The organism is Streptomyces sp. RLA123 (assembly GCF_056270165.1).
On the sequence record NZ_JBWDOR010000003.1, the window covers coordinates 3,867,834 to 3,925,504 of the forward strand.

General features: G+C 74.1%; 28 protein-coding genes, 1 tRNA gene, 1 other RNA gene and 3 pseudogenes (2 of these 33 cut by a window edge). 10 read left to right on the forward strand and 23 right to left on the reverse strand.

Annotated elements, in window-relative coordinates; translation table 11 throughout:
• Nucleotides 1–2,103, reverse strand: partial view of a DNA polymerase III subunit gamma and tau gene (locus RV983_RS17600; RefSeq protein ID WP_475986721.1) — the 5' portion only. Its footprint begins 141 nt before the window's first position; the window shows 2,103 of its 2,244 coding nt (coding positions 1–2,103); its start codon is at nt 2,101–2,103; the stop codon falls past the left edge of the window.
• Between the two features lie 81 nt (nt 2,104–2,184).
• Nucleotides 2,185–2,281: signal recognition particle sRNA small type (gene ffs / locus RV983_RS17605), an RNA gene on the reverse strand.
• A gap of 95 nt (nt 2,282–2,376) precedes the next feature.
• On the opposite strand from ffs, the gene RV983_RS17610 reads away from it, so the two are divergent.
• Nucleotides 2,377–2,464, forward strand: a tRNA-Ser gene (locus RV983_RS17610).
• 415 nt (nt 2,465–2,879) lie between these two features.
• Complete coding sequence (locus tag RV983_RS17615; protein ID WP_475986722.1) at nt 2,880–3,458, forward strand: hypothetical protein; 579 nt, start codon at nt 2,880–2,882, stop codon at nt 3,456–3,458.
• Between the two features lie 320 nt (nt 3,459–3,778).
• On the opposite strand, the gene RV983_RS17620 is transcribed toward RV983_RS17615, so the two are convergent.
• Both RV983_RS17620 and RV983_RS17625 read right to left on the reverse strand, forming a co-directional pair.
• Nucleotides 3,779–6,298: a right-handed parallel beta-helix repeat-containing protein gene (locus tag RV983_RS17620; RefSeq protein ID WP_475986723.1), complete on the reverse strand. Its 2,520-nt coding sequence runs from the start codon at nt 6,296–6,298 to the stop codon at nt 3,779–3,781.
• A gap of 75 nt (nt 6,299–6,373) precedes the next feature.
• Nucleotides 6,374–22,171 carry a hypothetical protein gene (locus RV983_RS17625; protein ID WP_475986724.1) on the reverse strand — a complete coding sequence of 5,266 codons (15,798 nt, stop codon included), beginning with the start codon at nt 22,169–22,171 and terminating at the stop codon, nt 6,374–6,376.
• Between the two features lie 175 nt (nt 22,172–22,346).
• Here RV983_RS17625 and RV983_RS17630 point away from each other — a divergent pair, with 175 nt between their 5' ends.
• Nucleotides 22,347–23,222 (forward strand): hypothetical protein, encoded by an 876-nt coding sequence (locus RV983_RS17630; RefSeq protein ID WP_475986725.1) that lies wholly within the window; start codon nt 22,347–22,349, stop codon nt 23,220–23,222.
• A gap of 47 nt (nt 23,223–23,269) precedes the next feature.
• On the forward strand, nt 23,270–23,575 hold the full coding sequence (locus tag RV983_RS17635; protein WP_384290250.1) for a hypothetical protein: 306 nt from the start codon (nt 23,270–23,272) through the stop codon (nt 23,573–23,575).
• Nucleotides 23,576–23,672: 97 nt separating this feature from the next.
• On the opposite strand, the gene RV983_RS17640 is transcribed toward RV983_RS17635, so the two are convergent.
• The 3 genes from RV983_RS17640 to RV983_RS17650 are packed head-to-tail and all read right to left on the reverse strand — an operon-like array spanning nt 23,673 to nt 30,057.
• Nucleotides 23,673–28,226, reverse strand: coding sequence for an FtsK/SpoIIIE domain-containing protein (locus RV983_RS17640; RefSeq protein WP_475986726.1), 4,554 nt, complete (start codon nt 28,224–28,226; stop codon nt 23,673–23,675).
• Nucleotides 28,227–28,243: 17 nt separating this feature from the next.
• Entirely contained in the window at nt 28,244–29,485 is a 1,242-nt protein-coding gene (locus tag RV983_RS17645; RefSeq protein ID WP_475986727.1) for a hypothetical protein, read from the reverse strand.
• A complete protein-coding gene (locus RV983_RS17650; protein ID WP_475986728.1) occupies nt 29,482–30,057 on the reverse strand; it encodes a sigma-70 family RNA polymerase sigma factor in 576 nt (191 codons plus the stop codon). The genes RV983_RS17645 and RV983_RS17650 overlap by 4 nt, the downstream gene beginning before the upstream one ends.
• A gap of 253 nt (nt 30,058–30,310) precedes the next feature.
• Here RV983_RS17650 and RV983_RS17655 point away from each other — a divergent pair, with 253 nt between their 5' ends.
• A complete protein-coding gene (locus RV983_RS17655; RefSeq protein ID WP_475986729.1) occupies nt 30,311–31,303 on the forward strand; it encodes a ricin-type beta-trefoil lectin domain protein in 993 nt (330 codons plus the stop codon).
• 13 nt (nt 31,304–31,316) lie between these two features.
• On the opposite strand, the pseudogene RV983_RS17660 reads toward RV983_RS17655, so the two are convergent.
• The 10 genes and pseudogenes from RV983_RS17660 to RV983_RS17705 form a co-directional block, all read right to left on the reverse strand.
• Nucleotides 31,317–31,699 (reverse strand): annotated as a pseudogene (locus tag RV983_RS17660) (SpoIIE family protein phosphatase); the annotation flags it as partial.
• 103 nt (nt 31,700–31,802) lie between these two features.
• Nucleotides 31,803–32,921: a hypothetical protein gene (locus RV983_RS17665; RefSeq protein WP_475986730.1), complete on the reverse strand. Its 1,119-nt coding sequence runs from the start codon at nt 32,919–32,921 to the stop codon at nt 31,803–31,805.
• Between the two features lie 86 nt (nt 32,922–33,007).
• Nucleotides 33,008–33,966, reverse strand: a pseudogene (locus tag RV983_RS17670) (Ppx/GppA family phosphatase).
• A gap of 178 nt (nt 33,967–34,144) precedes the next feature.
• Nucleotides 34,145–35,524 carry a UDP-glucose dehydrogenase family protein gene (locus RV983_RS17675; protein ID WP_475986731.1) on the reverse strand — a complete coding sequence of 460 codons (1,380 nt, stop codon included), beginning with the start codon at nt 35,522–35,524 and terminating at the stop codon, nt 34,145–34,147.
• Nucleotides 35,525–35,709: 185 nt separating this feature from the next.
• On the reverse strand, nt 35,710–36,846 hold the full coding sequence (locus RV983_RS17680; RefSeq protein ID WP_475986732.1) for a right-handed parallel beta-helix repeat-containing protein: 1,137 nt from the start codon (nt 36,844–36,846) through the stop codon (nt 35,710–35,712).
• A gap of 17 nt (nt 36,847–36,863) precedes the next feature.
• Nucleotides 36,864–38,723, reverse strand: a complete 1,860-nt coding sequence (locus tag RV983_RS17685) for a right-handed parallel beta-helix repeat-containing protein (protein ID WP_475986733.1) — start codon at nt 38,721–38,723, stop codon at nt 36,864–36,866.
• Entirely contained in the window at nt 38,720–40,009 is a 1,290-nt protein-coding gene (locus RV983_RS17690) for a glycosyltransferase family 2 protein (protein WP_475986734.1), read from the reverse strand. The genes RV983_RS17685 and RV983_RS17690 overlap by 4 nt, the downstream gene beginning before the upstream one ends.
• 458 nt (nt 40,010–40,467) lie before the next feature.
• Complete coding sequence (locus tag RV983_RS17695; protein ID WP_475986735.1) at nt 40,468–41,676, reverse strand: ferritin-like domain-containing protein; 1,209 nt, start codon at nt 41,674–41,676, stop codon at nt 40,468–40,470.
• Between the two features lie 338 nt (nt 41,677–42,014).
• On the reverse strand, nt 42,015–42,689 hold the full coding sequence (locus tag RV983_RS17700) for a YoaK family protein (RefSeq protein ID WP_475986736.1): 675 nt from the start codon (nt 42,687–42,689) through the stop codon (nt 42,015–42,017).
• A gap of 63 nt (nt 42,690–42,752) precedes the next feature.
• Nucleotides 42,753–43,004 carry a DUF3817 domain-containing protein gene (locus tag RV983_RS17705; RefSeq protein WP_475986737.1) on the reverse strand — a complete coding sequence of 84 codons (252 nt, stop codon included), beginning with the start codon at nt 43,002–43,004 and terminating at the stop codon, nt 42,753–42,755.
• A 277-nt stretch (nt 43,005–43,281) separates the two neighbouring features.
• On the opposite strand from RV983_RS17705, the gene RV983_RS17710 reads away from it, so the two are divergent.
• Both RV983_RS17710 and RV983_RS17715 read left to right on the forward strand, forming a co-directional pair.
• The gene (locus RV983_RS17710) at nt 43,282–44,256 is read left to right on the forward strand and encodes a lysylphosphatidylglycerol synthase transmembrane domain-containing protein (RefSeq protein WP_475986738.1); all 975 of its coding nucleotides are present in this window, start codon (nt 43,282–43,284) and stop codon (nt 44,254–44,256) included.
• 759 nt (nt 44,257–45,015) lie between these two features.
• Nucleotides 45,016–46,437 carry an amidase gene (locus RV983_RS17715; RefSeq protein ID WP_475986739.1) on the forward strand — a complete coding sequence of 474 codons (1,422 nt, stop codon included), beginning with the start codon at nt 45,016–45,018 and terminating at the stop codon, nt 46,435–46,437.
• On the opposite strand, the gene RV983_RS17720 is transcribed toward RV983_RS17715, so the two are convergent.
• Nucleotides 46,434–47,837 carry a serine hydrolase domain-containing protein gene (locus tag RV983_RS17720; protein ID WP_475986740.1) on the reverse strand — a complete coding sequence of 468 codons (1,404 nt, stop codon included), beginning with the start codon at nt 47,835–47,837 and terminating at the stop codon, nt 46,434–46,436. The genes RV983_RS17715 and RV983_RS17720 overlap by 4 nt on opposite strands.
• 195 nt (nt 47,838–48,032) lie before the next feature.
• Here RV983_RS17720 and RV983_RS17725 point away from each other — a divergent pair, with 195 nt between their 5' ends.
• Genes RV983_RS17725 through RV983_RS17735 form a run of 3 tightly spaced genes read left to right on the forward strand, consistent with a single transcriptional unit; the run spans nt 48,033 to nt 52,002 of the window.
• A complete protein-coding gene (locus RV983_RS17725) occupies nt 48,033–48,731 on the forward strand; it encodes a FadR/GntR family transcriptional regulator (protein WP_475986741.1) in 699 nt (232 codons plus the stop codon).
• Nucleotides 48,728–50,146: a hypothetical protein gene (locus tag RV983_RS17730; protein ID WP_475986742.1), complete on the forward strand. Its 1,419-nt coding sequence runs from the start codon at nt 48,728–48,730 to the stop codon at nt 50,144–50,146. The genes RV983_RS17725 and RV983_RS17730 overlap by 4 nt, the downstream gene beginning before the upstream one ends.
• The gene (locus RV983_RS17735) at nt 50,143–52,002 is read left to right on the forward strand and encodes a GMC family oxidoreductase (RefSeq protein ID WP_475986743.1); all 1,860 of its coding nucleotides are present in this window, start codon (nt 50,143–50,145) and stop codon (nt 52,000–52,002) included. The genes RV983_RS17730 and RV983_RS17735 overlap by 4 nt, the downstream gene beginning before the upstream one ends.
• A 185-nt stretch (nt 52,003–52,187) precedes the next feature.
• Here RV983_RS17735 and RV983_RS17740 read toward each other — a convergent pair.
• The 5 genes and pseudogenes from RV983_RS17740 to RV983_RS17760 form a co-directional block, all read right to left on the reverse strand.
• Nucleotides 52,188–52,370 (reverse strand): annotated as a pseudogene (locus tag RV983_RS17740) (PaaI family thioesterase); the annotation flags it as partial.
• Nucleotides 52,371–52,520: 150 nt separating this feature from the next.
• Nucleotides 52,521–53,255 (reverse strand): siderophore-interacting protein, encoded by a 735-nt coding sequence (locus RV983_RS17745; protein WP_475986744.1) that lies wholly within the window; start codon nt 53,253–53,255, stop codon nt 52,521–52,523.
• Between the two features lie 79 nt (nt 53,256–53,334).
• A complete protein-coding gene (locus tag RV983_RS17750) occupies nt 53,335–54,615 on the reverse strand; it encodes a hypothetical protein (protein WP_475986745.1) in 1,281 nt (426 codons plus the stop codon).
• A 304-nt stretch (nt 54,616–54,919) separates the two neighbouring features.
• A complete protein-coding gene (locus RV983_RS17755) occupies nt 54,920–57,145 on the reverse strand; it encodes a family 2 encapsulin nanocompartment cargo protein terpene cyclase (RefSeq protein WP_475986746.1) in 2,226 nt (741 codons plus the stop codon).
• 178 nt (nt 57,146–57,323) lie between these two features.
• On the reverse strand, nt 57,324–57,671 hold the 3' portion of the coding sequence (locus tag RV983_RS17760; RefSeq protein WP_475986747.1) for a DUF7144 family membrane protein. It continues 135 nt past the right edge of the window; the window shows 348 of its 483 coding nt (coding positions 136–483); its start codon lies off the right edge, out of view — the gene reads right to left on this strand; its stop codon occupies nt 57,324–57,326.

Here is a 57,671-nt window from a genome sequence, read left to right on the forward strand (position 1 = left end):
CGGCGCGTGCGTGGCGGCGGACGCGCCACCGGTCATCGTCGACGCCCCCACCGCGGCACGCGCGGCGGCGGCCCTGCCCGTGCCGGGCGACGCGGCCTGCGGGGCCGGGGCGGCGGGAGCGGCCGACTGGGGCTGCTGATAGGGCTGTTGGGGCTGAGGCTGGTGCGGTTGTTGTGACGGCTGCGGCGGCTGGGGTTGCTGCGGTGCGGCGGGAGCGGGGCCCTGGGGGTGTCCCGGGCCGGGCCGGGAGCCACCGCCGAAGCCGCCCGAGGAACCGCCGCCCGGGCCCCCGGGGCTGACGATCGCCTCGATGCGCCACTGGACCCCCAGCGCGTCGGTGATCGCCTGCTGGAGGACGTCCTCGTGACCGCGGTTGACGAAGCTGTCGCGGGCGCCGGGGTTGTCGAAGCCGATCTGGAGCGTGGAGCCGTCGAAGCCGACGAGGCGGGCGTTCTGCTCCAGCAGTATCCAGGTGACCCGGCGCCGGTTCTTGACGGCCTCCAGGATGTCCGGCCACATCTGGCGGACCCGGGAGGGATCGCCGACGGCTGCCCCGGCGGCAGGGGCGACGGCGGCAGGGGCCGACGCCGCGGGGGCCTGGGGTGGCGGCGGGGGCGCCGGTGAGGCCGCGCCGGGCCAGGCGCCGGGGCGCTGGCCGCCACCGGGGGCGGCGGCGCTCGGCCAGGCACCCGGGCGGGGGGCGGCGGGGGCGACCGGGCCGGGGGCCGGTTCCGCGGGGGCGGGAGCGGAGGCTTGCGCGGGAGCGGGAGCGGGGGCCTGCGCAGGGGCGGGGGCAGCAGGGGGAGCGGCCGGCTCGTCCAGGGGACGCGCCGGGGCGTTCATCGCCGCGCGGGCCGCCGCACGGCCACCACCCGGGGGCAGCGGCTCGCCGAACTCCACGACCGGGGCGGCAGGGCCGCCCGCAGGCGCCGCGAAGCCGCCCGCCGAGGCGCGCCGCTCCAGCCGGTCCAGGCGTGCCTGCACCGACCGTTCGTCGTCGTACGCCGCGGGCAGCAGCACCCGCGCGCAGATGAGTTCCAACTGGAGTCGCGGCGAGGTCGCCCCGCGCATCTCGGTGAGCCCGGTGTTGACCAGGTCGGCGGCACGGCTCAGTTCGGCCGCGCCGAAGACGCCGGCCTGCGCGCGCATCCGCTCCAGGACGTCGGCGGGAGCGTCGATCAGGCCCTTCTCCACCGCGTCCGGCACCGCCGCCAGGATCACCAGGTCCCGCAGCCGCTCCAGCAGGTCGGCCACGAAGCGGCGCGGGTCGTGCCCGCCCTCGATGACTCGGTCCACGATCTCGAACGCCGACGCGCCGTCCCCGGCGGCGAAGGCGTCCACCACGTCGTCCAGGAGCGCGGCGTCGGTGTACCCCAGCAGCGAGGTCGCCATGGCGTAGGTCACACCGGCCTCGCCCGCCCCCGCGAGCAACTGGTCCATCACCGACATCGAGTCACGCACCGAGCCGGCCCCGGCCCGCACCACCAGCGGATACACCCCGGCCTCGACCGGGATCGCCTCGCGCTCGCAGACCTCCGCCAGGTAGTCGCGGAGCGTCCCCGGGGGGACCAGCCGGAACGGGTAGTGGTGCGTGCGCGAGCGGATCGTGCCGATGACCTTCTCGGGCTCCGTCGTCGCGAAGATGAACTTCAGGTGCTCCGGCGGCTCCTCGACCACCTTCAGCAGGGCGTTGAAGCCCGCCGGGGTGACCATGTGCGCCTCGTCGATGATGTAGATCTTGTACCGGCTGCCGGCCGGCCCGAAGAACGCCTTCTCGCGCAGGTCGCGGGCGTCGTCCACACCGCCGTGCGACGCCGCGTCGATCTCGATCACATCGATCGACCCCGGGCCGTTGCGCGCCAGGTCGAGGCAGGACCGGCACTCCCCGCACGGCGTCGGCGTCGGGCCCTTCTCGCAGTTCAGGCAGCGCGCCAGAATGCGCGCGCTGGTCGTCTTCCCGCAGCCGCGCGGCCCGCTGAAGAGGTACGCGTGATTGACCCGGTTGTTCCGCAGCGCCTGCTGCAACGGGTCGGTGACGTGCTCCTGCCCGATGACCTCGGCGAAGGTCTCGGGGCGATAGCGGCGGTACAGAGCGAGGGACACGCCTACGACGATATCCGCCCCCGCCGACACACGGGCCCCGCCCATGTGACGGACCCCACACGGGCCGCCCTCCGGGGCCAACGCAAAGACCCCTCACGCACCCGCCAGAGCCCACCTACCCTTGCTGCCTTCCGGCCCTGGGGGAGTTCAGCGAGATAGCGCCACGTGAGGGGCTGCACCCAGCCTACCCGATCCGATCACCCCCGGATGCACACCGACCCTCCGCGGGAACGAGTTCGCGAGCACTGCCTCCGATCTAGTAATGTTTGCCGCGGAGGATTCGCCTAGTGGCCTAGGGCGCACGCTTGGAAAGCGTGTTGGGGGCAACCCCTCACGAGTTCGAATCTCGTATCCTCCGCCAGTGCCTCACCGGGCACGTTGTCGAAGGGCCCCACCGGTCGCGGTGGGGCCCTTCGTGGTTCTCCGTCTCAGTTGGGTTCCGGCGTGCCCCCATCACCCGCCAATCCGGCGGGCAATGGGGGCGGATGCGCGGGCGTCAGTTCGAGACGGGCACTGCCGGGGACGGCGCCCTCACCGATCACGTACCGGGTTCCCTCGCTGTCCTCGGCGTGGAGGACAAGGGCGTCCCGGAGTTTCGTCGGACGGAGCGCAGTCGCCCGCGAGCATGTGGTCGCCCTCGCGGGCCGCCCACCGCCGATCGCTGGCCGGCGAACGCGGCGGCCGATCGGCGCTCCGGCAGGTGCCGGAAAACGCCTGGCGCGGGTCGTCGCCGGCCCCGACACTGCAACCGGGAACGGGAGCGTGAGTGCTTCCCCTTGGTCCTCACCCTGCGCCTGGTCGGCGACGACACGGTGCCAGTCCGCGCCCCAGCGAGCGAGTTCGGAGCCTCGATCACGTACGACCGTGACGCGTTCGTCCGATGCCGACTGCACGTTCTCGCCGGACCGACGAGTCGGTTCGGCGACTACGAACCCGAGAACGACGACTTCAACGCGGCGCTCTCCGCCTACTACCAGGGACTCGATGCGGCGCTGGAGCAGCGCTTCGGTGCCGCACTGGACGTGAGCAGGGCCGCGGACGTCGGCACGCGTGTGCTCTTGATGCTGTTCGGCAGCACCGCCCGGTCCTACCTCGGCATCCAGACTCCCTGGTCCGGATACCTCGAGGCCGGGCTGCTCGTCCGGCGACTGGAGGAGACCGGCCCGAGCGGCGAGCGGATCCTCGAGGCGAGCCGCCGCATCGAGGATGCCGCGGCGGTCTCACGCGCCGCCCACCTGGAGATCCTGGACACGATCGCCCGCCAGGTCCTCGGCGGCCGTTCTGACGCGGTCTTCACGTCCGCCGACCTCCTCGCGGCCGGCTTCGACGACACCCGCAGGCCCCGGGCGTCCTGACCCTGAGGTGCCGGCGCGGCGCCTCGGCCGATCCGCGACGGCAGGCACCGGCCCTCCGCCGCGGCTCCCGGCGGATCCCCCGGGCGCGAGCCAAGGCCGTGCCGGAACGACACGGGCTCCCGGGGGAGCGTCCCGGCTCAGCGCCGCACATGCATGTCGGGCTGACCCGCAAGGGACGGCACCGCAGCACCGCAGCGCCGGTGCGATGGACCTGGTCGTCGCGGCGGCCGCGGAGCTCCAAGGGCTGCCCCTCCTGCACCGTGACCGGGGTGCCCGGACGCCGGGAGACAGGCCCGCCCGGTGCGCCCGCACCGGGCACGTCAGGACGGGGTCGCCGGGACCGGGAGGTCCTGGGTCTCCAGGCTGATGAGCTGGTCCGGGGTGGGGGCGGGGAGCTCGGCGACGCGCTGGGCCTGGCGCTCGGTCATCTCCTGGAACATCTGCCGGGCGGAGCGGCCGTTGCCGAAGCCCTCGCCGCGCGGCAGGCGCTCGAAGAGCAGGGCGAGTTCGGCGCGGGCGGTGGGGGTCAGCTCGTACTGGTGCTCCTCGGCCTGGTGCTCGACGATCGAGACCAGTTCGGCGGCGTCGTAGTCCTCGAAGAGCAGGGTGCGGCCGAATCGGGAGGACAGGCCCGGGTTGGAGCTGATGAAGCGGTCCATGTCGCCGGGGTAGCCGGCGGCGATGACGACGACGTCGTCGCGGTGGTCCTCCATCAGCTTGACCAGGGTGGCCACGGCCTCGGTGCCGAAGTCGTTGCCGGCGGCGAGCGGGGCCAGGGAGTACGCCTCGTCGATGAACAGGACGCCGCCGAGCGCCCGGGTGAAGGCGGCGGTGGTCTTCGGCCCGGTGTGGCCGACGTACTCGCCGACCAGGGCGGTGCGGTCGACCTCGATGAGGTGGCCGCGGCGCAGCAGGCCGAGCGCCTTGAGGAGCCGGCCGTAGAGCCGGGCGACCGTGGTCTTGCCGGTTCCGGGGTTGCCCGCGAAGACCAGGTGGCGGCTGAGCGGCGGGGCGGGCAGGCCGGCCTCCTCGCGGCGGCGGACCGTCTGCATGAGCTTGACCAGCGAGCCGACGTCGCGCTTGACACGGTCCAGGCCGACGAGGGCGTGGAGTTCGCCGAGCAGGTCCTCCAAGTGCTCCTCCGGTACGTCCTGGTCGTCGGCGGCCCCCGCGGGGCGCGGCTCACCGGGCGGCGTGGCGGCGGAGCCCTGCCGGGAGGCGGGGGCGGGCGCGCCGAAGGTCAGCGGGACGCCGTCGGCCGTGCAGTCCTCCAGCCGCGGGGCGGCGCCCTCGTCCGTGCCGAGGGCCTCCGCGCAGTCCCGGGTCCGGCACTGCCGGAACAGGGGGTCGGCGGACGCGCCGACGTGCAGGGCGGGGAATCCGGAGCCGGTCACGTCGATGCCGGTGAAGGTGCCGCCCGCGCCGTCGGCGAGGAAGACGCCGTTCTTGGCGGGTCCGCTGATCCGCAGGTCGGTGACGGTGGGCCGGGCGCCGGTCCACACGACGACCCCGGAGCCGCCGCAGTCCTCCACCGATCCGCCGTCGACCGTGGCGTCGGCGCCCTTGTCGACGACGACGCCCGCCGCGCCCGCCCCGGTGATCCGGATACCGGTGAGGACGGCGGTGCCGCCGGACGCGATCTGGACGCCGATCTCCTTGGTGCCGGTCACGGTGGTGCGCTCCACCCGGGTGCCGGTGGCCGAGCCCACGCCGATGCCGGTCGACGCGCCGTCGATCCGGCAGCCGGTGACCGTGGCGGTGGCCTGCTCGGCCACGGCGATGCCGGTCATGGCGACATCGCGGATGCCGCAGTCGGCGAGTTCCACGCGTGCCTCCCCCGCGGCGTGGACGCCGTGCTCGGAGCCGCCGCGCACCAGGCAGTCGGCGAGGTGGCCGGTGGCGGTCCCGGACGCGTGCACGGCGCTGAAGGCGCTGCCGTCGATCCGGCAGTCCGCGAGGCGGGCGGTGGCGACGCCGCTGAGCAGCACCCCGTTGGCGCCCGCGTCGGCCACCGCGCAGCCGGTGGCCTTGAGCTGGGCCTTGTCCTGCACGGCGAGCCCGACGGAGGCGGCCCCGCGGATACGGCAGTCGGTCAGTTCCGCGCGTGCGGATCCGGTGAGGTGCACACCGGCCGCACCGGGCGACTCGATGCGCAGTTCGCCCGCCGTCGCCTCGGAGCCGTCCTCCAGCAGCAGCCCGGCCCGGCCGGTCCCGGTCAGCGTGGAGTCGGCGAGCCGCAGCCGCGCGTTGCCGCGCAGCCGGATGCCGGAGCCCGTGGTGCGGCCCAGGCGCAGCCGTACGGCGTCGAGCCGGGCCGTTCCCGACAGGACGATGCCGGTACCGTCCACGCCCGTGATGGCGGTGTCCTCCACCTGCGCGCGGACCCCTCCGGCGAGGTAGAGGCCCGCCAGCCGGGCGCCCTCCAGACGGCAGCGCCGCAGCATCACGGCCGTCGTGCCGGCCTCCTCGTCGTCCGGGCCGCGGACCTGGATCCGGCCGCCCTCGACGGCGCAGTCCTCCATCACCAGCCCGGCACCGGGCTGCACCGCGACCGCAGGGGCGCCCTCGTCGGAACCCCACACGGTCACGCCGTGCAGGGCGCAGTCGGAGCCGTCGACGGTGAGCGCGGGCTGGTCGCCGGACGGCGCGGCCAGTACGACGCTGCCCCGGCCGTGCTCCGCCGTCAGCACGACCGCGCGGTCGAGCACCACGGCCTCGGTCCAGGTGCCGGGGGCGATCACCACCAGATCGCCGGGGGCGGCGGCCCGCACCGCGTCGGCGATCCGGTGGAAGGCACCCTTGCCGCCCTGTCCTTTGGGGGCCACGGTGTGACGCGTCATGTCCGGATCCTTCACTGGCTCTGCTGCTGGTCCTGCCGGCGCCGCTGTTCCCACGGTCGTCTCCGTTGTGTCCCTCTACTGGTTCTGGCCGGCGGCCGGCGGCGGGGGCGGCGGGACCTGGAACCAGGACGGATTGATGCTCGCACGATACGCACTGGTCAGGTACAGCGACTGGATGGTCTTCTCGAAGATCTTGAACGGCAGCTGGATCCAGAAGTCCGCGAAGCCCTGCCGGTGGAACAGCCGGCTGCCGCCGCTCATCACGAAGACGTTCTTCACCAGTGCGGTGGAGGCCGCCGTGGTGAGCGCGGCCAGGGCGTTGATGCCGCCGTCCAGGAAGGCGTCCGCGCCGCTGAGCTTGACCGTCTGGCCGTCGGCGTTGGTCACGCCCCACACCGCGGCGTTCATGCTGCCGTTGATCCAGCCGGAGATGACGCTGCTGCCCGCGCTGAAGGAGAAGTCGTAGACGCCTCCGCGCCAGCGGGTCGGGGTCTCGTTGCCGCCCCACTCGTTGGCCCAGTTCTTGTCGTGGTTGCCGGGCCGGCGGTTCCAGTGCTTGCCGCTGTCGACGTTGGCCCAGCCGGCCTTGAAGGAGCCGAGGTCCTGGAAGATCGCGCCCCGGTTCTCGTGGACCGCGGTGGTCAGGCCGGTCTTGACCGTCGCGCCGACCGCGGCGTTCGCGAACGCCTTCAGGGCGTCCTTGCCGGTGAACGGCTTGTTCTGGACGGCCGCGACGATGCCGTTGACCGCCAGATTCGCGCCGAACTCCAGGATGAACTCCTGGCCGAACTCCAGGGCCGCCTTGTACGCCACGGTCTGCCAGTACGGCTCGTAGCGGGCCTCACGCAGTGCCGCCGCGCCCGCACCCGGCCCCTCGGGCAGGGCGGTGCCGGACCACGGCATGCGCTGGGCCTCGCGGACCCGGCGGCCCCAGCCGCGGATCTCGGTCAGCGTGCCGCGGAAGTCGTACTCGTTGCCGACCAGCCGCATCCGGCCCAGAGCGTCGTGCTCGAAGACCAGGCCGTTGTCGGTGCGCTGGGCGACGAGCCGGCCGCCTCCGTCGTAGCGGTTCCACTGGCCGCGCCAGGCGTCGGTCTCCAGGAAGCCCTGTCCCTCGACCGCGCGCTGCCGGACGACGGCGCCGTGGTCGAACTCCTTCCAGACCGAGTGCGCGGTGGCCGCGCCCGTGTCGAACTCGCGCAGCCGCAGCGGACCGCCGGAGTGCACCGGGGTCTCGCGGAGCCTGACGGCGGCGGGCTGGACGCCGCCCTGGCCGGGCGGCGGGACGAGTTCGTCGCGGAAATGGCGTGCCCCGGCGGTCCATTGGTCCCGCCAGGCGTGCCCGTCCCACCAGGTGCGGATCTGGCGTCCCGCTCCGGGGTTCACCGGCGTGCCGTTCCGCTCGAACTTGGCGGTCAGCCAGCCGTTGCCGCCCGGGGCCGGGTCGCGCCACGCGTCCACGTAGCGGCCGGAGTCGAGCATGCGGCGCTCGCGGACCAGGTTCCCGGCCGCGTCGAAGTCCCGGTAGGAGTCGTCCCAGGGCAGCCGGGTGTCGCTCGAACCGCGGAAGAACTCGCGCCGTCCGGTGGTGACCGTGCCGTCCAGGCCCGTCCGGCGCCAGTCCCAGCGGGACGAGTCGACCGCGCCGGTGCCCTCCACGAAGGTGCCCGGGTGCGCCGGGTCCTCGTGGCGCAGCCCGGTCAGGTTGCCGTGCGCGTCCCGGGTGACCCAGGTTCCCCCTCCCGCGGGATCCGCGAGGCCTCGCGGTGCCGCGTACTCGCGCACCTGGCCGCCGGGCAGTCCCTCACGGGCGACCCCGTTCACGACGCCGCCCGCGACGACCCGGTCCTCCCAGAGCCGGCCGTCCGCCACCGGGACGCGGTAGCCGCTCAGGGTGCCGTCGCTCCACGGCTGGTGCGCCGGGTCGGCTCCCGGGAGATCCGGCCGCGCGACGTTGTCGCCGACCTTCAGGGTCGTGCCGTTGTGCAGCTTGGTGCTGGAGCGGGCGAACGAGCCGTCGGCGGCCAGATCCACGATGCCGCCGTCCATGCCGACGTACCGCACGCCCGACCCTGCCGCGGTCGGGGACTCCCTGACCCAGGTGAACATCTGGTAGGTGCCGTCGCCGAGGACGTGCGCGTACGGCGCGTCCGCGCGGCCCGCGCCCCGCATCCAGTTGTTGCGGACCCAGGACGGCGGCCGCTGCTCGCGCCAGCGCTCGGTGGTGAGGTGGCCGTCGCCGAACACCTCGCGCTTGCCGCTCTCCTTGCCGTGCGGCGACTGGCGTTCCCATGTGCCGGGCAGCGTGCCGTCCCGGGTGAGCGTCCACTCCTGGTACTGCCCGGCATGCTCGGGCATCCGGCCCATGCCCCACTGCCGCTGGACGACGGCGCCGCCCCGGGTGCGGTCGGTCCAGCCGGAGTCGTGCGGGTCGCGGGTCCGCGGGCCGTGGTCCAGTTCGCCGGCGGCGCCGTCGTAGCGGTGCCAGGTCCAGGTGCCGTCGGCGTTCCGTTCGGCGAGGGTGTGCCCGGCGCGGCCGTCGTACTTCTGCAGGCCGTCGCGGTACTCGCGCACGGTGTGCAGGCCGTCCTTGTCCCGCCAGCCGGTGCCCGCCGTGTCGTAGTGCCGGGTGCCGGAGCCCAGCGGCTCGCCGCCGTGGTCCCACCGCGCCCATGTGGTGCGGGGGTTGGTGCGGCCGAACTGGATGGTGTCGGTGCGGCGGAACGCGTCGAGCACGTCGCCGCCGGGCAGCGGCCGCCGCTCGAAGACCGCGACCGACGCCTTGGTCGAGCCGAGCAGGCGCAGCCGGCCGTTGGCCTCGCCCGCCCGGTCGACGACGCCGCGGTGGAAGGAACCGGTGCCGACGGCGTTGCCGGTGGCGTCGGTGCGCTGCCAGGTGTGGGCGACGTGGTCGACCGCGTACCGGAAGCCGGTCGCCCGGCCGTTGTCCAGGACGTTGACGCTCTGCCGGGCAAGGGTGCCGTTGCCGGCGAGTTCGACGAACTCCCCGTGCCGGGGCGTGCCGGGCAGGTTGAACTCGGCGCGCACGGCGTTGTTCGGCCGCGCTGTGACGTCCCAGTGCTGGAGGCGGGTGCCCGCGCCGTCCTCCAGCCAGCGGGCGCCCTGCGGGGCGGCCGCCGTGGGCGACTGCGTGACGATGACGCGGCCGCCGGGCTCACCCGGCAGCGGGGCGCCGTCGGCGGTGCGGACACCGGCCCCGTCGTAGCGGCGGAACGCGCCGTCGCCGGCGGTGACCTGGTGGCCGCCGCCGGGCAGCGGGGTCCTGTCCCCCAGGAACCGCCCGGTCGCCCCGTCGAAGACCTCGCGGCCGCCGCCGGGCAGCGTGATCTCGAAGTCGCCGTTCCCGCGAGGCGTGAGCACGCGGGCGGGATCGGCGGTGAACGTGTCGTCCAGCCACTGGGCCGCGCCGCCCGCCGGGCGGTCGACCTGACCGGCGGGGCGGCCGTCCCGCCCGGTGAGCCGCAGACCGTCGCCGATGACGGCACCGTCGGGCCCGAACCTGTCGTATCCCGTGGGGTTCGCGATCCGGAAGCCCTGGTTGCCGGGGAGGGTGGTGACCGCGTCGTTCAGCGCGCCGCCGCCGGTGTCGGTGAGCCGGTGGCCGCCCTGGAGCTCCGGCACCGCGATCCGGTCGCCGCGCGCGCCCGTCGCCGGGTCGACGAGGCCCACGCCCGTCTCGTGCGGGTGGCCGTCGGCGCCGTAACGCGTCGTCACGCCCGTCGCGTCGTCCGTCACCCGGAAACCCGCGTTCCCCGGCAGCACCGTCAGCCGGTCGCCGTGCACCGCGCCCGCCGCGTCCGTCAGCACCCGCCCCGCCGGACGATCCGCCACGAACAACGCGCCCCGCACACGCCGCGCGTCGGCAAGCGCCACACCCCTCTCCAGCAGGTGGCCGTCCGCGCCGTAACGCGTCGTCACGCCCGTCGCGTCGTCCGTCACCCGGAAACCCGCGTTCCCCGGCAGCACCGTCAGCCGGTCGCCGTGCACCGCGCCCGCCGCGTCCGTCAGCACCCGCCCCGCCGGACGATCCGCCACGAACAACGCGCCCCGCACACGCCGCGCGTCGGCAAGCGCCACACCCGTCTCCCCCAGACGGCCGTCCACGCCGTGGGCGGCGAAGACGCCGGTGGTGTCGTCGGTGACCCGGAAGCCGTTTCCGGGGCCGAGATCGGTGACGGTGTCGGGAAGGCGGTTGCCGTTCAGGTCGGTGACGTGGTGGCCGGCGCCCTCGGTCATCAGGACCCGGTCGGTGTCCGCCGGGGCTCCGTTCCCGCCGGTCAACTGGAGTCCCTGGTCCACGTGATGACCCTGGACGGTGACGCGCGTGGTGACGCCGGTCCCCGTGTCGGTCACGCGCACATCGCCGTCGTCCAGGAGAGCGGCGTGCAGCGCCCGCCCGTTCCCGTCCACCGCGGTGACGGCCTGCGGGCCCCCGCGGCCGGCCAGATCGACGTGCAGGCGCGCCCCGGTCGGTCGACCGTCGGCGCCAAGCAGCGGGAGGTCGTCCGCGATCCGGGCACCGGCGTGGTTGTACGTGACGACCACGTCGGAGGGCGTGTGGCGGACGTCGAAACCGCCGACGCCCTCCCGGACGGTGACCGTGCGGTCCGGGTCGGGGGTCAGCCGGCGGTCCACCACCTGGCGGGTGACGGTGCCGTCCTCCCAGGTGTGCTCCTGCACGGTGAAGCCGTTGGGCCCGGCGTGACCGGAGTCGGACAGGGAGGTCGACGTCGTCGACACCGGCACCCGCTCGGGCAGGAGGTTTCCGCCGCCGGCCGCGTTGATCGCGCCGCGTTCGACGGCGGCCCGCTCGTTGATCCCGCGCATCCGCTGGTCCACGACGTGCGGGTCGAGGCCCTCCGCGCGCAACTGGTGATACGAGGCGGCCAGCCGGTCGCGGGTGGCCAGCACCTCCCCTTGGAGGTGCTCGTCGATCGCGCTCATTGCCTGCGACGTACTCGCATCGCCGCCGCGGAACCCGTCCTCGGCACGGCCGAGGTCCGTTCTGGCCGAAGTGAGGTCGGCCCAGTGCTGCCGGGCCGCGTTCCCTTGCCCGCCGAGAAGGTCCTCGACGGCGCGGTAGTCGGAGGCCCAGGGCTCCGCTCCCCCGCCGGCGTGACCGGTCACGGGTGCGGGCGGCGCGGCCGGGGAGGTCTCGTCGATCCTGGTGAGGAGGGTGTCGAGCCGGCCGCGGGTGCTCGCGCGCAGGTTGGTGCCGGACAGCAGGGCATCGGCCCGACCGGCCAGGTCGCGCAGGCCCCCGGTCCCGAGGGGGGTGGTGCCGCCGCCGTGGAACTCGTCCAGCACGCGGTAGGCGTCCGCCTCTGCGTGGGCCTGGTCCCGCAGGGCCTGGACACCGGCGGCGCGCTCCGAACCGGGGCGGTCCCGCAGGAACCGGTCGGCGGCCGTGACCACATTGTCGAGCGCCGTGGCCCGTCCGGCGAAGTCGGTCTCCGCGACGCCCCGGAGGGCGGTCATGCTCCGGTCGACGTGCTGGATCTGCGACTGGCCGCGGATACCGTGCGGAGTCGCGGTCCGGTCCCGGTAGACGGCCGGGTCCAGCAGATCGGGGTGCGCCGGCCTCCCCGTGGCGCGGGTGCCGTCCGCGCCGCCGGTGTGCACGGTGCCCTCGATGTGCGGGGTGGTCTCCGGCCGCGGGACGGTACGCGTCGCGTCGACGCCCGTCTCACGGGGCGCCTCGGTGATGCCGCCGCCGTGCGAGGTGCTCGGCGGCAGCGCTTCGTGCGGCTTGACGCCGGCCAACTCGTCGCCGCCCAGGCCGAGATCCGCCCCTGTATGGCGGCCGAGGCCGCTCTCCGGGCTCACCACGAGGTCGTCGATCACTCCTGGGCGGGACAGGATGTCGTCCACCGCGTGCGCCGGCGGCAAGGCGTCGACGCCGCCGTTCAGGTCGGCGTCCGGCTCCGGGTGACGGCCGAAGCCGCCCTCCGGGCCCGCCAGGAACTCGTCCACCGCGCCCGGGCGGGACGTGACGTCGTCCAGGGCGTGCGGCGGCGGGAACGCCTCGATGCCGCCGCCGTGCAGGGCGTCGTCCGGCTCCGGGTGACGGCCGAAGCCGCCTTCCGGGCCCATGGGGGTCAGGGCGTCGTCGAGCGCCTTCGGCGGCAGGAAGGTGCCGGCGTCCGTGCCGCCGTGCAGGGCGTCGCCGGTGAGGGCGGGGGCGCTGTAAGACACCGTGCCCGAGCCGCTCGCCTCCACCGGTGCCGGCGTGTGCGGCAGGCCGGAACCGCCGGTGTGGGGCACGGGTGCCTCGGGGGCGGCGCCCAGCGCCGTGGACGCGGAGGACGTCGCGGGGAGATCGGGCACGGCCTTCTGCGGCAGGAACAGCGCGCGGGCGTCGTCGCTCAGGGCGATCACCTTGGCACCGGCGTGCTGGTACGCGTGCTGCGGCATGGCCTTGACGGCCTCGTTCACCTTGTTGCGGCCGATACCGAAGGCCTTCTGGATGCTCGAGCCGTTGAACTGCTCGAAACTGACCCTTCCGTCGTTCTCCGTCAGGATCTTGATCACCTGACGCATGTCCGCGGTCGCTTCCGGCAGCGCATGGGAGATCGCCCTGTCCAGCTCCGGCGGGAGCGCTGCCGGAGCGGGCTGGGTGGAGGACCCCGCCTTGGGCTTGGGCACGACGGGCTTCTTCCGGACCGACGGCCCCTGCTGCGCATCGTCGGCCGCCGAGTGCGCCGGCGGTTCCTGCGCGGGAGCCAGCCGGGCCTTGATGTCGTCCAGCAGCTTGGTGCGCTCGACGAACAGCTTCTCGGCCATCTCCAGGCGGTCGCCGGTGGCGGTCCTGCGGAACTGGTCGGTCAGGTCGACCGACTGCTGGGCGTGCATCTCCGCCTTGCGGAGGTTGAACCTGACGGAGTTGGTGTGCCCGCTCGCGATGCCGTTGTCGGCCTGGCGGACCTTGTCGAGCGCCTCGTCGTGCTGCTTGCCAGCGGCCCGGGCGAACGGGTCGACGGTGCCGTCGGGGAAGTACCGGCCGTCGCCCGCCGGGTTGTGGACGTCCACGAGGCCGGCCCAGCGCCCGGAGACCTCGGACCCCAGGGGCGTGAAGGGGAGGTTGCCGCCGAACTTCGCCTCCGGGCGGAACAGGTCGGAGACGACCTTGCCCAGTTCGTCCTGGTCGCCCATGACGCGAAGCACATGGGCCTTGAAGTCACCGCCGATGGAGTGCACTTCGCGCACCACCGACAGGGCGAGCCCGTCCCGCACGTCCGCGCCGTGGAAGACCTCCTGCTCGAAGGAGACCGTGCGCGTGGACTTGTCCGGGTACGTGTAGGTCCACTGGGCCCGCTCGCCCGTTGCCGTGAAGCCCTCGTCGAACTCCGCCGCGCGGACGTTCTTCCCCTCGAATTCCAGGTTCCGCATGGTCGGCCGGTCCAGGGGGTTGAGCTGGTCGTGGAGGGAGACCCAGCCGCCCTTCTGCTCCAGCACCTTGGCGTCGAAGATCATGGTGGTGGGTCCGTACCGGGTCTGCATCGGGGCCTTGCCGGACTCCATCCGGAAGAACACGAAGTCGTCGTTGCCCAGGTTGGAGGTGTTCTTCACCGAGCTCTTGCCGGACGCGAGGAACTTCAGTCCGCGGCGCTCCAGTTCGCCCTGGGACATCATGAATCCGCTGTTGGCCATGGTGTGGTAGGCCGGTGTCGCGTGCTTGATGTGGTGCGGAAGGTTCTCCACCCGGGCGCGGAGATCGCGAAGGGCCTGCGCGTCCCCGGCGTCCAGCTTGCCGAGCAGGGTCTCGAAGTCGTCCCGCAGCACCTGGATGTTCCTGCCGGAGAGGTTCTTGACGAACTCCCCCTTCTGCGTGGACGACAGGTTGCCGGGGAAGTCCCCGATCACCTGGGCCCACTTCCCCTCGGCGTCGGGGAGGACCTTCGTCCACTGATTGCCCGCCGGTATGTCCTTGTACGCGCCCCACACCCGGTACCTGCGGGCGACGTCGACAGCCGCGCCCGACAGCCCGCGAGCCGCCTTGTCGACGTCGAACGGCTGGGCCAGGCGTACTTCCTCCCCCGGCCGGGCCGCGACGAGGGCGTCGTCGACGAGCTTCGCGTAGTGGTCCACGGCGACGACGAGTGCCTTGTTCTCGGCGCGCAGCGCGTACGCGCCGCCGAGGCCCGCCGCGTCCTTGACGAATCCGTCCGTCATCACGCCCAGGCGGCCGGCCGAGCCCCTCAGCTCGTCGGCGAGCCCCTGGATCTCCCCATGGGTCGCCGTGGAACCGGGCTTCAGCGCGTCCTCGAGGGCGGCGACCCGCACCCGCACCTCGCCGGCCTGCGCCGTGATCTCCGGTCCGGTCCAGACCGCCTGGTCGGGACGGCCGGCGCCCTCCGGCGTGCGGGCGAACTGGTCGAGGTCGTCACCGTGCGTACGAAGCCGCAGGGCCTGGTCCACGTGGCCCGATCCGGCGAGCCGGTCGACCAGGCTGTTGAGCTCGACCTGGGTGAGGTTCCGGGAGCCGATGAGGTCGTCCACGGCGCCGTCGAGCACGGCCTTGGCCGTGTTGTCGTTCTGGACGGCGTTGTCCACCTTGGCCTGGGCATCGGGCAGCTTGGGCGAGTCGTCCGACAGCTGGGCCAGGTCGCTCTCGAACTGGCGGAGCTTGCTCGCGGCGCCGGCATGCCCCTCCAGGGCGTTGTTCAGCGGCGCGAGGTCGACCGGTGTGTGTGCCGCGGGCGCCGCCGGCGGCTGGTGCGAGCCGGAGCCGGACGGGGCGCCCGGCGCCAGGTCGTCGCCCGTACTCGTCGTCGAGTGCATGCCGCCGCGCACCCTCGGGAAGTCGTGACCCAGCAGCTGCGCCGTCACGTCCTCCGACAGCGCCCGCACCGTCAGCCGGCCCTCGATGCCGCCCAGCCGGTCCTGCACCGAGTGGTACGCGTGCAGGAACTCGTCCCGCGACACGGCCCCCTCGCCCAGCTTCTGCAGGCGCAGGTTCACCGTGTGGAACAGATCCGTCTCCCGCGACAACTCGGCGCGCACGGGACCCGCGGTGGGGGCCTCCTTCCAGGAGGCGGGCGTGGGCAGCGGGTTGAAGAGGTCGTTGTTGTGGAGCACATTGCCGCGCAGGTCGGCGGTGAGGTTGCTGAAGCCGGTACCGCTCCACTCCTGGGAGAATGCGCGGTCCCCGCCCTCGATCTTCACGGAGACGGCGTTGCGGTCCGAGGCGTGGGTGACCGTCACCGTGAGCTCGTCGGCGAAGCCGGGGCGGCTGACCACGAACGTCCTGACCAGCGGATCCGTGCCCTCCACGCGGACGATCGCGTCGTCGAGGCCGTCCCAGCGCCGCATCGAGCCCTGCTCGAAGGCCCGGCCGAAGTCGTCGAAGGCCGTTCCCGACGGCAGACCCTGCCACTCCTCGCGGATCAGCGCGGGAAGCTCGGCGTTCGGGATCTGCTCCGCGCGGACGGGGATGACGGTGATGCCGTCCGGCTCGACCCGGGGTGAGCCGGTGCGTACCAGCCTGGTCGGGGAGAGCGTCACCTCGGACTGGTCGCTCAGGGCGACGGCGTCGTCGAACGCCTTCTCGTAACCCGGCGGGTACGCCATCGCCAGCTTGCCGTGGTTCGCCGGCACTTCGATCTCGAAGACCACGCGGTTGCTGTTGACGCCGTTCTTCGCCCACTCCGCCTGGAACGCGCGGTTGTTGGACGTCGAGGCGGGCAGCCGCTCGATGAAGACGTCGGCCTGCGCCGCGTGCGGGTCCATGGCCACACCGCGCCACACCGTCATCGGCTCGTTCGCGCCCTCGTGCAGCAGGCCCTTGGTGACCTTGTTGAACTCCTCGACCTTGGCGATCAGGCCCGGATTGGCCTCCAGGATGCCGGCGTTGATGTAACCGCCGTAGCCCTTCTTGGATGTGAAGGCGCCGCCGATGACGTTCTGCATGAACAGTTTGAGGTCGTTGTCCACGGCGGCCTTGCCCAGGTGTGTACGGGCCAGGTCCGTGGCGGCCGTCCAGTTCCCGGCCTCGGCCGGCGGCACGTGGCCGGGCGGTGCCACCGGCGGCCGTCCGGAGGTCTCGGTCCTGATGAGGACGCCGGTGGCGCGGTCGTAGACCTGGTTGCCCAGGGGCGAGGCGACGACGATCTCGCCGTCCGGGCCCAGCTTGGCCGGCCACGCCGAACCGCCGGCCCGTACGTCCTCCACCGCGTTGTTGGCGATCGTGATCGTGGCGCCGCCGAAGTGGCCGTCGGACAGTGCCGTCGTCTCCTGGGCGGTGCGCAGCTGCGGCCCCAGCCGCTTGTACGTCCAGCTGTGGACGACCGAGCCGCCGGCGTCCAGCTCCCGGACGGTGAACTGGGCACCCCCGCGCTGGACATCGGCCACCTCGAAGCGGTGGCCGCCGACCTCGGTGTTCCCCAGCAGTTCCGGGGCCTTGCCGCGTTCGGCGCGGACGACGAGCCCGTCCTGGCCGGGGATGCCGACGACCGAGCGGTTGTCGACCGCCGGCAGAGGGGTGGGCTGGTGCGGGGCCGAGGGCCCGGCGGTGCCCAGGTCGTCGCCGGCCGCCGCCGGGTGCGTCCCACCCGGCGCAAGCAGGTCCCCGGGCTGGTGCGGCGCGCCGCCGCCGAGCCCGTATCCACCGTGCGACCTCACCTCGGGAAGCGGCGCGCCGCCCGTCACCTCGGCCCAGTGGGCCTCGGCCTGCGCCAGCGCGGTGTCGGCCTGCCGGACCGGCTCCCATGATTCGAGGTACCGGACGCCGTCGGCCTCGGCCGAGGTGCCGACGCCCTGCTCGTACCGTGCCTGGAGGTCGTCCCGGACGATCCGGGCGTCGATCACCCCGCGCCGGGCGTCCGTGACGGCCGCTCCGGCGTCGATCGCCGCCGAGTTCCGCGCGGCGTCACCGTGCGCACCGCCGTCGCCCGGCCGCGAGCCGGTGGTGTCCGGCGTGTGGTCCGGGGCCCTGCCCTTGCCCTTGTCCACCGACGGGGCGGGGGAGTCCGTGATGTCGTCCAGGACGCCGTGCCCTGCCGTGCCGGCCGACGAATCCACGGACACCGGCCGCGCGTCGAGCGCGGACGTCATGAACTCCTCGGTGAACCGGCCGGCGTCGGCCCGCCACGTCGGCAGGTTCTCCAGCGCGTAGCGGTAGGCGCTCCCCATCTGGGCCGCCGTGATCTGGTGGTCCGCCAGGACGAGCACACCGTTGCCGTGGATCCCGTCGACGCCGCCGCGGACGGCACCGAGTTCGCCCGACGCGCCCGGGCCCAGGATGACCGGCTCGTGCCGGCCCGGCAGCCACACCGACAGCGAGGGACTGCCCGTCTCGCGGTCCATTCCGATCACCAGACGGATGTCGGCCCTGGAGTCGCCGATCGCGTTCTCCACGTGCTGCCGCACCGGTCGCGCGTCCTCCACGAACCGCATGAAGTCGTCACCGCCGACCCCGTGGAGATCGATCCCCGTGCCACCGTGCCCGGCGCCGCCGGGCGTACCGGGCTGCCGCCCGGGGACGGCGTGGAAGTCGCCGCCCGTGCCTCCGTGCACGTCCGCCTGCGACCCCGACGGGTGGACGTCCGGCATGCCGCCCAGGCCGCCGTCATGCACTCCGGACCCGTGGAACACCGACGGCGTACCGGTCGACAGGTCGTCCACCGACGTCCGGAACACACCCATGTCGTGCAGCATGTCGTCGATCTGGTGGAGCACCAGGTCCATCTCCGACGTCCCCGACGTCCCGGACATCGTCGACGTCCGTGTCGATGTCGACGGCGACGGCGACGGCGACGGCGACGGCGGCGGCGCGTGGTGCGCCCCGGGCGACGGCACGGACCCGAGGGAGTCCCCGGCGGCCGGGGCACCCGGCAGGGGAGCCGGCTGCGGGAGACCGTTCGCCCCGCCCCTTCCGATCCCGGAGAGGGCGTCCCCGGCGGCCGGGGCGCCGGCCGTGGGCGCCGGAAGATCGGCCAGCCCGGGGCGCAGCGTGCCGTAGGACGTGCCCAGTTCACGGGAGAGCTGGCGCCCCGCGTCGTCGCCACCCATGACGACGGCGTGCGTGACCATGGTCTCGAACCGGCTGAGCAGATCGAGCTGATCCACCTGGAGGGGCGTCTTCGTGTCTCCGACGATCAAGGGACGCTGGTGGTCGAACAGCACCCACTGGCGTGCCTTGACGAAGGCGTTCTGGAACTGCTCCGGAGGAACGACGCTCCCGTTCTTCAGATAGGCGTCCGCGGCCCGGTAACGGGCCAGGTCGCCGGCCGTCAGATCGACCACGGGCGACGGGCCGTCCGCCCAGTGCCAGGCACCGTCGCGCCGCAGCATCGTGTCGACCAGGCGGTACGGGGCCGCGACCCACAGGTCCGCCACCGACTTGCCGACCGCCGCGGAGACGAACCCCTCGGCGAACCGCACGCAGTTGTAACGGAACAGGTCGTACACGGCGCCGGAGTGCGCCATCGCGTAGCGGTATCCGTCGAACAGCTGCGCCGCGGTGATCCGGTAGGTGCCCAGGACACGGACGTGACCGGACAGGACGTACCCGGCGTCGTCGACGATGGCACCCGGGTGCCCGAACAAGCCGTCCGAGGGATAGAACCCGATGGTCAGGGGCGCGCGCTCACCCGGCAGCATCACCGACACCAGGGCGTGGCCCACGTCGTCGGAGAACTCCCGCCAGGTCCGGCCGCCGGGATTGGCCAGGATGGCCACCTCGATGTCGGCCGCGGGGTTGTCGAAGGCGCGCTCCACGTGCTGCCGCAGCGGCCGGATCAGGTCCACGAACTCCGAGAAGCCGTCCAGGTCCTCGGTACCGCCCTGGCTGACCGGGGACCCGGGCACCGAGTCGTCGTCCATGTCGAAGTGCGAACGCATCGGTGCGCCCGTGTCGTCCATGTCGAAGTGCGAACGCATCGGCATGCCGGTGTCGTCCAGGAACATGTCGTCGAGCCCGGCGAGCAGGCCGCTCTCCGGCCGCGGCGGGACCGGCGGCGCGTGGTGCCCGCCCGCCCCCGAGGTGGCAGGCGCGTCGTGCGTGAGGTCCGTCTCCCGCACGCCGCCCGGGAGCCTGCCGCGTTCCGGGCCCGCGATGTGCACGGCGAGCTGGTCGGCCTGGGCCCGGATGTCGACCTTCGTGAAGCCCGCTCCCCTGGCGTTCTCCAGTGCCTCGCGGGACACGTTCATGGTGCCCGGCGTCGTCGCGTCGTGACCCATCTTGCGCAGCTTGATGTTGACCTCGTGGAGCAGGTCCGCGTCACGCGACAGCACATGGCCGCCACCCGCCACCGACGCGGGCGTCTTCCCGGCGCCGGCGGAGGCGGGTGCCGGGTCGGTGACGGTGTGCGGCGTGCTCTGCGGGGTGTGCGGGCCGCGGCCGCCCGGTCCCGGGCGGACCGGGGTGCCGTGCAGATCCTCGGCCGCCACGGGGAGCAGGGGGTGGTCGCCCCTGCTCGCGGGCGCGCCCGCGAAGGCGTGGCCCGCGTCGTCGGCGCTCTTGCCGGGGGCGCCGGCGAAGGCGTGGGTGTCGGCGGGACGCACCCCGGTGCCGGCGTCGACCAGGTCGAGCGCGGACCGGGGGGCGTTGCCCGGCGGCAGGGCGCCCGCGCCGTGCGAACCGGGGGTGACGCGGTCGGGAGCGGCGTTCGGGCGCGGGGAGCCCGGGGAGTGGACGAGCTCGTCGAGGTGCAGGCTGGTCTGATGGGCCGTCAGGGCGCTGGTGGTGCGGTCGCCGAGACCGGCCCCCGCGCCGGCGGGGACCGGGGTGTTGGGGGTGCCGCGGCCGCCGGTCGCGAGGAGGTCGAACGCCGTCGTGCCGGTGGTGCCGGGACCGCCGTGGTGGAGCCGGCCGATCGTGGTGACCGGGGGGTGGGCGCCCGTCGTCGGGCCGCCCGGGGTGATGCTCGCCACCAGGTCGTGCGCGGTGGTGCCGGGCGGGGGCACCTGGGTGCCGGTCAGCGCGGTGTGCAGGGCGCCGGGGCCGGTGCCCGGCGCGCCCGGGGTGAGCAGGTTGCCGGCCGCTCCGGTGCCCGGGGGCGTCATGTGCGTACCGGTGAGCGCCATGCTCCCGGGGGCGTGGGTGCCGCCGGGGCCGCCCGGAAGCAGCACGTCGGCGTGGGCCGCGGTGCCCGGGGGCGGTGCCTGCACGGCGGTGAGCGCGGAGTGGGTGCCGCCCGTGACGGGGGCACCGGCGACGAGGTCGACGCCGTGCGCCGCCGGGGTGCCGGCGGCGCCGGGCAGGTACAGCCCGGAGGGGTGGAGGGTCGGTGCCGAGGTGACAGCGCTGACGCCGAGGCCGCCGTCGGCGCGGGCGGGCAGCGGGCTGAAGCCGTCGAGCCGCATGGTGTTCAGGTGGGCCTTGGGGATGTCGACCAGGGCGTCCAGCTGCCGGGAGGCGTGGAAGCCCAGCCCGGCCCGGTCGCCGATGGCGCCGACGGCGCCCATGTGGAGGGACGGGGGCCGCAGCGCGGACGCCATGTCGATCGGGCCGCTGTTGAGTTCGAAGGGGCGCAGGCCGGCGTGGGTGCCGGCCCAGTCGCCGAGCCGGACGTTGCTGAGCTCGATGCGGGGCATCTCGACGAGCCCGTCCACGCCGTGCGGGCCGTGCGGCATCGGCACGGCGCTGACACCGTGGCCGATCGCCCCGCCGAGGGGCGCGCCGAAGATGTGGTTGCCCATGACGCCGCGGTCGAAGAGGCCGATGCGCAGTGCGCCGCGCCATCCGTACTGGCCGATCTCACCGGCGTCCACGGGCAGCAGCAGTCGCGTCCACTTGGTGCCGCCGAGCTCCCGGACGGCGAAGTCCCAGGTGGCCTTGGTGCCGGTGCCCACGCCGTGCCAGGCGGTGACGATGCCGCGGCCGAGGCCGTTCCAGCCGGCGACGACGCCGCGGCCGAAGGTGGCCGGCAGCCCGCGCACCACTCCGGGGAGGGCGCGCAGGTTCTCCAGGACGGTCAGGCCGCCGCGCTGGAAGGCCATTCCGGTGAGCGCGGGCAGGTTGTGGATGCCCTGCATCACCCACAGTCCGCCCTGGCGTACCCAGGTGGAGCTGAGCCGCACGAAGTCCTGCAGGCTCGGCATGATCGAGGTCAACCGGAAGCCGTTGGTGAACAGGTTGCGCAGCGCCTGGAAGGTGCCGCGGGCGATCTGGGTGAACCCCTTGGCGAAAGCGGTCCCGCCGGCCTTGATGATCTGGAAGATCGGCAGGGCCTTGGTGGTCGGGGCCAGGATGCCGAGACCCGCGAGGAAGAGGTCGAGGAAGTTGGCGTCGCCCTTGGCGAAGTCGACGATGGTCTTGACGAAGAGGGTGAGGTTGACGCCCAGGGCCAGCAGCGCGATGGGCCCGCCGAAGATCAGCGCCGGGATGATCAGGATGATCGCCAGCCACTGGAAGGCTTCCCAGAACAGCTGGCACTCGGAGATGGGCAGCTGGATGTTGGCGACGCCCCGGATGGCACCGGCCGCCGACGAGGCCCCTTCGCCGTGCTCGGTGCCGGCCTGCCGGGCGGTGGTCGCGTAGGTCTCCCGCTGCGGGTCGTCCTCGGAGAGCCCGCGTCCGGAGTTGAGGGCGCCGTCGGCCCTGGACTGGAGCTCGACCAGTCTGTCGGCCCAGCCGCTCAGGCTGGTCGAGGCGGACTCGAAGGACTGCGCCACGTTTTCGATGTGGTGGCGCAGCCGGTTGTCGACCTTCCCGCGCAGGGCGTCGGCGGCCGCGCCGACGAAGACGCTGTCGCCGGCGGTGTTCATCACCGCGTCGATGGCGGTGCTGATCTCCCGGGCCGAGGTGCCCAGGTTCTTCAGCTCGGTGGAGAGCGTCCTGATCTGCTCGGGGTCGCCCGGGGTCGGGTCTCCGGACAGCCCGATCGCGTTCCAGTCGGTCGGGCGTGGCATACGGGGTTCCTCCCGGAACGACAGGACGCGGGGCGGGTGCTCCCACCGGGACCACGCACGAGCGCGGGGTGCGGTTCACGTGACGTGCGCTACACAAGCGGCCGGAGGTGAACCGCCCGGGCCGCCCGCGCGTGGTCCTGCTGACCGGAGTCTCGACGGGGACCGGGAGGCCCTCTTGCCCGACAAACTCAAGATCGACTACGACGTCCTCAACGATGCCAAGAAGGACCTGGAGAACCTGGCCGGCAGCATCGGGCCGCTCCTCGACCACAGCCTGTTCTCGCAGCTGGGCCAGGGCGACGGCTACACCGTGCTGGGCGACGCCGGGCTGGCCGAGGCGCTCAGCGACTTCTACAACAACGCCCAGAGCACGATGAGCCGGGCGGACAAGGGCCTGAAGGAACTGGCCGGTGCCTTCGGGTCGGTCGGCGAGGCGTTCATGTCCTTCGACTCCGGACTCGCCCAGGGCATGGGCATCACGGGCAACAACCTGGCCCTGCAGAACTACTTCCACGACAAGGACCTGTGGGACTACAAGCAGGCCCACCTCAAGGACTGCGTGCCCGGCCCGGACGGCACGATGCCGGACTTCTGCTCCGCCACGAATCCCGGCGACCAGCCGCCCCTGCATCAGCAGATCGACACCTCGCGCGGCAGCGTCGTCACGGATCTGACGCTCGACGCGAACCACCACGTGATCAAGGAGGTGTCGACCGTCACCTACGACGGCAAGACGTACACCTCGACCACGAACTACAGCTCCGACGGGCTGAACTACACGACGGACACCTCGTACCCGGACGGAAGCACGGTCCACTCGGTGACCAGCCTCCACAGCGACGGCAGCGGCACCATGACCGTCACCGGCAGCGACGGCGACCACACCGAGTACACCCGCGGGCCCAAGGACGGCTCCGGCAAGCAGCCGGACTGGCAGCCGGTCGACGGCGACGACGGCCCGAACGGCTCGGGATCCGGGTCCGGCAGCCACAACGGCGGCGACCGGCCGCCCCCGCACCCGCCCGGCGGCACCAACCCGCACATCGCGTAGCCCTCCCCCGGTACCCCCACCGACAATCCAGAACGGACAGGACGACCATGGCTTACAACGGCATCAACCTCGACTACGCCAAGATCGAGGAGGTCGTGGCCCTGCTCCACGACGCCCACGAGAACCTGCTCCCGGTGCTGAGCAACCTGCGCAACCGGGTCAACACCCTCGTCGACGACGGCATGGTCTTCCAGCAGTCCAGTGAGGTCATCCGGACGACCTACAACAACTTCGACACCAGCCTGCTGGCCGCCGTGAAGGGCATCAACGACTTCTCGGAGATGTTCAAGGGCATCAAGGACAACGCGATCCAGTTCGACCAGGGCATCAGCAGCAGCCTCACCAAGGGCTGATCGCCGGACGGCGAAGCAGGGCGAAGCACGGCGAACACACAGAAGGGGCCGGACGGGAAGCGCGCTTCCCGTCCGGCCCCTTCGCCGTTCCGGCGCGCTACTCGGCGCGCAGCGTCGTCAACGGCACCTGGACGGCCATCACCGTGCCGCCCGGGCCCGCGGTCCAGCCGCGACCCGGGTGGGCGACCGACCGTACGACGCTCTGCGGCAGCCGTACACCGATCAGATCGCCCTCGGACAGGGTCTTCGGGCCGAGCAGCAGGCCACGGCGGGCGCGCTTGGCGCTGACCGTCCAGCCGCTGAGGCCGCCCTGGAGTCCGTCGGCGGAGGCGGCGTAGACCAGGCCGAGGCCCTGGTCGCGGCCGGAGACCGTGATCTCCTTGAGGAGTTTGTCCGCGGCCGGGTTCATCAGCAGGTCGGCGTCGTCGACCATCACCACCCGGGGGCCGTGCAGCGCGTCGAGCGCCGCCCGCACGTCGTCCGCCGACGGGTCCGGCTCGGTGAGCACCCGGGCCGTCGCGTGCCGGGCGAGCGCCCGCAGCGGCGACTCGCGGGGGGTCAGGACGACCAGCGAGGTACCGCCGGCCAGCAGCGAGACGGCCAGCGAGGCAAGGGCGTTGCTGCGTCCGGACCCGGCGGGGCCGAGCACGCCGAACACCGAGGACGAGCCGGCGAGGTCCGCACCGACGGGCTCGCCGGAGTCGCCGCCGACGCCCAGCAGGCCCCACAGCGGGCGCCGGGAGGCGGCGGGCACCTTGTCGTACGTCTCCGCGAACTCCACCGACCGCGGCAGCGAGGCGATCTGGAACGGCCGGCGCTCCTGCGGCACCCGGGCGTCCCGCCTGCGGGCGGTCTCGCCGATCGAGCGGAGCGCCTCGGCCTGCTCGGTGCCGCCGCCCGGGGCGAGCTGCGCCACCTGGGTCTCGGTGCCGGTCAGGACATGCCAGCCGCGGCCGGGCGGGATGTGCGACGGGATCTTGCCGGGCATCAGGCCGACTGCCTGGTAGTCGCTGCGGTCACCCTGCCGCAGCAGCAGCTTGTGGTCGTTGTGGGCGGCCATCCGCCCGCCCAGCAGGGAGCGTTCGGAGGTGGCGACGACATGGATGCCGGCTCCCGCGCCCTCGCGCACCAGCCGGATCACCTCCTGGACCAGCTGGCCGTGGTCGTGCTCGTCGAGGATGACGGACAGCGAGTCCCAGCCGTCGACGAGCAGCAGGATGTGCGCGGGACGCTCGGCCGCCGGGAGCAGCCGGCGCAGTTCGGCGATGCCGGTGGCGTTGTGCTGCTGCGCCAGATCCTGACGATTCGTCAGCTCCTGGTTGAGGCGGCGCAGCAGGCGCCCGAGTCGCTCCATGTCATGCCGGGAGACCACGGCACCGCAGTGCGGCAGCGCGCTGAGGGCGGCCAGACCGCCGCCGCCCGCGTCGATCCCGTACAGGTGCACGTCCGCGCTGCTCACCTTGCGCGCGGCGGAGCCGGCCAGGGTGCGCAGCACCTGGGTGCGGCCGGAGCGCGGGGAGCCGATGACGTACAGGTGCCCGAAGGACGAGAGGTCGGCCACGGCCACCCGGCGCTGCTGGAGCTGCGGCACGTCCTCCAGCGCGTACGGGATGAGCAGCCGCCCCTCGCGGGCGGAGCCGAACGCGTCGAGGTCGTCCAGGACCAGTGCGTCCTGGAGCGGCGGGAGCCAGGGGCTGGGCTGGGGGGTGAAGTCCTCCAGCCCGTCCGCGGCCGCGCGGATCTCGGCGACGAGTTCCTGGAGGTCGGTCGGTGCCGGGCTCTGCGGTGCGACGGCGGCCGCGGCGGGCTCGGCGGGCAGGACGGCGGGCCGCCCCAGCCCGTCCCACGACAGTTCGCCGACGCGGACCGCCTTGCGGGCCCCGGCCTGCGGCTCGGGGGTTCCCTCCGCCCGCGGGCGCGGACGCTCGGCGCCGACCCAGGCGGTCTGGAACGGCTCTGCCGACTTCGGCCCGCGGCGGATCAGGGCGCGTCCCGGGGTGGCGGGCGAGATGTCGCCCGCGTCCCGGGTGTCGATGATGTCCTGGCTCTCGGTCTGGTCGGTGACCCGCAGCGCGATGCGCAGGTTGGTGTTGGCCCGGATGTCGCCGGTCACCACACCGGCCGGGCGCTGGGTGGCCAGGATCAGGTGGATGCCCAGCGAACGGCCGCGCTGGGCGATGCTGATGAGGCCGGGCACGAATTCGGGCACCTCGCGCACCAGGGTCGCGAACTCGTCGATGACCAGCAGCAGCCGGGGGAGCGGCGCGAGCGTGGGGTCGGCGGCGCGCTTGGCGCGGTACTCGGGATGGTCCTTGGCATCGGCGGCGGCGAGCACCTGCTCGCGGCGGCGCAGTTCGGCGCCGAGCGACTCCAGGGCCCGTTCCACCAGGTGGGCGTCGAGGTCGGTGACCATGCCCAGGGTGTGCGGGAGGTGCGCGCACTCCTTGAAGGCGCTGCCGCCCTTGTAGTCGACGAGGACGAAGGTCAGCTCGTCGGGCCGGTTGGCGGCGGCGAGGGAGGCCACGAAGGTCTGCAGCAGCTCGGACTTGCCGGAGCCGGTGGTCCCCGCGACCAGGCCGTGCGGGCCGTCCTGCACCAGGTCCAGGGAGAGCGGCCCGTCGAAGCCGCTGCCGAGCACGAAGGAGGTGGACGCGGGCCGGTTCCGCCAGCCCTCCAGAAGGGCTTCCGCGTTGGGCGGCTCCTGGCCCAGCAGGTCCAGCAGCCGTACCCGCTGTGGGAGTCCGGCGTCGTGCTCGGGGCTGACGTCCCGGACGGGCGCCAGCGCGCGGGCCAGTTGCTCGCACCACTGCGCCGCGACCTGGTCGGCGCGGACCGCCGGGACGTCGGGGGTGCCGGGGCGCTTGACGGTCAGCCGGCCGCCGGTGGCGAGCACCACGCCGGTGCTCTCCTCGGGCAGCAGCCGCTCCTGCTCGTCCAGGCAGAGGCTGAAGACACGCACGCCCGGGCCCTCGGTGAGCACCTGCACCATGCCGGGCACGTCGCGCAGCCGGCGGGCGCCGTCGGCGATCACCAGCACGTCGGCCTCACGGAAGCCGGCGTTGCGGTCCGCCCCGATCGCGCGCTTGCGGGACTCGATCTGCGAGACCAGCTCGCCGACCCGGGCGTTGGTGGACTCCGCGTCGTTGCCGATCAGGACGACGGGCCCGGCCGAGCCGGCGGGGCGCAGGTGCGGCAGCCACCGCACCCAGGCCCAGTCGGCGGCCCGCTCGGGCGCGGTGAGGACGATGACCCGCAGGTCGCGGGGGCTGTGCAGAACGGCCGCCTGCATCACCAGCCAGCGGGCGAGCGGCTGTACGTCCGCCGCGGGACCGGCCATGCCGACCACGCCGTGCGCCGGGATGTCGACGCCGATGGGGGTGTCGGGGATGTTCCAGCGGATCGCGCGGTGGTTCTCGTCGCGGGAGGGGTCCTCCAGCTCGCGCAGCGAGGGCTGGTCGGCGGTGCCAAGGCGCAGCACGAGGTGGTCGGGGTCGTGGCGGCGCCGCTCCCACAGCCGGCCGCCGGGGCCGGTGGCGATGAGGGCGACGGCGGCCGGGTCCGGCCCGGTGATGTCGCGCACGGTGCGCTCCCGGGCGACCGCCTCGCGGACGCCCTCCTCCAGCGTGGCGCGGCGCCGGGCGTACTGCCGCTCCGCCTCCTCGTAGTCCTTGCGGGCGGTGCGCCGGCCGGTGGCCCAGTTGGAGACCAGCATGGTGGGGCCGAGCAGGATGAAGACGATGAAGTAGTACGACTTGAAGATGCTGATCATGAACAGGCCGAGGATCACCGGCGACAGCATCATCACGGCCGGGAAGGGACGCTTGTTCGGCGGCGACGGCGGCGACGGCAGCCGGACCCGTTCGGCGTCCAGGTGCGGGGCGATCCGCGGCGGGCGGTTGTAGTCGATCCCGTACCCGTCGGCGGACGGGGTGACGGCGGCGTCCGCCTCGACCGGCGCGCTGAGCCGCAGCAGCACCGATCCCACGGTCAGGTCCTCCCCGGCCGGCCAGGGCACGGGCTGCCCCGGGGCGCCGGTGCGCTCGGTGGCCACCCGCAGCGGGCGGGGACGACGCAGGGCGGTGACGGCGTCGTCCGGCGGCGGGGCCGCCACGCGCGCCCGCACCGATCCGCCGGGCTCCTCGGACGTGCGGTGCCAGGACGCGGTCCCGTCGGGGGCGACCGTCACCCACAGGCCGCGGGCGGGCACGCCCCCGGCCAGGGCGTCGAGCCGGATGGCGCACAGCGGGTCGGAGCCGATCTCGTGGCTGCCGGGGCCGAGCCGCCAGGTGCGTCCGGCGCCGGGGCCGGACACCACGTGCACCTCGGCCAGTTCCAGCTCGTCGTCGCCGGCGAGCCGCACCAGGTCGGCGGCCACGGCGGGGCCGCCGAGGCCCAGCAGGCCCCCGTCCCGGACACCGGCGCCGGCAACGCGGGCGGCGGGGTCCAGGCGGTGGCCGCCCGTGTACAGGGGCCGGGCGGCGGGTGCGGCGGCGGCCGCCCACTCCGGCCCGGAGCCGGCCCCGGTGGCCGGCGCGTGCTGCTGCTCCAGTGCCGCGGCGAGTTCCCCGACGGTGGCGTCGGCGGGGAGCCGCAACTGGTGGTCGCGGCGGAGTCCGTCCGCGCTGTCCACGGTGGTGATGGTGAGGTTCACGGTTTCCCGTCGGTGCGTCAGGGCGTCTGAGGTGCTGCGGAGACGCCGGCGATGCCGGAGGTCGTGGGCTCGGCGAGGTCGTCGTCGGCGAGGCCGTCCGCGGCGGCGGGGCGCCGTGCGGCCGGTGCGGCGGCCGGTGCCGGTGCGGCCTCGGAGGTGACCCCGAGCGCGAAGTCGGGCTCGGCCAGATCGTCGTGGGGTGCCGCGGCGACACCGGCGGGCAGGACGTCGGGGTGCACGACGGGCGCGAGGACGACCGGCGGCTCGTCGTCCGGCCCGGCCGAGGCCGGGTAGGGCGGCAGGTCGTGCAGGGCCTTGACCACCGCGCGCGACAGCGGCAGGGCGTCGATCCGCCCGACCGCGGGGGCGCCGTGGACGGTGAGCATCCCGTCCCGTGCCACGGCCAGCAGCCGCACCCGGCCCCGGGCGGCGCCCAGGGTCAGCAGCCGCACGCCGTCCGGCAGCGGCCGGTCGACCGGCTCCGCGCACACCGCGAAGGCGATCCCGGGCTGGTCCACGATCTCCGCCGCCGGCCGCCCCGTGTGCCGCGGGTGCACCCCGGCCGCGACCGCGACCGAGCCCGCCGGCAGCCGGACCTCCAGCTGGGCGGCGAGGGCCTGGAGCACCGCGCGGGAGGCGCGCGGTGCGCCGTGCACGGAGACCGCGGGCGGCCCGGTGTACAGGTCCAGCAGCACCACGTTGCGTCCGTCGGTGCCCGCGCAGACCAGCAGCGGCACGGCGGCGGCGCCGGTGTCCTGCGCGTTCTCCCCGTTCTCGGGGTACTCGGCGTTCTCGGGGTACTCGGCGTTCTTGGTGTCGGCCACGTCCGCGCGGGCGATCCACCACAGGCGCGGGTCGGCGGCGTCCGCCGCCCACGGCTCGGGCGGTACGGGCACCTCGGTGCCCTGCGCCGTACCGGCGGCGACCAGCACGCCCACCAGGTCGGGCCCGGCCAGCACGCCGTACGGGAGGGCCGCCGGGTCGACGGCCGCGGCCCGGGTCATGGCCCGCTCCGCGTCGGCCCACAGGGCCGGGTCCCTCAGGAGCCGCAGCAGCAGCCGCAGCCGGCGCCGGTAGCGCACCTCGGTGCGCACCGGCACGGTGAACGCCCGCACCGTCAGACGCACTTCGTGTCGCGTGCGGCGGAACAGGGCCTTCCAGCCGCCGCCGCGCCGCACCAGCCAGTGCGTCACCGTCACGACGAGGATGACGGCGCCGGCCAGGCCGAGCCAGGCGGTCAGCCCGCCCCCGGCGATCATGCGGCGTCCCTTCCGCGCACGGCGTCGCCCGCCGGTCCGGCGAGCCCGCGGGCGCCGAGTTCGTCGCGCAGCGCCCGGATGCCGTGGTGGGTACGGGACTTGACCGTCCCCCGCGGCACGCCCAGGGCGCGGGCCACGTCCTCCCCGGTCTGCCCGAGCAGGTGGACCCGGGCCACCGCCTCGCGGTGCGCGGGGGCGAGTGCGTGCAGGGCCTCGACCAGCACGTGGCGGTCCCCGACCTCCTCGGCGTGGTCCGGGACGGACGCGGTGGTCGCCGCGGCGAAGTCGTCCGGTGTGACCCCGATGGGCACGGCACGGTTCCTGCGGACCCGGTCGGCCACGAGGTTGCGGGCCACCCGGAACAGCCACATGCGGATCGGCCGCTCGCGCCACTCCAGGAGCGGGGCGAGCTGCCAGGCCCGCAGCAGGGTCTCCTGGACCACGTCCTCCACGGTGTGGGGGTCGCGTCCGATCAGCCCCGTGACGAAGCGGCGGAGGCTGTCCCGTTCGGCGAGGAGGAGCGCGACAGCGTCCTCTTCCCCGCCTGTGCGGCCATGGTCGACGAGGCTCACGACCTCTCCCCAGGGATCGAAGATGATTGCGGCGGTGATTAAATCAGCGCCCACGACAGGACGCACAACCGCAGTCGGGCAACATCGGCCGGCATTCGGCCATCCGTTCCCAGCCGCGATCGTACAGTGGCAGGAGTTCGCTACGGTGTGGGTGCTCCCGTGACGCCGACGCTGCCGCGACGGGGACGCTGGCCTTTTCCTATGCCCCCTGTGATGTTTTCCGATGAATTCTTCGCGCCTTTGAGGAGACGTCGTGCCGTCCGTTCTCTCTTCCGGTTCCTCCGGCAGTCCGTCCGAGGACCGGACCGGTGACCCGGCGGCACCGTTCACCGAGACCTTCGCCCGCCGTCCCGCCCAGCCGCGACGCGGACTGCTGCCCGGCAGGCGGGTGTGGATCACCGCCGTCGGGGCGGTGGCGCTGGCCGTGGCCGGTGTCCTGATCGTGCCCCTGATCGGGCGGATCGACCTGTTCTCGGAGTCGCCCGCGACCTCCGTCCGGACGGTCGCCGAAAACGCTCCCGAGCCCGGGGCGACCGCCTCCGGCAGCCCCGGTGCCCCCTCCGCGCGGCCCGGGCGGCACGGCGCGCCCGGTGGCTCCCGGCCGTCCGGAGCGGCCGGCACGGGTGGTCAGGGCACAGGCGGTCAGGGCACGGGCGGCGCCGGGCTGCCCGCCGGCGGCAGCGGAACGTCGGGGCAGCAGACCGGGACCGGGGGGCAGGACCACACCGCCGGCACCCCGCACACCGGCGGCGCCACCGCGACCGCCACCGGCAAGCCCGCCGGCGGCTCGGGGGGTTCGGGCGGTTCGGGAAGCACCGGCGGGTCCGGCGGCTCCGGGAAGCCCCCGGTCGTGCCCGGTACGGGCCTGATCGGATCGGCGTCCGGCCGGTGCATCGACATCACCGACGCCACCGGCGGCACGGCCAAGGACGGCACCCCGCTGCAGCTCTGGAACTGCGACGGCATGGCCAACCAGAAGTGGGTCTTCGCCTCCGACGGCAGCCTGCGCGCGATGGGCCTGTGCATGGACGTGGCCTGGGGATCCACCGCCAACGGCGCGGTCATCCAGCTCGCGAACTGCCGGGGCAACGGGGCCCAGCAGTTCTACCTGAGCGCCGCGGGCGACCTGGTGAACCAGCAGGCCGACAAGTGCGTGGACGTGCTGGACGAGGGCACCGGCTCCGGCACGCGGTTGCAGCTGTGGACGTGCAACGGCCAGTCCAACCAGAAGTGGCGCAAGGGCTGATCCGCCCCGGCGCTCAGACGGCCGCCGGCTTGCGCAGCAGCAGGAGCGCGGCATCGTCGTGGAGGCGGCAGCCGACGTGGCTGAGCAGTTCGTCGCTGAGCGCGGTCAGGGTGCGGGACGGCTCGTCGGTCAGGTGCAGCGGGACCCGGTCGGCGCTCGGGTAGAACTCGCGAGCGCGGCCTCGATGACTCCGTCGGTGCAGAGCAGCAGTCGGTCGCCGTCGGCGAACGGCGGCACCTGGAGGGCCGGGGTCTGGCCGGTCAGGGCCCGCAGCCCGGGCGGCGGCGTCGGGCGCCGCGGTTCGACGGGCAGGATGCCGCCGTCGCTGCGCATCAGCAGCGGCGGCGCGGGGCCGCGGTTGACGACCTCCAGGCGGTCGGCGCCGGGCCGCCCCGCACTCATTCCACACCCACCGGCAACGCGCCCCCCTCAAGACCGGCACGCGCCGGCCTCCCCCGCCGGGCAGATCCCCGGCCCCGCGGCGGGGCGCCATGACGCGTCACAGGACCAGCGCCAGCACGAGCAGGGCCACCACCAGTGCCGCCACCCCCACCGCGGTCGCCCGCAGTACCCGCTGCCGGGACGGGAGCGGGACGACCTCCAGACCGGAACGACCGGGGAAGACGTAGAAGACCCGGTCCGGCTCCTGGTCGGCGGCGAGCCGGGCGAGGGGCAGATGGCGGATGGTGACGCGGCGCGCGACCTCGCCGGCGGTGCGGCCCAGCAGGGGGGCGATCGCGTTGTGGTGCTCGTCCTCCAAGTCGGCCGGCAGATCGGCGCGGGACGAGGTCAGGACCGTCTCGCGCCAGTCCCCGGCGGACCGGGCGCGGCGCCGTGCCCGGCCGGGCGGCCGTTTCTCCGGCAGCGTCACCGCGTCGGTGCGGTCGCGCTCCTCGATGACGGCGCCCGTCCATGTGGTGATCGCGCCGGTGCCGCCGCAGGCGTCGTGCGGGACGGTGCCGGACCCTTTGCACTGCGGACACGGGACGGAGCCGCGGCCCGCGCACTTGGGACACTCCGTACGGGCGCGGCCCGCGCACTTGGGGCAGGCCGCGTGCGGGCTGCGGCACTTCGCGCAGCGGACGCGCTCGGACGAGGCCGCGGCCGGGACCCGGGCGGTACCGTCCGCCGCACCACGGCGCGCGGACGCGCGGCCACGGGAGCGGCCGGTGCCCTCGCACGCCGTGCAGGGGTCCAGACCGCGGCAGGCGGCGCAGACGACCGTGGTGTCGCAGGGCAGGTCACCGCGGCCCTCGCACCGCTTGCAGTGCCACGTCCCGTTGCCGCATTCGCAGGGCCGCTCGCGCAGCGAGTCCCGCTGGACGAGCTCGATCCGCCGCGGCCGGCCGGGCTCCGGCGGCGGGTCGGTCCTGTGGGCCGCCAGGTCGGTGTAGACCGCGCGCTTCGACAGGTCGATACGGCCCTTGTGGGTCCGCGCGCTCTCGGTGCGCGTCTGCGTGGTCCGTACGATCCGGCAGTCCAGCAGCGAGTGCCAGGAGATCCGCACGGCGGTGGGGGAGCCGAAACGGACGGGCCCGCCGCTCCGCTCGGACAGGTACCCCTCCACTGCCCGGAGGATGTCCTCGTCGGTCGGCGGTGCGGACGGCATTCCGTACAAGGCGTCAACTCCCCATCTCCGGCGGATCAGAAGCGAACAGACCGCAGCGTACGGTCGCCCCGACGCGCCATCAAGAAGACGGGAGTTCACCGGGACACACGTGCCACAGCCGCCCCTCCCGACCCTCCGGCCACGCGCGCGGCCGGCCGCAGCGGGAGAGCGTGTCCAGGGAACACGCCCTCCGGCTCCCGCAGGCGGTGCAGCAGGATCCCCTCGCGGAGCGCCCAGGGGCACACCTGGAGACGCTCGACGCGGAACAGGTCCATGAGCGCCTCCGCGACGACGGCGCCGGCGAGGATCTGCCGGGCGCAGGTCGCCGAGACCCCGGGCACCCGCGCGCGGTCGGCGGCGGACAGGGCCGCCGGCCGTGGGATCCACCCGCCAGAGCCGCCCGGTCGAGGGTGCGCGGCACCTGCGGGCCCGCCTCGGGACGGGGGGCGCCGGTGAGGCAGGCGAGCTGGGTGAAGGTCTTGGATGCGGCGACGCTCAGGTCGGGCCGCGGCAGCCCGCCCACCACGGCCGCGGGCCGGGCGAGGACCGAACGGACGTGACGGCGCGGGGCCTTGACGTCCTCGCCCCGGCTCGGGCCGCCCGCGGGGAGGTGGTCGCGGGTCAGCCGCCCCGCGCCCAGCGGCAGGGAGACGGCGAACACCGGCTCGCGGCCCGGCCCGTGGGCGATCTCCAGCGAGCCGCCCCCGATGTCGAGCAGGAGGAGGGTCCCGGCGGACCACCCGTACCAGCCCCGTGCGGAGAGGAAGGTCAGCCGGGCCTCCTCCTCGCCGTCCATGTGGGAGACCTCCACCCCGGTGGCGGCCCGTACTTCGGCGAGCACGGCCCGGCGGTCGGCGGCGTCGCGCACGCACGACGTGGCGAACGGCAGCAGCACGTCGACGTGGTGGGCCTCCGCGACGGCGACCGCCTCGCCCACCGCCGCGGCCGGCCGGAGCACCGCCGCGTCGTCGATCGTCCCGGAGCGGTCCGTGCCCGCGGCCGGCCGGATCGCCTGCTTGTGGGAGGTGACCGGCCCCGGCGGGAGCCCCGGCATGAGATCCGCGATACGCAGGTGGGCGGTGTGCGGGCCGATGTCGAGCAGGGCGATTCTCGTACCCCGCGGCTACCCTCGCCATGCCCGGTTCACCGGTCCGCCGGGGGCCCGCCCGCGGTCGCGGCGGAACCGCGACCGCGTCCGCCGGGCCCCGCGCGGGGCCCGGCATGACGGCGCGTCAGGGGCGGCCGAGGGCGCGGTACTCCCAACCCGCGGTGCGCCACTGGACGGGGTCCAGGGCGTGCCGGCCGTCCACGATACGGCGGGAGGCGACCACGGCGCCCATCGCCTCGGGGTCGATCTGCCGGAACTCGGTCCACTCGGTGAGCAGGACCACGACGTCGGCGCCGGCCGCCGCGGAGAGCGCGTCAGTGCCGTAGGACAGCTCCGGGTGGCTGCGCCGCGCGTTCTCGGTGGCGGCCGGGTCGACGACGGTGACGTGGGCGCCGAGCTCGTGCAGGGTGCTCGCGACGTCCAGGGCGGGGGCGTCGCGGATGTCGTCGGAGTTGGGCTTGAAGGCGGCGCCGAGAGCGGTCACCCGCACTCCGGTGAGGTCGCCGCCCACCACCTCGCGCACGAGGTCGACGGTGCGGGCGCGGCGGCGCTTGTTGATGCCGTCCACCTCGCGGAGGAAGGCCACGGCCTGGCCGACGCCGAGCTCCTCGGCACGGTGCGCGAAGGCCCGGATGTCCTTGGGCAGGCAGCCGCCGCCGAAGCCGAGGCCGGGCTTGAGGAAGCGCCCGCCGATCCGGTCGTCGTAGGCCAGCGCCTCGGCGAGACCGGTGACGTCACCGCCGGTGGCCTCGCAGACCTCGGCCATGGCGTTGATGTACGAGATCTTGGTGGCGAGGAAGGAGTTGGCGGCGACCTTGACCAGTTCGGCGGTGGTGAGGTCGGTGACGACCACGGGGGTGTCGCGGGCGATCACCGGGGCGAAGGCGGCACGCAGCTGCTCCTCGGCCCAGGCCGAGGCGGTGCCGAAGACCAGCCGGTCCGGGCGCAGGGTGTCGTCCACGGCGTAGCCCTCGCGCAGGAACTCGGGGTTCCAGGCGAGTTCGACCTCGGCGCCGGCCGGTGCGGTGTTCCGCACCAGTTCGGTGAGCCGGGCCGCGGTGCCCACGGGGACGGTGGACTTGCCGACGACCAGGGCGCGCCGGCGCAGGTGGCGGGCGAGTTCGGTCACCGCGCTGTCGACATAGGTCATGTCGGCCGCGTCGGAGCCCCGCTGCTGGGGCGTGCCCACGCAGATGAAGTGGACGTCGCCGAACTCGGCGGCCTCCTCGAAGCTGGTCGTGAAGCGCAGCCGCCCGGAGTCCAGCGCCTTGGCGAGCAGTTCGGGCAGGCCCGGCTCGAAGAACGGCACCTCGCCCCCGGACAGACGCTCGATCTTGCCCGGGTCGACGTCCACGCCCAGGACGTCGAAGCCGAGTACGGCCATGCAGATGGCGTGCGTGGCACCGAGGTATCCGGTGCCGATGACGGTGAGGCGGGGGACCGTCCCGTCGGCTTCGCCGGGTCTGGCGCCGGCGACGTCCTCCGCGAGGGTGATGGCTGCCATGATCGCTCCAGGGTGTCTCGGTGTCTTCGCGTGTCGGGGTTGGTGCGGGACGCCGCGGATCGCCGGGTCCCGGGCCTGTCGGGGCGTTTCGGGGCGTGACCGGCTGCCGCGGCGGCCCGTCCGGGAGGACGGGCCCCGCGCGGCGGTGCGACCGGACTGCGGCGGGGTGGGCCTGATCCGCCGCGTCAGCTGGCGCAGTCGGTGTTGGTCAGGCCCTTCCCCGCGCCGGTGGCCTTGTTGTCACAGGCCACCTTGTTGCCGTTGACGGGTGTGAGGTTGAAGCCGTAGCCCGGGCCGTCCACGTGCGCGACGTTGCCCTTGAAGGTGTTGCCGCGGCCCCAGCCCTTGAGGATCTCGTGCGTCTGGAAGCCGTCCTCGGCCGCGTGGCTACCGGTGTTGAAGGAGATCGTCCAGCTGTTGCCCTTGACGTCGACCCACGAGTCGTTGTGGTCCCCGGACAGGTCGGAGCCGTCGAAGGTGTTGCGGGTGACGGTGCCCCCGGTGGTGCCTTCCTTGATGTCGATCGACTCGGCGGTGGTCGCGCTGATGCGGTTGCCGGTGACCACGTTGCGGTCGCTGTTGTCCGGCTTGCACTTGCTGACCGTGCACCAGTTGGACTCGGCAGTGCCGATGTACACGCCCTCGCCGAACTTGGGCTTGCGCAGGCCGGTGTCGCGGACGGTGTTGTCGCGGACGACGTTGTCGGTGCTGAAGTTCCGCAGGTGGATGGCCTCGTCGCCGATGTGCTCCACGGTCAGGCCCTGGATGACGGCGTGCTCGACCTTGTCGGCCATCACGCCCTTCTGGCCGTTGCGCACGGTGAAGCCGACCAGCCGCCAGTAGCTGGCGCCGTCGAGGTGGAAGGCGTAGCCGCCGTCGATGTCGCCGGCGTCGATCACCGCGCCGGGACCGCCGCAGACCCAGATCGGCCGGTCGGCGGTGCCCGCGGTCTCGGCGGTGAACTTGTCCTGGTAGGTGCCGTCGGCGAGCCCGATGACGTCACCGGGCATGGCGTTGCCCAAAGCGTCGTCCAGCGAGTTGGCGTCGCTCACCATGACGGTGGGCGCCGGGCAGGTGACCGCGTCGGCGGAGGCCTTGGCGGAGTCGGTGGCCTGCGGCGAGGACGGCGACTCCGGCGCTGCGCCGAGCGGCCCGGTGACGGGCGCGGACGGTTCGTCGGACGGCTCCGCCGGGGCGGACGGCGGGGCGCTGTGCGCGGTGTCCTTCGTGGCGCCCGCGGGCGACTTGTCCCCGCCGCCGGAGACCAGCGCCACGATCAGCGCCACGACGGCGATGACGAGGGCGGCTCCGGAGACCCACATGGACCGGGTTCCCTGCTTCATTCGGCCATCACCGGAACCCGGTCCTGGCCGGCGAGGCGGACCTCGCGGACCTTGTCCTTGGGCAGCGGGCGCTTGTCCAGGTACGGGTGGCGTCCGAGCTGCTGGGAGCGGCGGCCGCGCCGGCCGAGGGCCGCGGAGAAGAGGATGAGCAGCAGGATGCCGACCCACAGCAGGGTCATCGGACTCGCGTAGTGCTTGAACTTCACCCAGAACGAGCTGGTGTCGTACCAGGCGAAGGTCTGGTTCTGCTTCATCGTGGCATCGCCGCTGGCGCGGGTGCTGTCGATGGCGCTCGGCCCGACGCCGGCGATCACGTTGTAGGAGATCGTGGATCCCCCGATGTTCCCGACCAGCGAGACCCCGTGGTTGCCCGCGTTCTCGACCGTGTTGCCGCGCACCTCGGCGACGGAGTCGCGCACGTACACGGCCGTGTCGGCGTCCTCCACGATGTTGCCGGTGACCTTGGCGCCGGTCACCCCGTCGCGGACCGAGATCCCCTGCCGGGACTGGCCGATCAGGTGGTTGCCGGTGACGGCGACCTTCTCGGCGTCCTTGCGGACCACGATGCCCATGTCACCGCCGTTGACGGTGTTGTCCTGCACGCCGACGTCGGTGCCGCCGAGGACCTCGATGCCGTAGTGGCCGTTGTCCTTGGCGGTGCTGCTGGACACGGAGTTGGAGCCGTAGTTGCTGATGGACTGACCGGAGGCGGAGGGGCCGTGGGCCAGTGCCTGGCCGCTGATGGTGAAGCCGTTGCCGCCGTTGCCGATCGCCTTGGAGCCGGTCACGCGGACCTGCTGGGTGGCGCGGGCCATGACGAAGCCGTCACCCCCGTTGTCCCGGGACTCGGTCTTCTCCACGATCGCGTTGGTCACGTAGCGGTGCAGGACGAGCCCGTCCTGGAGGCTCTTGAGGATCTTGGTGGACTCGATGGTGACCCCGGTGGAGCCGGAGGCGAACAGCCCGTAGGCGTTGCCGGTCACGGTGGAGTGGCTGACGTCCGCCGACACGTACGACAGCTTGGGCACCGTGAAGCGGCTGTCCGGAGTGCTCACCTTGCCCGCCGGGCCGACCAGCACGCCGCTGCTGCTGAGCTGGTCGAAGTCCTCATCCGTCGTGTCGTCCGGACCACTGAGGCTGCCGGTGTTGGGCCGGTCGGTTCCGGTCAGGCTCAGCCCGCCGGTGCGGCCGCTCCAGAAGCCCAGGTCGGAGACGTCCGCGTAGGTCATGGAGAACTGGCCGCCGATGGCGCGGATGTAAGCCCGTCCGTCGCGCGGGTCGGTGTCGGGCTTGTTCTTCTGCGGGTCCCAGCTGGTGACCTTGACGTGCGCCTGCGGGGCACCGTCGAGCATGATCCGGCCGCCGAAGGAGACGATGGAGACGAAGCCAAGCCGACTGCTGGCCAGGTGCAGGTTCAGCCCGCCGGGGTTGGCCAGCTGCAACTTGGCGCCGGAGTTCAGGTAGATGTTCTCGGTCAGCAGGTACGACCCGTCGGGCTTGCGCACGAAGGTCTGCGGCGCGAGCTTCAGCAGGTCGGCAATGGTGTACACCTGGCTGCGCCGGGTCAGCACGAGGGTGTAGCCGCCGACGTTCCCTGCCCGGTACGGCTTGGTGTACTTCAGGTCCTTCAGCGGCGCGACCGCGGCGATCGCGCGGATCTGGTCGAGCCGGTGGTCCTCACCGGCGACCAGCGCGGTCTGGGTCTCGGACTCCTCCGTGGTGTACTGCGAGGCCGTGTCCCCCGCGTCGTCGGCGAGGGCGGGCACGGTCGGGGCGAGCAGCAGCGCCGTGAGGGGCAGCGCCGCCGCGACGCGCAGCGCGAGGCGGGTGCGCCGCGCGGGTATCGGGCGGTTCATGAGTGGAGGGCCCCCAAGCCGGAGGTGGCGGTCGTCTGCGTCGAGCCGAGCGATGCGGAGTCCTGGCCCTCGCCGCCGATGGTGTCGCTGCTGCGGGTGAGCCAGCCCTGCTTGTTCATCGTGACGAAGGCGTAGAGCTTGATCGGAAGCGAGATCATGATGACCACCAGGGCGAGCAGCGGCAGCAGCAGCACTTCCTGGGGGTGCCGGCGCAGGTGCGAGTACCCGCGGACGCCGCGGCCGACGAGCAGCCAGATGAGCGCCAGCGCGATGCCCTGGGCGGTCAGTTCGAGGCGGCTGAAGATCAGGTAGCCGACGGCCATGCCCATGGTGACCGGGGTGAGCAGGATCTGCAGCACCGTGATCTTGGTGACCAGCGGCTGACGCCACAGCCAGCCCTTGTACACGGCGGTGAGATAGCAGCGGTAGGAGTTGCGGCTCCAGCGCACCCGCTGCTTGACGAACGCCCGGAAGGACGAGGGGAACATCGACACCGCGCGGGCGGAGGACTGGTGGACGGTCTTGTAGCCGGAGGCCAGCACCAGCCAGGTGAGCCGCCCGTCATCGCCGGCTATACAGCGGCGGCCGAGGAAGAACTCGTCCTCCAGGTTGGTCAGCACGGGCGTGATCGCCGCGCGGCGGTAGGCCGCGGTGCGCCCGGAGAGGCAGGCGACGGCTCCGGCCCGGCCCATCGCGGGGACGTAGTCGTAGTACCGGAGGTTGACCAGCCAGTCGGCTATGCGGCGCCAGACGCTGGAGCCGCGGAGGTAGACGTTCTGCTGGGTGCCGACGCCGCCGACCGCGGGGTCGACGAAGGGCATCTGCACCGCGTCCAGCAGGCCCGGCTCCCAGCGGGTGTCGGAGTCCACCAGGACGACCACCTCACCGCTCGCCGCGCGTATGCCCACGCCGAGCGCGGAGCGCTTGCCGCGGTGCTCGAAGGCGATCACACGCACCCGGGGGTCGGTCACCTGCGCCAGCCGGCGGAGCACCTCGTGGTCCTCCACGTCGGGAACGATGATCACCTCCATCGGGTTCTGCGCCAGCCAGGTGTCCAGGCAGTCCAGGAGGATGTCGGGGTCCTCCCGGTAGGCGGGCACGACGACGGAGGTGGTGGTGCGGAAGTTGTTCACCACGGGTCTCGCGAACCGGGACAGTACGGCCCGGTAGAGCCAGAGGCCCCACACGAAGATGCCGGCGAGGCCCAGTGGCATCGCGTCCCGCCAGGACGTCTCGCCGACCGTTTCCACCAGCCATGACCAGGACGAGTCCAAGAAACTCGACATGAAAAAGGCCCCCACACGAACCGGGTCAATCGGGATTGACCAATAAAGCGACGCAAGCGACTCAGGTACGGAGGAATCTAGGGCATCAAACACACCGCCTTCACGCGGGTAACGCAAACTTCACTTTGGTCACGAACGTCCCTTCATGAGGGGAAGTGCTCTCGGTGAACCTGAACCGATCGACCGGCGGCCGAAATCGACCGCCCTGGCCAACGGGGCGGAAGGACGTCACCCGCTCCCCGTCAGGCCGGGACCCTCGCAGGTTCCACCACGGCGCCGCCGCCCGGACACCCGGTCCCTGGAGCGGCGAACACTGACACTCCGTAATCTGTGTGGCGGGTATCACATCGTCACATCGAATCCGGTGAACGCGCGATGAACGCCCCCTCGGGGCAGCCGGATTGTCCGGTTCGTCCGGCGGTTCGCGAGGCGGGCCGCTACCGGTGCACCACGGGCGGTCAGTGGACCGGCGGGCCGCTGCCGGCGGGGGCGGGACGGCCGCCCGCGGGGTGGACGACATGGAACTGGGGACCGTAGGTGTGGCCGCTGCCGTCGGGGAGGGGCATGTCCATGAGGGCGACAGCGGGCTCCTCCAGCTGCGTCATCACCTTGACCGCCATGTCCAGGGCGTGAGGGTCACCTGTGGCCCAGGCGGTCTGGAGACCGCGCAGCATGTCGCTGAACCTGAGGTCGAACTGCTGGAGCAGACGGCCCGGTTCACGCGCCGGACGGGGCCAGCCGCCGGCCGGTACGACGCCCATGGGGCGGACCTCGGGGAACGGGACCAGGTCGCCGGTGAACTCCCACAGCCCGCCGACCCGGCGCAGGGCGCGCCCGTGGTAGATCTCGGCGAACGCGTAGTAGTGGCCGAGGGCGTCATGGGCCAGGTGCGCCTGGGGGGAGGAGGACGTGCCCTCGCCCTGCTCCTTGATGATCTCGATCGCCCATTCGACGTCCCCCGGCGAGGTGATCGCCCGCAGCGCGTCGCCGCCGATCCGCCCGGTCATCTGTCCGCGCGCGCCGAGTTCGGGCCGGACGTCGCGGAAGGCGTCCAGCAGCCCGTCGTAGAAGTCGCCGATCGTGGGCGGCCCGCCGAGCGAGCGCAGCAGCGGGTTCTCGGGCATCTCGATGCCCATCATCACCTCGTGGACGTACCCCTTGGTGAGCCCGGACAGGTAGACGGTGAGCTCGCTGCGGACACCGCCCGGCAGCGGCCCCGGGTACGCCGGCACCGCGCCCGCGATCCAAGGGCGGCCGCCGACGGCGGTGAGCATGTTGCAGACCAGGCCCATGTGGAACATCTCGTCCACGACGATGCTCCGGAGCCTGCGGGCCGCCTCGCCGCGGCGGTCCTTCACCGACCACCAGGCGCACAGGTAGGGCGGGATGGTCGACAGCTCCAGTTGCACGGCGATCTGCAGGGCCTGCCGGATCCAGCGCACGTCGCGGCCGGGCGCGGGGATGTCCAGCAGCCGGGCGACCGTGCCGCGCTGCACCGCCCGCGCGGGGGCGGCGGCCCGGGCCGGGCCACCGAGGACGACGGGCCCCGCAGCGGCCAGCGCGGCCGAGGCGACGAACCCCCGCCTGCCGAGGGCGCCGGTGGCGTCGTGCGCGTCGACCGGGACGTCGCCCGGTCCGTCGTCGGTGTCGTCGCGGCGCTGAGTCACCCAGTTCTCCGTCCCCGAGGAGCCGTCTGCGGAGGCTGGCGAAGCTACCAGCCGTCACGGGTGCCCCCGGGCCCCCGCACCCGGCGTGGCGGCGGGCTCCGCCCGTGCGGCGCAACGACGGCGCTGGACCGCCGAACCGCGCGCGGGCCTCGTGGACGCGGCCGGGACCGACGCCGGCTCGCGGCGCGCCGCCGGGACCGCCGTCGTTCCGGGTGCCGTTTGGGACGCGGGAAGCGGGGCAGCCGAGCGCTGCGGCGGAACGGCCGCGGGTGTGTGGGGAAAGAGCCCTGGGCGCCGGGTTTCCCCAGGCCCGGCGCCCGGTGGGCCCGCGTGGGAAGTCAGTCCCGCGAGCCGGGAACGGCCGCGAGGGCGACGGCGGCGAGCAGCAGCAGCGCCGGGGCGAGCGCGACGGCGTTGCCGTGGCGGATCTGCAGCAGGCCGCCGACGAGAGCGCCCGCGAACATGGCCGCGACCGACAGCACCCGGCGCACGGTGGCGGGTCCCGGGCGGTCCGCGGCGAGCCCGGTCACGGTGAGGGTGAGCACGGTGGTGGTCAGATCGGGCACGGCGAGCTTGCGGACCACGGCGTTCTGCAGGCCCATCCCCAGCGCGAGCAGCACGATCGGCACGTAGCGCGAGACGTCCGCGGCGCAGGCCCCCATGGCAACCGCCACCAGCACCGCGTGCGCGGCCACCAGCAGCGTGAACAGCCGTACGGGGTGCGCGACGCGTGACACCAGCCGCCCGCCGGCCGCCGCACCCGCGAAGAACGCCGCCCCCGCGGTCAGTGACGCGGCGGCGGACAGCGCGCGGTCCCCGGCGAGCGCGAAGCCCAGGAAGACCACATTGCCGGTCATGTTGGCCACGAAGACCCGGCCGAGTCCGAGGTAGCTGACCGCGTCCACCACGCCCGTGACGAAGGTCAGGACGACCAGCAGCGGCGGCAGCACCCCGTGGTGGCCCGGCGTCCCGGGGAAGAGGCGGGCGGCGGCCCGGCCGAGCGTCGATTCCATGGCGGAAGCCTGGCCGCACCCGCGGCAGCGCGCCACCACCTCGCGCGGGACGGGGTGTTCCGGTCACGGCGCGGGCAGCCTGCGCAGCGCCGGCAGGCCGCCGACGCCCGGCACCAGGGCGGAGATCCGGGCGGCGGTGGCGGAACCCTCCGCGCGGTGCACGGCGACGACGGCCCAGAGGTAGGCGCAGCCGTGGACCGGCCCCATGAAGGAGGAGACCGGCGGCAGACGGACGGTGGCCAGGCTGGCGAGCAGCACGATCAGCGAGAGCAGTTCGACGGCGGAGGCGATCCGCGGCGGGCGCACGGCGGTCACGCTCCCGAGGTCGGCGCCGGTTCGTTCACGCTGCGCGCCCCGTGCCCGCGGGGGGTGAACGGCGGCGGTGCCGGCGGCATCGCCGCCGGGTCGGGGCGGCGTACGCGCGGCGCCGCCGCCGCAGGTGCCGCGCGAGCCCCGCGCCCTGCATCGCCTTTCCGCCATCCGCACAGCGGCCGCACGTCAGCGGGAGGACACCAGAAGGTCGTGTCGGCAGGGCAAGAAGGGACGACAGTACCTGCGGACAGGCGCGTGAGGCGCGGGGGCTAAAGAGATCATGGTCATATCCATCCAGCACATCCGAGCCGTCATGCGACGGCTGCCCGTCCGTCAGATCGCCTGCATGGCCCCCATCGTGCTGGTCGGCTACTGGGTCGTCCTGCACTGGCCGCTCATCGCCTCCGGCGGGCAGCAACTCCTCGACGCCAACCGTGCCTGGCTGCTGGCCGCGATGGCGGCCACCGGGCTCGGCTGGGTCGCGGTCTCCCTGATGCGGCAGGGCGTCGTCCTGGAACGGCTCCCCGCCGGACGGCTGCTGGCCACGCAGTTCGCCGCGGGCGCCGCCAACCACCTGCTGCCCGCCGGCATCGGCGCGAGCGCGGTCAACCTCCGCTTCATGCGGGCGTGCGGCCTGCCGCCGGCCCGGTCGGCGGCGGCCATCGCCCTGTACTTCCTCGCCGAGTGCGCGGGACGCGGGGCGCTGCTGGTGCTGCTGATCGCCGTCTTCCCCCACGCGCTGCGGCTGCACGGCCTGCTGCCGAACGGCATCTCGTTCTCGGTGGGCACGACCGCCGCCGTGATCGCGGGCGTCTGCGCGGTGGCGGTGACCGGCCTGCTGGCCGTGCGGAAGGTGCGCACCGCCGTCCGGGCCTTCCTGGCCACCGCGCTCACCGACGCCCGCACGCTGCACGCCCGCCCCTCGCGCGCGGTGGCCCTGTGGGCCGGGGCGCTCGCCTTCCCGGCCCTTCAGGCGGCCGGCCTGGTCGCCGTGTCGATGGCCCTCGAGATGCCGGTGCCGATCGGCCATGTCGCCGTCGCCTACGTCGCCGCGAGCATCGCGGCTGCCGCCCTGCCCACCCCGGGCGGCCTCGGCTCCGTCGACGCCGCGCTCGTCTTCGCCCTCGTCGCCTCCGGCGCCTCCGTGGCGGCGGCCACCTCCGTCGTCCTCGGCTTCCGCATCGTCACGGTCTGGCTGCCGCTCATCCCGGGCGCGCTGACACTCGGCGCGCTCGTGCGCTGGAAGGTCGTCTGACCGACGCGCGCCATCTGGGCACCCGAGGCGCTCACCGCCTCCGCCGCAGGACGGTGACGCGGCGAGCCGGAACCCCCGCCCGTGCCCTCCCCGGCAGCCGCGCGTCCCAGGCCCGCAGGCCCTCACCGCAAGGTCCACCGCCCCCGGCCCACCCGAGCACGCACCCCCAAGCCGTCACCGCCTCCGCCGCAGGACGGTGACGCGGCGAGCCGGAACCGCGCCCATGCCCACCCCGGCAGCCGCGCGTCCCAGGCCCGCAGGCCCTCACCGCAAGGTCCACCACCCCCGGCCCACCCGAGCACGCACCCCCAAGCCCTCACCGCCTCCGCCGCAGGACGGTGACGCGGCGAGCCGGAACCCCAGCCTTCCCAGACGGGATCCACCCCGTCGACACCACGCCCATGCCCACCCCGGCAGCCGCTCAGCCCGTGCGCGCTGACCCTGACCGCAAGATCCGCCGACCCACACGCACCACCCCGGCCCACCCGAGCACGCACCCCCAAGCCCTCACCGCCTCCGCCGCAGGACGGTGACGCGGCGAGCCGGAACCCCCGCCCGTGCCCTCCCCGGCAGCCGCGCGTCCCAGGCCCGCAGGCCCTCACCGCAAGGTCCACCACCCCCGGCCCACCCGAGCACGCACCCGCCTCGTCGAGCCGCACCCGTGCGCTCGAAGGCCGCCCGGACCCCGCGAAAACCCGTGGCCGGCGGGGCCGCCGCGTGCCACCCTGACCGCCGGGCACGAGCCCCAGGAGTGGGGAAGTGGGGACGTTGGAGCCGCACGAGTACGCCGATCAGGACGCCGTCGGCCTGCGGGAGTTGATCCGCGCGGGCGAGGTGACCGCCGCCGAGGTCGAGACCGTCGCGCGGCACGCCCTGGCCGAGGCCGGCGCCGGGCTCAACGCCCTGACGCTGCCGCTGTTCGACCCGGCACCCGCCCACGCCGCGGACGGACCGCTGGCGGGCGTGCCGTTCGTGGTCAAGGACGGCGGCCCGTTCGTCAGGGGCGTGCCCTTCACCCTGGGCAGCCGCGCCGTGCGGGGCGCCGTCGCGGACGCCGACCACGACCTGATGGGCCGCTTCCGGGACGCCGGGCTGGTGGCGCTCGGCCAGACCACGGCACCCGAGTTCGGGCTGAACTTCGCCACCGAGCCACTGCGTTACGGGCCGACCCGCAACCCCTGGGACCCGGCGCGCGGTGTCGGCGGTTCCAGCGGCGGCGCGGCCGCCCTGGTGGCCGCGGGCGCGGTGCCGGTGGCCCACGCCAACGACGCGGGCGGCTCGATCCGCATCCCCGCGTCCTGCTGCGGCCTGGTCGGGCTGAAACCGTCCCGGGGCCGCACGCCGTCAGGACCGCTCGCGGGCGAGGCGGCCTTCGGGCAGCAGGCGGAGTTCGCCCTGACCCGGACGGTCCGGGACGCCGCCGCCCTCCTCGACGCCGTCGGCGCGCCCGTGCCCGGGGACAAGGTGGCCCTGCCGGCGGTCCCGCGCCCCTATGCCGACGTCGTACGCGCGGACCCGGGACGGCTGCGGATCGCGCTGACGACCGCGGCCTGGACCGGCGGCACGGTCGACCCGCAGGTCGCCGCCGTCACCGTGGACGCGGGCAGGGTGCTGGAGTGGATCGGGCACCGCGTGACCGAGGACTCCCCCGCCGTGGACGGCGAGTCGCTGGTGGAGGCCTCGGTGCTGGTCGCGCTGGCGAGCGGCGGGGCGGTGCTGCGCGCGGCGCCCCGGCTGGACCGGTCGCGGCTGGAAGCGGTGTCGCGCGCGGTGCTCGCCGAGACCGAGGCGTGCACCGCGCTGGAGCTGATGGCGGCCCTCGACGCCCAGCACCGGGTCACCCGCGCGGTCGGCCGCTTCTTCACCGCGTACGACCTGCTCCTCACCCCGACGCTGGGCGCCCTGCCCGCACCGCACGGCACGCTCGCCCAGGACGACCCGCGCCACACCGTACGGTCCTGGCTGCGGCGGCTGTTCGCGTACGGCCCGTTCACGGCGGCGTTCAACGTCTCCGGGAACCCGGCGATCAGCCTGCCCCTGGGCCTGAGCCGCGAGGGGCTGCCGGTCGGGGTCCAACTGGTCGCCGCCCAGGGCCGGGAGGACCTGCTGCTGGGCGTCGCCGCCCAGCTGGAGCAGGCCGTTCCGTGGCGGGACCGCAGGCCGCCGTACGCCGTCGGCTAGGTCGTGCCCGGGGTGGGCGGTACGACGGGGACGGTGGGACCGGAGGTGGGCTCGGCGGGACTGGCGCTCGGGGAGGCGGAGGGCGTGGCCGTCCTGGGCGGGGCGCTGGGGACGGGGGTGGGCGGGGTACTGGGCATCGCCGGGAGCGAGTAGACGTGGCCGGGCGACACGATCTTCGTGACGGCCTGGGCGAACAGGGTGCTGGGTTCGCTGCCCTGGTGCGCGGTGTCCGAGTTGAGCAGCAGCACGACCGTCGCCTCCGCGTCCGGGAGGTAGACCACCACGGTCTGGTAGCCGGGCAGGGAGCCGTTGTGGCCGATCCAGCCGTGGTTGTCGAAGATGCCGAGGCCGTAGCCGGTGCCCGGGAGCCCGGTGGGCTTGAAGTCCAGGCGCTCCTTCTGGCTCGCGGGGGAGAGGATCGTCCCGGTGGCCAGGGTGTGCGCCCAGGTGCGCATGTCCCGCAGGTCGGAGACCATGGCGCCGGCGGCCCAGGCCCAGGAGGGGTTCCAGCCGGTGGCGTCGGTCTCCTGCCCGTCGGCCGTGTCCGTCGTGTAGCCGTGGGCGTGCGGGTCGGGGAGGGAGGCGTTCTTGGGGAAGGACGTGTGCCCGAGCCGGGCGGGTGAGATGACGTTGCGCTGGAGATAGCCGGCGAGCGGCTGCTTGGCGACCTTCTCGATCACCATGCCGATCAGCACCGTGTTGGTGTTGGAGTACTGGAACTTCTGCCCGGGCGCGGAGTTCGAGGGGTGCTGGAACGCGTAGGCCAGCAGCTCCGCGGGGAGGAACTCGCGCTCGGGGTTCTCCTTCAGCGCCTTGTCGAAGCCCTGGTCCTCGGAGTAGTTGAACAGTCCGCTGCGCATGTCGGCCAGCTGACGCAGGGTGATCTTGTCGCCGCCGGGCACGCCGTCCACGTACTTCCCGACCGGGTCGTCCAGCTTCACCTTGCCCTGGTCGACCAGCCGGAGCAGTCCGGTGACGGTGAAGGTCTTGGTTACGCTGCCGATGCGCATGAACAGGTCGGACGTCATCTTGGCGTCCGACTGCTTGTCGGCCACGCCGAAGGCGCGCACGTAGGAGCCCTTGCCGTTCGCCCACACTCCGGCGATCACGCCGGGCACGCCCGTCTCCTTCAGCACGTCCTGGATCGCCGAGTCGAGCCGCTTGGCGGTGTCGCCGCTCAGCTCGGGGAAGGCCGCGCTGCCGGGCGGGGCCGTGCCGTCCGTGGACCCGGTGGCGGGGGACGAGGACGCCGCCGCGGGGGCGGTGGCGTCCGGCCGGTCGGTGCGGGCGGGGCCGCCGCAGGCCAGGGCCGTGGGGAGGGCCGCGGCGGCCAGCGCCACCGCGATCGCCCGACTCACTCGGCTGCGGTTCCTGGGCGGACGTGCGCACGTGGGCGTCATGTCTGTTCTGTGCCTTTCGGCCGTGGGGTGAGGACGAGGGCGCGCCATCGCGAACGTAAGCCGCTCACCGGGGAACGGCGACCGGAGAGCGGCCGGGAACGGCCGTGCGGGTGACAACCGTCCACAGCCGGGGTCTTGACGGGGCGTCGGACCGTTGGGTTGAGTGGATGAGCCACTGAGCCACTGGAGGGTGAGATGGAAGCGCTGCCGCGTGAGTCGATCGTGGACGTCCTGGAGGACCGGTTGCGCGAGGAGATCCTCGCCGGCCGCCACCCCGCCGGCACGCTCCTGCCGCCCGAACGGCAGCTCGCCGAGGGCTACGGCGTCACCCGCACCACGCTCAAGCACGCCTTCGGGCGGCTCGTGCAGGCCGGTCTGCTGGAGACCCGGCACGGCATCGGCACCCGCGTGCGCGACTACGAGCGTCTCGGCGGCGCCGACCTGCTGCCGATGCTCGTCCGGCACGACGCCCGCTGGCTCGGCGAGATCTTCGAAGTGCGGCACGGCGTCGGCACGTTGATCGCCGGTACGGCCGCCTCCCGGGCCACCGCCGCCCACCGGGCCCTGCTGCGGACACGGATCGAGGCCGTGCGCGAGGCCGGGCAGCCGGACGCGGTGCAGTTGGCCGACGCCGAGGTGCACCGCGCGCTGGCCCGCGCGACCGGCAACCGCGTCTACGTGCTGCTCACCAACACCCTCTTCAACGCCTACCTGCCGATGCGGCGTCACCTCTCCGGTCCGTTCCAGGACCCGGAGGAGGCCCACGGGCGGCTCGAACCGGTCGTCGCCGCCGTCGAGGCGGGCGACGCCGCCGCGGCCCGCGAGGCCGCCGAGGCCTATCTCACCGCCACCGAACGCATCATGCGCGCCGGGCTGAAGGCGGCGACCCGGTGAACGCCCCCCGCGGCACCGCCTTCGCCGAGACCATGACCGGCACCGTACGGCTGTCCGGCGAGGACCGGGACCGGCCGGTGCGGATGGAACTCGCCGTCCGCAGCGACCGGTTGCTGCTCCCCCACCGCACCACGCCCGCCCGGGTCACCGGACGGCTGCGTATCGCGGGCCGCGCCGACGACCTCGCGGTCACCGGCACCCTGGAGATCTCGCCGCTGGCCCGGCGGCGCATCCACTACCGGCTGGAGTTCACCCTCGACGGGCAGCGTCACGTCCTCGACGGCTGGAAGTCGGTCACCCCGCGGCACCCGCTGCGGTCGATGACCGTCCTGCCGTTCACCCTCACCCGGGACGGCTCCCCAGAACCGGCCGGCACCGGGACGCTGCGCTTCCGCACCGCCACCGCGCTCGGGCCGTTCCTCGCGAGCTTCCGCTTCCCGGTCCGCGACGAGGCCCGTACGCAGTGGGCACCCCGCTCCGGCGGCACCCCCGGCCGCACCGAGGTCTGGTACACCACCGCCACCGACCCCGCCACCGGCGCGGGACTGTGGCTGCACCACGAAGTGGTCACCCCCGCCGACGGCAGCGGTGCCCACGCGCACGGCTGGGCGGCCGTCTTCCCCGCCAAGGGAGCGGAACCCGTCGAGCACGCCCGCTTCGGCCCGGTGCCGTGGGACGCCACCGGCGGCGTGCCGGAGGGCTTCGCCGCGGGCGGCATCGAGGCCGTACCGGGGCGGCTGCGCGGCACGGCGGGCGCCCTGTCCTGGGACCTCACCGAGGACCCCGGGGAGACCGAACCGCTCTACACCTTCCCCCGCTGGTCGTGGCGGCGGCCGCTGCTGCCTGCGGCGCAGATCGTGCCGTCGCCGCGGGCCCACTACACCGGCCGCGTCCGCCACGCCTCCGGCGAGCTGGACCTGCGGCGGGCGCCCGGCGCGTCCGCCCGGATCTACGGTCACGGCAACGCCCGCCGCTGGGCGTGGCTGCACGCGGACCTCGGGGACGGCGACGTCCTGGAGATCGTGGCCGCCGTCTCCACCCGCCCCGGGCTGGACCGGCTTCCCCCGCTGGTCTTCCTCCGCCTGCGCAAGGACGGCCGCGACTGGCCGCGCGGCGGAATGCGCCCCGCCCTCGGCCGCGCGGGGCTGCGGCGCTTCACCGCCGCGATCGGCCTCCCGCAGTGGACCGTCACCGGCCGCGCAGGCCGGCGGCGCGTCACCGTACGGGTCACCCAGCACCCCGAGCGCACCCTCGCCCTCGACTACGCGGACCCCGACGGCGCCGCCGCCGTCTGCCGCAACAGCGAGACCGCCGACGCCCACGTCCTCCTCGAACGCCGTGACGCGGGCCGCTGGCACACCGAGGCCGAATGGACCCTCGACGGCACCGCCCACGCGGAGGTCGGCGACCGGTGAGCGCGGTACAGGGGCTGGTGGCGGCGCTGCTGGCCGCCGAGGGGAAGGACGACTGGACCGCGGGGGTGGCCGGGCGGCTGGAGGGCCTGCTCGCGGCGATGCCCGCACAGGCGCGGCACGGATTCCGCGCGGCGGCCGCGGCGGTCGACGGCTACGCCAGGACGCGGACCGGGCACGGGCTGGAGGCGCTGACGCCGGACCGGCGGGAGGCGGTGCTGACCGGGCTGGCGGCCCGGCCCGCGCTGCTGCCGCTGCTGGACGTGGTGAAGGTGCCGGTCCTGCTGGCGGCCGGGACCGAACGGATGCTGCGCACGGGCACCCCGGCCGCCGTGCCCGTCGCCCCGCAGGACCCGCCGCTGGACTGCGTGCCCGCCGCGCGGTGGCCGGACCGCGCACGGGCGGACGCCGTCGTGATCGGCTCCGGCGCGGGCGGCGCGATGGCGGCCCGGACCCTGGCGCGGGCCGGGTTGCGGGTCCTGGTCCTGGAGGAGGGCCGCCGTCACACCACCGCGGAGTTCGGGCGCCGGGCCCCGCTGGACCGCTTCGCCGAGCTGTACCGCGACGGCGGCGCGACCGTCGCCCTCGGCAGCCCGCCGCTCGTCGTCCCCACCGGCCGTGCGGTCGGCGGCACCACGGTCGTCAACTCCGGCACCTGCTATCGCACCCCGGACCATGTGCTGGCCCGCTGGCGCCAGGAGTACGGGCTCGGCGCCTTCGCGGACGCGGCGGCCTTCGGCGCGCGCCTGGACGAGGTCGAAGCCACCCTGCGCGTGGCCACCCAGCCGCTCGACGTCCTCGGCCGCAACGGCACGCTCGCGCTGCTCGGCGCGCGCGAACTCGGCTGGCGGGCCGGCCCGCTGCGGCGCAACGCGCCCGGCTGCCGCGGCTCGTGCCAGTGCGTGGTGGGCTGTCCGGCCGGGGCCAAGCAGAGCGTGCAGCTGTCCGTGCTGCCGCAGGCGTGCGCCGCCGGGGCGCGGATCGTCACCGGCGCGTCGGTACGCCGGGTGCTGACCGACCCGGACCGGCCGGGCGGCCCGCGGGCCTGCGGGGTCGCCGTCCGGCGTGCCGACGGCAGCACCCTGGAGATCCTGGCCCCGCTGGTGGTGGTCGCCGCCGGTGCGCTGGAGACCCCGCCGCTGCTGCGCCGCTCCGGGCTCGGCCGGCACCCGTGGACCGGCCGCAACCTCGCCGTCCACCCGGCGACCAGCGTGGCCGGGCGCTTCGCCGAGCCCGTCGCGGACGGCGGCCCGGCAGTGCTCCAGAGCGCCGGCGTGGAGGAACTGCACGCGGACGGCATCCTCATCGAGGCCACGGCCCCGCCGCCGGGCATGGGCTCCTTCGTCCTGCCGGGTGTCGGGCGGGAGTTGCGCGCGGAGCTGGAGGACTCCGGCCGGCTGGCCACGTTCGGCGCGATGATCGCGGACCGGCCGGCCGGCCGGGTGCTGGGCCGCGGGCGTCCACTGCTGCGCTACGACGTCGACCCGCGCGACGGCCGGCGTCTGCTGCGCGCGGTGCGCGCCATGGGCGATCTGCTCTTCGCCGCGGGGGCGCGGGAGGTCCTCACCGGCATCCCGGCCGCGCCGAGGGCACGTACGCCCGCCGAGTTCCACGACGCACTGGAACGCGTGACGGTACGTCAGTTGCACCTGTCGGCGTTCCATCCCACCGGCACCGTCGCGATGGGCGCCGACCCGCGGACCGCGCCCGCCGGACCGGACGGCCGGCTGCGCGGCGTGGCGGGCGTCCACATCGCCGACGCCTCCGCGCTGCCCAGTTGCCCTGAGGTGAATCCGCAGCTCAGCATCATGGCGATGGCGTCGGCCGTGGCCGAGGCGGCGGTGGCCTCGGTCAGCTGAGGCGCATCGCCGCTCAGGTCGTCGTGCCGTGCGCGTAGAGCTTGCCGTCGTGTGTGCCGACGGCCACCGCCGAGGCGTGCGTCGTCGGCACGCACAACAGCAAGCTCTACGCGGCGCAGCGTGGGCGTCCCCGCGAGCACCGGCCGGATCATCTGCACCCCCAACGGGACGGTGGTGTACGTCGATCCGGCCGGCAGCCGGCTCATCACGGCGGAGCCGAGCGCCGAGTCCAGCAGGGTGGCGAGGGAACCGCCGTGCACGGTGCCCATCGGGTTGATCAGGTGGTCGCCGGGATCGCCCTCGAAGACCGTGCGTCCGTCCCCGTCCCCGTCCCCGACCCCGCCGAGCCGGAAGCCCAGCGTGCTCATGATCGAGGAGGCCGGGAACCGCCCGTCCAGCGCCCCTGGAGGGTCTCGGGGTCCGGCTCGGGGCGGCCTCCCAGGTGCGGGTGCGCGACCGACCCGCCGGGAGTGTCGCTCCCGGCAGGCTGGACACCGTTTCCGACACCCCGCCGCCGCTCACTCCATGCCGCGCCTGCCGGGGCTCCAGAACGGCTTGGTCAGCACCGACCTGCGCTCCCAGCCGCGTTCGCGGACCAGCACATTGCGCACGAGCTGCACGGTGCGGGCCTCCCCCGCGACATAGGCGACGCCGCCGGCCGGGTCGTCCGGCAGGTCCAGCGCCCGGACGGCCTCGACGAGCCCCTCGGAGGCCGCGGCGGAGGCCTCGCCCCGCAGCGGCCAGGCGAGCCGGTCCGCGTGCGCCAGGGGCAGCCGGTCCTCGGCGGTCGCCGTCTCCACGCAGCCGTGCACGGACGCGTCGCCGGGCAGCGCGGCGAGCATGGCGCCCAGCGCGGGCATCGCCGTCTCCTCCCCCACGAAGACGTGGTGCCGGGCCTCCGCACGCAGCACGAACGACCCCTCCGGCCGGCCCAGGCGCACCCGCGTCCCGGCCTCCGCCGCCGCGCCCCAGCGTGCGCCGGGCCCCGGTTCGGGATGCTCCATCACGCACAACTCGAGCGCGCCCGCCGGGTCGTGGCGCCACACCGAGTACGTCCGCCGGGTCATCCCGTCCACGTGCACCCGCACCTGCTGCCCCGGCCGGCAGGCCGCCTCGCCCAGCCCCGGCCCCTCGATCCGCAGCCGCCGCATGCGGGCGGCCGCGCGCTCCACGGACACCACCGTGCCGTGCAGCAGGAACCGGTCGAGCAACCGGTCACGCAGGGGGGTGCGTCGACCGCTGATCGCGCTCATTCGGGGGAACTCCTCGCCGCGGGGCCGCAGATGCGGTTCCACCGTAGGCTCCCGGGGACCCGCACCACCATCGTCCGGGTCAGGCGAAGCGGGCACTGGACACCGGCCCCGCGGAGGGCGCCCGCTCCCGCGGTCCGTCCGGCCACCGCCCGGCGAGCCGCGCGGCGAAGGCGCTGAAACCGGCGTCCGTGTCGGGCGGGGTGCCGCCGTCACCCGGGTCGGGCATCGGGTCGGCGGCCACGACCTCGTGCGCGATGTCGTACTCGGAGCGGTCGTCGGGCGGGACCACGCCGGGAGAGCCGTCGGGCGAGAGCCGCAGCCGCTCGCCCCAGGGCGCCACGCAGTGCTGCGCGAGCATTCCGCTGACGTCGGCGGACACGGCGGGCGGCCGGGTCCAGGACGTCGCGTGCTCGTACAGCACCTGCCCCGGGGCCGGGTCCAGGAGGCCACGGAGGATTCCGGGGTCCGCCGCGGCCAGGTCGTACGCGACGACGACGGTGTCCGGGCGGCCCGGCTCATAGGGCTCGACGGGCAGTTCCAGGACGCGTGCGGCGGCCAGGCCCATGATCCGGCTGGAGCGGTCGGGCAGCGCCGCCACCGCGCGCGGTGCCGTGCCGGTCGCGGTGAGCGCCGACCGGAGCCGGTCCAGGCCGCCCCGGCACAGGTCCGGACTGTCCTGGACGTAGGCGTACCGCCCCGTCATGCTCTCGAAGCCGTACGGGGACAGCGTCGCCAGCACGCCTCCGGTCAGCACGTAGTGCCAGCCGCGCAGGTCCCGCCCGTCCAGGGCCGTGGTCCCGGCCACGGCGCCGGCGCGTACGAGCCGGCGGCGCAGGCGCGTGTCGGCGGGCAGCCACCGCTCGTCGTCGCCCGCGGGTACGGGAAGCCGGGTGGTGGTGTCGCGGGCGAGTGCCAACTCACCTGCCATCAGCGCGTTGTGGGCCAGGAGATAGCGCTCGGGCCAGGCGGGCAGGGCGCTTTCGCGCTCTTTCAGCGGCTCCAGCGCCTCGTGGTGGCGTTCCTCGCGCTCCAGCGCGGCGACCAGTTCGACCAGGACTCGGCGGGAGTCCGGGGCCCCGCGCAGTGCGGCACGCAGGGCGGGCACGGCCAGGTAGGCGGCGCCCTCCTCCACGCAGGCGTAGCCGTACGCGTAGAGCTCCGCCACGCCGTCCGGTGCGGCGGCCAGTGCGGCGGCCGCCGCGGCCAGGTCGCCGGTGCCGGCGCGGAGGGCGAGGGCCTCGACGAGCGGGGCGAGGACGGCCGGGTCGGCGGTGTCGGCGTGCACACGCAGGGCGCGGACCGCGCCACCGGTGTCGCCGGCGTCGATGAGGCTGCGGATCTCGGTCAATTCGTGGTCCACGGGGCGGTTCCTCCAGGGTCCGGGCACGACGGGATGGACGGGGACGGACCCGTGGGAGGAGGGGAGCGACCGGGAGCGAGGACGTCCGGCGGCGCAGCCGGAGCCGCGGGGTTCACCGAGCGGGGCGGCGTGCGCCCTTCCGGTCGTGGGTGAGGGCGGTCATGCCGGGGATCATCCCCGGTATCTCCTCTGCGCGGCAACCGAATTCGCGCCGCCTGACGGGTGCGGCGGAACGCGGAACAGGGAGGGGGACGGCCCGTGCGGACCGTCCCCCCTCTGCCGCCTGCCGTCGGCCGATACCGCGCTACCGCGCCCCGAGCAGCGCGACCAGCCGGGCCGCCGATGTGCCCAGGCCCTGCGGGCCGGCCGGAGGCCGGGAGGTGCCGGGCGGCCGGCGCAGTTCCTCCTCGTCGTAGCGGCGGCAGCCGCGATGCCATGTCAGGATGCCCGCGAGCCAGTTCTCCAGCTCGCGCACATAGCGGTCCAGGACCGCGCGGGCCTCCACGCCGAGATCGAAGTCGTCGTAGAGCACGGGCAGTTCGTTCGCCGCCACGTGCTGGAACTCCTTCATGCGCCCGGTCATCAGGTCATGGACCACGGCGAGCGAGGCCGGCTCGTCGCAGTCGAAGAAGTTCTGCACCACCAGCAGGGCGTTGTGGATCTCGCCCTCGTACTCGATCTCCTTCCGGTACGAGAAGACGTCGTTCATCAGGCAGGCGTAGTCGGCGGCGGCGTTCTCCAGGGACCGCATCGGCCCGCTGCGGTACACCTCGTCCGGCACGGCCTGACCGTGCCCGAGCCGGCACAGGCTCATCGTCAGTTCGGAGCCGAAGGTGCGGCGGCGCATCTCCAGGTAGTCGACGGGGTCGGGGATCCGGTTCTGCGCCTGGTTGGCCAGTTCCCACAGCCAACTGGCGGTCATGCTCTCGACGGCGGCACGGAAGCGGCTTCGCGCCTCGGGCGTCATCGGCCCGGACGTCCGCGCCCACAGGTCGGCCAGACCGCGCTCCAGGGCGTTGACCGGTTCGGGCGCGGGCGTGCCGTCGACCGGCATGAAGGCCGGCAGGCGGTCGTTGGCGGCGCGGGCGCCGGCCAGGTCGCGGGTGCGGCCGAAGACCGCCGGAAACCAGTCGTCGGCGTAGGTCCCCCACGTGAGCCAGCCGGACGTGAGGTCCAGCGCCTCGGGGGACGCGTCGGGATGGATGCCCGCGGCGCACAGCGGGAAGTCGAACGCGACCAGCTTGCGCTCGTCCCACACGAAGGAGGAGGGGACACCGGGCTGCGGCACCAGCAGGCCCATCCGGTGCGCCCAGTCGGCGATGTTGCGCCGGGCCGCTTCCAGGTGCGGGCTGAGCGTGGCCGGGAAGGGCATCAGGAAGTCGGGCAGCGGGAACGGCCCGGTCCGCCGCGGCCCATGGGTGAAGCTCCGGACGCGGGCGGCCTCGGAGCGCTGGGTGGTCCGCACCGTGCCGGCCGACAGCCCGATCCCGCCGGGCAGCGCGAACGGCGACCAGCCCGTGGCCGCGGGGGCCCCCGCGCCGCCGCCGTTCATGTAGCGGCTGGAGCGCATGTGCCACTCGTGGCCGCCGGACTGCCAGTCCTGAAGGCCCTTGATGTACGCCAGCACGGCGGCGCACTGCGCCGCGTCGAGCCCGTGCTCCGCGACGAGCGGCGGCAGTTCGGTCACCGCGGTGTTCTCGAACTGGTGCAGGCGCGAGGTCAGCAGGTCGTTGACGGACTCCGCCGCCTCCTGGGTCGTGCACCCCAGGAAGGTCTCCAGGACGAGCACGCCGTTGCTGAGCTCGCCCTCCTCCTCCGTCTCGCGCTGGTACGAGAACAGGTCGTTGCGCAGGTGCACCCCGTCGGAGAAGGCGTCCCGCAGCACGAGCATCGGCCGGGACCGGGCGATCGCGGCCGGCACCTCGGCCCCGGCCGCGTACTCCACCAGGCCCGCGGACCACGGCGCGCCGCCGACCTTGCGGCGCATCTCGATGTACTCCACCGGATTGGGCACCCGGCCCGCGTTGATGTTGGACAGCTCCCACAGCGACTCGTTGAGCAGGTGCTCGGTGCTCTCGGCGAACCGCCGGCGCCAGTCCAGCGACATGGCGGGGACGGTGCGCCGCCACAGATCGGCGAGCCCGGCCTCGACCGGGTTGACCGGCTCGGGCATGCCCTGTGCCAGGTCCATCGGCATGAAGGCGGGCAGCCGGTCGAGGTAGGCCTTGCCACCGCGACGGTCCTGGGAGCGCTTGAACGTCTCCAGGAAGTGGTCGTCGAAGAAGAAGACCCACACGTACCAGTCCGTCACCAAGGAGAGCTCGGGTCCCGGGCAGTCGGGGTGTGTATAAGCGCACAGCAGCGCGTAGTCGTGCGCGTCGAGGTCGGCGGTGTCCCAGATGCCCGAACCCTCCAGCATCCCCATGTCCCGCGCCCACGTGCGGGAGTGCTCCCGCGCCTCCTCCAGACGGGGGTTCAGGCGCGCGGGGTGCGGCAGGTAGAAGTCGGGAAGTTCAAATGGCTGCGTCACTCGTTCAGCGCTACCCGCACGGATGGGGGCTATCCGGCAGAGCGGTCATGTCACACGAAGGGGTGACGAACCGAACATGACGCCGCGACCAGGGTGGCGTTCGGGGACGCCTCCGGGGCCGCGGCGTGCTATGGAACGGCAGGGTGTGCGGGGCCGGCACGGCCGGCCGCCCTGCCGGTCAGACCGGGTGGCCGAGCTTGTCGTCCCTGCCGTGGTGACCGTCCCCGCCGTGGTGGTCGAGGTGGTCGGCGTGGTCGCCCCATCCGCGGCACAGGGCCCAGATGATGAAGATGTCGATCGCGATCATCAGGAAGGCCCAGAACGGCGTGTACGGCAGCCAGGCGAAGTTCACCAGGATGTTGAACGCGATCAGCGCCACACCCGCGACCCGTGCCCACCTCGGCGCGCTGGAGAGCAGGGCCGTGCCGACGATGAGGACGAGGACGCCCAGCACGAGGTGGATCCAGCCCCACGCCGTCAGGTTCCACTTGAAGATGTAGTGGCCAAGCCGGACCCAGACGTCGTC

Bases quoted from the DNA above. Each gene is read 5' to 3' on its own strand.
- RV983_RS17620 (WP_475986723.1), bottom strand. From the start codon at position 6,298: ATGACGCGTCACACCGTGGCCCCCAAAGGACAGGGCGGCAAGGGTGCC.
- RV983_RS17625 (WP_475986724.1), bottom strand. From the start codon at position 22,171: ATGCCACGCCCGACCGACTGGAACGCGATCGGGCTGTCCGGAGACCCG.
- RV983_RS17635 (WP_384290250.1), top strand. From the start codon at position 23,270: ATGGCTTACAACGGCATCAACCTCGACTACGCCAAGATCGAGGAGGTC.
- RV983_RS17645 (WP_475986727.1), bottom strand. From the start codon at position 29,485: ATGATCGCCGGGGGCGGGCTGACCGCCTGGCTCGGCCTGGCCGGCGCC.
- RV983_RS17675 (WP_475986731.1), bottom strand. From the start codon at position 35,524: ATGGCAGCCATCACCCTCGCGGAGGACGTCGCCGGCGCCAGACCCGGC.
- RV983_RS17680 (WP_475986732.1), bottom strand. From the start codon at position 36,846: ATGTGGGTCTCCGGAGCCGCCCTCGTCATCGCCGTCGTGGCGCTGATC.
- RV983_RS17685 (WP_475986733.1), bottom strand. From the start codon at position 38,723: ATGAACCGCCCGATACCCGCGCGGCGCACCCGCCTCGCGCTGCGCGTC.
- RV983_RS17690 (WP_475986734.1), bottom strand. From the start codon at position 40,009: ATGTCGAGTTTCTTGGACTCGTCCTGGTCATGGCTGGTGGAAACGGTC.
- RV983_RS17700 (WP_475986736.1), bottom strand. From the start codon at position 42,689: ATGGAATCGACGCTCGGCCGGGCCGCCGCCCGCCTCTTCCCCGGGACG.
- RV983_RS17710 (WP_475986738.1), top strand. From the start codon at position 43,282: ATGGTCATATCCATCCAGCACATCCGAGCCGTCATGCGACGGCTGCCC.
- RV983_RS17720 (WP_475986740.1), bottom strand. From the start codon at position 47,837: ATGACGCCCACGTGCGCACGTCCGCCCAGGAACCGCAGCCGAGTGAGT.
- RV983_RS17725 (WP_475986741.1), top strand. From the start codon at position 48,033: ATGGAAGCGCTGCCGCGTGAGTCGATCGTGGACGTCCTGGAGGACCGG.
- RV983_RS17745 (WP_475986744.1), bottom strand. From the start codon at position 53,255: ATGAGCGCGATCAGCGGTCGACGCACCCCCCTGCGTGACCGGTTGCTC.